The 56,156-nt window shown below is 70.6% G+C and carries 48 protein-coding genes and 1 tRNA gene (2 of these 49 only partly in view); 20 read left to right on the top strand and 29 right to left on the bottom strand.

Annotated features, from left to right (window positions below; translation table 11 throughout):
* The 9 genes from rpoC to BN948_RS06235 all read left to right on the top strand — a co-directional run.
* Window position 1, top strand: partial view of a DNA-directed RNA polymerase subunit beta' gene (rpoC, locus tag BN948_RS06275; protein WP_009516201.1) — a 1-nt sliver only. It extends 4,211 nt beyond the left edge of the window; a 1-nt sliver of its 4,212-nt coding sequence is all that appears in the window; its start codon lies off the left edge, out of view; its stop codon straddles the left edge of the window (only 1 of its three bases is visible, at window position 1).
* Between the two features lie 128 nt (window positions 2–129).
* Window positions 130–723, top strand: a complete 594-nt coding sequence (locus tag BN948_RS06270) for a LemA family protein (protein ID WP_009516200.1) — start codon at window positions 130–132, stop codon at window positions 721–723.
* 25 nt (window positions 724–748) lie between these two features.
* Window positions 749–1,777, top strand: a complete 1,029-nt coding sequence (locus BN948_RS06265) for a M48 family metalloprotease (protein WP_009516199.1) — start codon at window positions 749–751, stop codon at window positions 1,775–1,777.
* Window positions 1,774–3,105 (top strand): 16S rRNA (cytosine(967)-C(5))-methyltransferase RsmB, encoded by a 1,332-nt coding sequence (gene rsmB / locus BN948_RS06260; RefSeq protein WP_009516198.1) that lies wholly within the window; start codon window positions 1,774–1,776, stop codon window positions 3,103–3,105. The genes BN948_RS06265 and rsmB overlap by 4 nt, the downstream gene beginning before the upstream one ends.
* On the top strand, window positions 3,053–3,823 hold the full coding sequence (locus tag BN948_RS06255) for a DUF4390 domain-containing protein (RefSeq protein WP_081921887.1): 771 nt from the start codon (window positions 3,053–3,055) through the stop codon (window positions 3,821–3,823). Before rsmB ends, BN948_RS06255 begins: the two co-directional genes overlap by 53 nt.
* Before the next feature lie 38 nt (window positions 3,824–3,861).
* A complete protein-coding gene (locus BN948_RS06250) occupies window positions 3,862–6,108 on the top strand; it encodes a sensor histidine kinase (RefSeq protein WP_009516195.1) in 2,247 nt (748 codons plus the stop codon).
* 28 nt (window positions 6,109–6,136) lie between these two features.
* A complete protein-coding gene (locus tag BN948_RS06245; RefSeq protein ID WP_009516193.1) occupies window positions 6,137–6,865 on the top strand; it encodes a response regulator in 729 nt (242 codons plus the stop codon).
* Between the two features lie 37 nt (window positions 6,866–6,902).
* Window positions 6,903–6,978 (top strand) — tRNA-Phe (locus BN948_RS06240).
* A 66-nt stretch (window positions 6,979–7,044) separates the two neighbouring features.
* On the top strand, window positions 7,045–8,094 hold the full coding sequence (locus tag BN948_RS06235; RefSeq protein WP_009516192.1) for an acyltransferase family protein: 1,050 nt from the start codon (window positions 7,045–7,047) through the stop codon (window positions 8,092–8,094).
* 45 nt (window positions 8,095–8,139) lie between these two features.
* Here the strand turns inward: BN948_RS06235 and BN948_RS06230 are convergent, their stop codons facing one another.
* The 9 genes from BN948_RS06230 to BN948_RS06190 all read right to left on the bottom strand — a co-directional run bounded on the left by BN948_RS06230 (window position 8,140) and on the right by BN948_RS06190 (window position 16,664).
* Complete coding sequence (locus tag BN948_RS06230) at window positions 8,140–8,595, bottom strand: RidA family protein (protein ID WP_009516190.1); 456 nt, start codon at window positions 8,593–8,595, stop codon at window positions 8,140–8,142.
* Entirely contained in the window at window positions 8,592–9,959 is a 1,368-nt protein-coding gene (locus BN948_RS06225) for an FAD-binding oxidoreductase (protein WP_009516188.1), read from the bottom strand. The genes BN948_RS06230 and BN948_RS06225 overlap by 4 nt, the downstream gene beginning before the upstream one ends.
* A gap of 20 nt (window positions 9,960–9,979) precedes the next feature.
* The gene (locus tag BN948_RS06220) at window positions 9,980–10,789 is read right to left on the bottom strand and encodes an ABC transporter permease (RefSeq protein ID WP_009516186.1); all 810 of its coding nucleotides are present in this window, start codon (window positions 10,787–10,789) and stop codon (window positions 9,980–9,982) included.
* Complete coding sequence (locus BN948_RS06215; protein ID WP_009516184.1) at window positions 10,786–11,604, bottom strand: ABC transporter ATP-binding protein; 819 nt, start codon at window positions 11,602–11,604, stop codon at window positions 10,786–10,788. Before BN948_RS06215 ends, BN948_RS06220 begins: the two co-directional genes overlap by 4 nt.
* Window positions 11,604–12,611 (bottom strand): ABC transporter substrate-binding protein, encoded by a 1,008-nt coding sequence (locus BN948_RS06210; RefSeq protein WP_009516182.1) that lies wholly within the window; start codon window positions 12,609–12,611, stop codon window positions 11,604–11,606. The genes BN948_RS06215 and BN948_RS06210 overlap by 1 nt, the downstream gene beginning before the upstream one ends.
* A gap of 45 nt (window positions 12,612–12,656) precedes the next feature.
* On the bottom strand, window positions 12,657–13,517 hold the full coding sequence (locus BN948_RS06205) for a creatininase family protein (RefSeq protein WP_009516180.1): 861 nt from the start codon (window positions 13,515–13,517) through the stop codon (window positions 12,657–12,659).
* A 25-nt stretch (window positions 13,518–13,542) separates the two neighbouring features.
* Complete coding sequence (locus tag BN948_RS06200) at window positions 13,543–14,844, bottom strand: amidohydrolase family protein (protein WP_009516178.1); 1,302 nt, start codon at window positions 14,842–14,844, stop codon at window positions 13,543–13,545.
* Window positions 14,845–14,851: 7 nt separating this feature from the next.
* Window positions 14,852–15,796 (bottom strand): PDR/VanB family oxidoreductase, encoded by a 945-nt coding sequence (locus BN948_RS06195; RefSeq protein ID WP_051755949.1) that lies wholly within the window; start codon window positions 15,794–15,796, stop codon window positions 14,852–14,854.
* Between the two features lie 181 nt (window positions 15,797–15,977).
* Entirely contained in the window at window positions 15,978–16,664 is a 687-nt protein-coding gene (locus tag BN948_RS06190) for a TetR family transcriptional regulator C-terminal domain-containing protein (RefSeq protein WP_009516174.1), read from the bottom strand.
* 258 nt (window positions 16,665–16,922) lie between these two features.
* Here BN948_RS06190 and BN948_RS06185 point away from each other — a divergent pair, with 258 nt between their 5' ends.
* Window positions 16,923–19,481, top strand: a complete 2,559-nt coding sequence (locus BN948_RS06185) for a cache domain-containing protein (RefSeq protein ID WP_009516172.1) — start codon at window positions 16,923–16,925, stop codon at window positions 19,479–19,481.
* Window positions 19,482–19,516: 35 nt separating this feature from the next.
* Here BN948_RS06185 and BN948_RS06180 read toward each other — a convergent pair whose 3' ends face one another.
* The 5 genes from BN948_RS06180 to BN948_RS06160 are packed head-to-tail and all read right to left on the bottom strand — an operon-like array spanning window position 19,517 to window position 25,760.
* The gene (locus BN948_RS06180) at window positions 19,517–19,918 is read right to left on the bottom strand and encodes a RidA family protein (protein WP_009516170.1); all 402 of its coding nucleotides are present in this window, start codon (window positions 19,916–19,918) and stop codon (window positions 19,517–19,519) included.
* A gap of 19 nt (window positions 19,919–19,937) precedes the next feature.
* Window positions 19,938–20,942: a Bug family tripartite tricarboxylate transporter substrate binding protein gene (locus BN948_RS06175; protein WP_009516169.1), complete on the bottom strand. Its 1,005-nt coding sequence runs from the start codon at window positions 20,940–20,942 to the stop codon at window positions 19,938–19,940.
* A gap of 27 nt (window positions 20,943–20,969) precedes the next feature.
* Complete coding sequence (locus BN948_RS06170) at window positions 20,970–22,550, bottom strand: hydantoinase B/oxoprolinase family protein (protein WP_009516167.1); 1,581 nt, start codon at window positions 22,548–22,550, stop codon at window positions 20,970–20,972.
* The gene (locus tag BN948_RS06165; protein WP_009516165.1) at window positions 22,547–24,511 is read right to left on the bottom strand and encodes a hydantoinase/oxoprolinase family protein; all 1,965 of its coding nucleotides are present in this window, start codon (window positions 24,509–24,511) and stop codon (window positions 22,547–22,549) included. Before BN948_RS06165 ends, BN948_RS06170 begins: the two co-directional genes overlap by 4 nt.
* A gap of 10 nt (window positions 24,512–24,521) precedes the next feature.
* Window positions 24,522–25,760, bottom strand: coding sequence for an NAD(P)/FAD-dependent oxidoreductase (locus BN948_RS06160; protein WP_009516164.1), 1,239 nt, complete (start codon window positions 25,758–25,760; stop codon window positions 24,522–24,524).
* A 159-nt stretch (window positions 25,761–25,919) separates the two neighbouring features.
* Here BN948_RS06160 and BN948_RS06155 point away from each other — a divergent pair, with 159 nt between their 5' ends.
* Window positions 25,920–26,831 carry a LysR family transcriptional regulator gene (locus BN948_RS06155; protein WP_009516162.1) on the top strand — a complete coding sequence of 304 codons (912 nt, stop codon included), beginning with the start codon at window positions 25,920–25,922 and terminating at the stop codon, window positions 26,829–26,831.
* Window positions 26,832–26,881: 50 nt separating this feature from the next.
* Entirely contained in the window at window positions 26,882–28,225 is a 1,344-nt protein-coding gene (gdhA, locus tag BN948_RS06150; protein WP_035620812.1) for an NADP-specific glutamate dehydrogenase, read from the top strand.
* A 21-nt stretch (window positions 28,226–28,246) separates the two neighbouring features.
* On the opposite strand, the gene BN948_RS25495 is transcribed toward gdhA, so the two are convergent.
* Window positions 28,247–28,711, bottom strand: a complete 465-nt coding sequence (locus tag BN948_RS25495; RefSeq protein WP_009518402.1) for a hypothetical protein — start codon at window positions 28,709–28,711, stop codon at window positions 28,247–28,249.
* The gene (locus BN948_RS06140) at window positions 28,711–30,771 is read right to left on the bottom strand and encodes an ATP-dependent helicase (RefSeq protein WP_009518403.1); all 2,061 of its coding nucleotides are present in this window, start codon (window positions 30,769–30,771) and stop codon (window positions 28,711–28,713) included. The genes BN948_RS25495 and BN948_RS06140 overlap by 1 nt, the downstream gene beginning before the upstream one ends.
* Window positions 30,772–30,839: 68 nt before the next feature.
* Here BN948_RS06140 and BN948_RS06135 point away from each other — a divergent pair, with 68 nt between their 5' ends.
* The 4 genes from BN948_RS06135 (at window position 30,840) to BN948_RS06120 (ending at window position 35,129) form a co-directional block, all read left to right on the top strand.
* The gene (locus tag BN948_RS06135) at window positions 30,840–31,802 is read left to right on the top strand and encodes an AEC family transporter (RefSeq protein ID WP_035620858.1); all 963 of its coding nucleotides are present in this window, start codon (window positions 30,840–30,842) and stop codon (window positions 31,800–31,802) included.
* 172 nt (window positions 31,803–31,974) lie between these two features.
* Complete coding sequence (katG, locus tag BN948_RS06130) at window positions 31,975–34,134, top strand: catalase/peroxidase HPI (protein ID WP_009518405.1); 2,160 nt, start codon at window positions 31,975–31,977, stop codon at window positions 34,132–34,134.
* An 87-nt stretch (window positions 34,135–34,221) separates the two neighbouring features.
* Window positions 34,222–34,722 (top strand): GAF domain-containing protein, encoded by a 501-nt coding sequence (locus tag BN948_RS06125; protein ID WP_051755946.1) that lies wholly within the window; start codon window positions 34,222–34,224, stop codon window positions 34,720–34,722.
* Entirely contained in the window at window positions 34,719–35,129 is a 411-nt protein-coding gene (locus BN948_RS06120) for a response regulator (RefSeq protein ID WP_009518407.1), read from the top strand. Before BN948_RS06125 ends, BN948_RS06120 begins: the two co-directional genes overlap by 4 nt.
* 26 nt (window positions 35,130–35,155) lie before the next feature.
* Here the strand turns inward: BN948_RS06120 and priA are convergent, their stop codons facing one another.
* The 4 genes from priA to BN948_RS06100 form a co-directional block, all read right to left on the bottom strand.
* Window positions 35,156–37,219, bottom strand: a complete 2,064-nt coding sequence (priA, locus tag BN948_RS06115) for a replication restart helicase PriA (RefSeq protein WP_009518408.1) — start codon at window positions 37,217–37,219, stop codon at window positions 35,156–35,158.
* A gap of 414 nt (window positions 37,220–37,633) precedes the next feature.
* The gene (gene hemE / locus BN948_RS06110; RefSeq protein ID WP_009518409.1) at window positions 37,634–38,737 is read right to left on the bottom strand and encodes a uroporphyrinogen decarboxylase; all 1,104 of its coding nucleotides are present in this window, start codon (window positions 38,735–38,737) and stop codon (window positions 37,634–37,636) included.
* A gap of 586 nt (window positions 38,738–39,323) precedes the next feature.
* Entirely contained in the window at window positions 39,324–39,935 is a 612-nt protein-coding gene (locus BN948_RS06105; protein WP_009518345.1) for a thioredoxin family protein, read from the bottom strand.
* Between the two features lie 82 nt (window positions 39,936–40,017).
* Complete coding sequence (locus BN948_RS06100) at window positions 40,018–42,264, bottom strand: protein-disulfide reductase DsbD family protein (RefSeq protein ID WP_009518346.1); 2,247 nt, start codon at window positions 42,262–42,264, stop codon at window positions 40,018–40,020.
* 224 nt (window positions 42,265–42,488) lie between these two features.
* Between BN948_RS06100 and BN948_RS06095 the strand changes: the two genes are divergently transcribed.
* Both BN948_RS06095 and BN948_RS06090 read left to right on the top strand, forming a co-directional pair.
* Window positions 42,489–43,706, top strand: coding sequence for an SAM-dependent methyltransferase (locus BN948_RS06095; protein ID WP_009518347.1), 1,218 nt, complete (start codon window positions 42,489–42,491; stop codon window positions 43,704–43,706).
* Window positions 43,707–43,756: 50 nt separating this feature from the next.
* Entirely contained in the window at window positions 43,757–44,587 is an 831-nt protein-coding gene (locus tag BN948_RS06090) for a creatininase family protein (RefSeq protein WP_009518348.1), read from the top strand.
* Window positions 44,588–45,119: 532 nt separating this feature from the next.
* On the opposite strand, the gene BN948_RS06085 is transcribed toward BN948_RS06090, so the two are convergent.
* A complete protein-coding gene (locus BN948_RS06085; protein ID WP_009520509.1) occupies window positions 45,120–45,791 on the bottom strand; it encodes a histidine phosphatase family protein in 672 nt (223 codons plus the stop codon).
* A gap of 244 nt (window positions 45,792–46,035) precedes the next feature.
* Here BN948_RS06085 and BN948_RS25490 point away from each other — a divergent pair, with 244 nt between their 5' ends.
* Window positions 46,036–48,333 carry a hybrid sensor histidine kinase/response regulator gene (locus BN948_RS25490; protein WP_051755944.1) on the top strand — a complete coding sequence of 766 codons (2,298 nt, stop codon included), beginning with the start codon at window positions 46,036–46,038 and terminating at the stop codon, window positions 48,331–48,333.
* Here the strand turns inward: BN948_RS25490 and BN948_RS06075 are convergent.
* The 7 genes from BN948_RS06075 to BN948_RS06045 are packed head-to-tail and all read right to left on the bottom strand — an operon-like array spanning window position 48,317 to window position 54,176.
* Window positions 48,317–49,288: a threonine dehydratase gene (locus tag BN948_RS06075; protein ID WP_035620807.1), complete on the bottom strand. Its 972-nt coding sequence runs from the start codon at window positions 49,286–49,288 to the stop codon at window positions 48,317–48,319. The genes BN948_RS25490 and BN948_RS06075 overlap by 17 nt on opposite strands.
* Window positions 49,285–49,962: a VOC family protein gene (locus BN948_RS06070; protein ID WP_009515389.1), complete on the bottom strand. Its 678-nt coding sequence runs from the start codon at window positions 49,960–49,962 to the stop codon at window positions 49,285–49,287. Before BN948_RS06070 ends, BN948_RS06075 begins: the two co-directional genes overlap by 4 nt.
* Window positions 49,959–50,825 (bottom strand): PhzF family phenazine biosynthesis protein, encoded by an 867-nt coding sequence (locus BN948_RS06065; RefSeq protein ID WP_009515387.1) that lies wholly within the window; start codon window positions 50,823–50,825, stop codon window positions 49,959–49,961. The genes BN948_RS06070 and BN948_RS06065 overlap by 4 nt, the downstream gene beginning before the upstream one ends.
* 3 nt (window positions 50,826–50,828) lie before the next feature.
* On the bottom strand, window positions 50,829–51,446 hold the full coding sequence (locus BN948_RS06060; protein WP_009515385.1) for a glutathione S-transferase family protein: 618 nt from the start codon (window positions 51,444–51,446) through the stop codon (window positions 50,829–50,831).
* The gene (locus tag BN948_RS06055) at window positions 51,443–52,636 is read right to left on the bottom strand and encodes an aminotransferase-like domain-containing protein (protein ID WP_009515383.1); all 1,194 of its coding nucleotides are present in this window, start codon (window positions 52,634–52,636) and stop codon (window positions 51,443–51,445) included. Before BN948_RS06055 ends, BN948_RS06060 begins: the two co-directional genes overlap by 4 nt.
* Window positions 52,633–53,565: a DMT family transporter gene (locus tag BN948_RS06050; protein ID WP_009515381.1), complete on the bottom strand. Its 933-nt coding sequence runs from the start codon at window positions 53,563–53,565 to the stop codon at window positions 52,633–52,635. Before BN948_RS06050 ends, BN948_RS06055 begins: the two co-directional genes overlap by 4 nt.
* Entirely contained in the window at window positions 53,562–54,176 is a 615-nt protein-coding gene (locus BN948_RS06045) for a LysE family translocator (RefSeq protein ID WP_009515379.1), read from the bottom strand. The genes BN948_RS06050 and BN948_RS06045 overlap by 4 nt, the downstream gene beginning before the upstream one ends.
* A gap of 135 nt (window positions 54,177–54,311) precedes the next feature.
* Here BN948_RS06045 and BN948_RS06040 point away from each other — a divergent pair, with 135 nt between their 5' ends.
* The gene (locus BN948_RS06040; protein WP_009515378.1) at window positions 54,312–55,712 is read left to right on the top strand and encodes an aminotransferase-like domain-containing protein; all 1,401 of its coding nucleotides are present in this window, start codon (window positions 54,312–54,314) and stop codon (window positions 55,710–55,712) included.
* A 13-nt stretch (window positions 55,713–55,725) separates the two neighbouring features.
* Here BN948_RS06040 and BN948_RS06035 read toward each other — a convergent pair whose 3' ends face one another.
* On the bottom strand, window positions 55,726–56,156 hold the end of the coding sequence (locus tag BN948_RS06035) for an ATP-binding cassette domain-containing protein (RefSeq protein WP_009515377.1). Its footprint extends 1,450 nt past the window's final position; 431 of the gene's 1,881 nt are visible here — the last part of the coding sequence; its start codon lies off the right edge, out of view; it ends in the stop codon at window positions 55,726–55,728.

Here is a 56,156-nt window from a genome sequence, read left to right as displayed (position 1 = left end):
AGCGGCCGACGCCCGTCACCGCCCACAAGCCCCCGGTCGAAAGGCCGGGGGCTTTTTCTTTTGTCGGCGATATTCCGCGCGCTATAGTCCCCCGCCCGCGAGCTGCGGGAGCGATGAGGAGTGAACACAATGAGCGTTCTTCAATGGGTGCTGCTGCTGGCGGCGCTGGTGGTCTTCTTCTGGGCGGTCGGTGCCTACAACCGGCTCGTGCGCTTGCGCAACGGCATCGCCAACGCGTTCGGGCAAATCGACGTGCAGCTCAAGCGCCGGCACGACCTGATCCCCAACCTCGTGGAGGTCGCCCGCAAGTACCTCGAACATGAATCGCAGACGCTGGAGGCGGTGATCGCTGCGCGCAACCAGGCGCGCAGCGCCGAGCAGGCGGCGTCCGGCGCACCGCTCAACCCCGCGCTCATCAGCACGCTCTCGGGCGCCGAACAGATGCTGGGTGGTGCGCTGGGGCGCCTGATGGCCGTGGTGGAGGACTACCCCGAGCTCAAGGCCGACCAGAACATGCGCGAACTGAGTGAGGAGCTCTCGAGCACCGAGAACCGCATCGGCTTCGCGCGCCAGGCCTACAACGATCAGGCGAACGACTACAACGACGCCGCGCAGCAGTTCCCTACGCTCATCGTCGCGCGGCTGTTCAACTTCCAGCCGCAGTCCATGCTGGAGGCGACCACCAGCGAGGCCGAGCGCCAGCCGGTCAAGGTCCAGTTCTGAGTCACCGCACCGGAACAGGCCGCGCATGCGTTTTGCCGAATCCCAGCGAGAGGCCCGCGCGCAGAGCCGGTGGCTGGTGGTGGTCTTCGGCTTCGCGGTCGTGCTGCTGGTGCTCGCCGTCAACGCGGCCGTGGCCCTGGGCTGGGTCCTCACGGGGCCGATCTGGCTGCCAGGCGAGATCTACTTTCCGCGGCACTTTTGGGCTGTGAACACCGGCGTGACCCTGCTCTTCGTGCTCGGCGGTTGGTGGGTGGAGACCTCGCAGCTCGAGCACCAGGGCGGCGTGCGCCTGGCCCAGCGCATGGGCGCGCGGGCGGCCCAACCCTCGGGGCAACTCGACGAGCAGCGCTTCGTCAACATCGTCGATGAACTGGCCATTGCCTCCGGCTTGCCGCGCCCCACCGCCATGGTGGTCGCGCGCGACCAGTCCATCAACGCCTTCGCCACCGGCTGGGACACCGACGACGCGGTCGTGGCCGTCACGCGCGGCGCGCTCGACCACCTCACGCGCGAGGAGTTGCAGGGCCTGGTGGCGCACGAGCTGAGCCACATCGGCGAAGGCGACACGCGCCTGAACCTGCGGCTGGCGGGCATGGTGTTCGGCCTGGAGATGATTTACCGCCTCGGCCAGCGTCTCATGGAGCCGGGCGAGCGGGGCGGGCGCCTCGTGTGGTTCGTGATCGGCGTCTTCCTCATGGCGGTGGGCTGGCTTGGCTGGCTCGCCGGGCACGCGCTGCAGGCGGCCGTCTCGCGCCAGCGCGAGTTCCTGGCCGACGCGCGCGCGGTGCAATGGACGCGCAGCCGCGACGGCCTGGGCGGCGTGCTGCGCAAGGTCATGACGCAGCAGCGGGAGCGCTTGAGCACGAATGCCATCGGCTCGCCGCTGCAGCACCTGCTGCTGGTGGGCAACGAGGCCGGCCGCCTCGCGCACTGGCTCGATTCGCATCCGCCTCTCGCCGAGCGCGTGCGCCGCATCTATGGGCGCACCATGGGGCCGCTGCCGCTCGCGAAGCCGGCTACAGCCGTGGGCGATCCGACGGTGATTCACGCATGAGCCTTGCCCAGGCGCCCGCGCTCAGCGAACAACTCGCGTACGTGGCCGCGGCCGTGCTCGCCGTGCGCCAGGGCCGCTCGCTCGGCGACGCGCTTGCAACCGTACCAGCGCCCCTGCGCGCCGGTGTCCAGGCGCTGGCGTTCCACACCTTGCGCCGGCTCGGCACCTGCGAAGCGCTCGTCACTCGCCTGGCCGAGCGCGCGCCGCCACCCCCCTTGCGCGCGCTCATGAGCGCGGCTCTCGCCCTGCTCGTCGCGCCCGACACCCCGGGCGCGATTTACCCGGCGCACACCGTGGTGGACCAGGCCGTGCAGGCCGCCCGGTCCGACCGGCGCTGGCAGCGCCAGGCTGGCTTCCTCAACGCCTGCCTGCGCCGCTACCTGCGCGAAGCCGATGCGCTGGAGGCACAGGTGTCGGGCGACCCGCTTGCACAGTGGAATCACCCGCTGTGGTGGATCGAGCGGCTTCGGCGAGATCACCCCGAGCGTTGGGAAGCCATCCTGCAAGCCAACAACCGGCCCGGGCCCATGACGCTGCGGGTCAACCGCCGCCGCACCGACCGCGAGGCCCTGGCCCAAGCCCTGGCGGCCCAGGGCGTGGCCAGCCACCCCGTGGGCGACGACGGGCTGGAGTTGGCGCGCCCTCTGCCAGTCGAGCAGATCCCGGGATTTGCCGACGGAAGCTGCTCGGTGCAGGACGAAGCTGCCCAGATGGCGGCACCGCTGATGCTCGACGGCCTGCCGGGTGCCACCCGCCCGCGCCTGCTCGACGCCTGCGCCGCCCCCGGCGGCAAGACCGCGCACCTGCTCGAACGGGTCGACGCCGACCTGCTCGCGCTCGATGTCGACGCCCAGCGCTGCACCCGCATTGCCGACAACCTGCACCGTCTGCGCCTGGCCGCCGAGGTGCGTTGCGCCGACGCCGCCCGCCCCGCCGACTGGTGGGACGGCCGACCCTTCGACGCCATCCTGCTCGATGCCCCCTGCACCGCCTCGGGCATCGTGCGCCGCCACCCCGACGTGCGCTGGCTGCGCCGCGACAGCGACGTGGACGCCCTGGCGCGCACTCAGCGGGCCTTGCTCGATGCCCTGTGGCCGCTGGTGCGCCCGGGCGGGCGGCTGGTCTACGCCACCTGTTCCGTGTTCCGCGCCGAAGGCAGCGACCAGGCCGCGGCGTTTCTTCAGCGCCACACCGATGCCCGGACAGCCCCCGCGCCGGGCCATCTGTTTCCCGGTACACCCGGGGGTGCTGGGCAGTTCAACGACAATCGTCCGGGTGGACCGGACGGCTTTTTCTACGCACGCTTCGACAAGGCCAGCGGCGGCTGATCGGGTCCAGCGCAGGCTTCGTGCCCGCCAGTGGGCCTGCTGGGGCCTGCTCATCCTCGCCAGCCTCACGCTGATCCTGGCCTGGGCCCAGCCGCCCCAGGTGCAACAACTCGCCTTGCAGCGCACACCCGACGGCCTGTACATGAGCGCTCGCTTCGACGTGGAGCCTCATGGCACCGTGCAGGACGCCTTGTTCAAAGGCGTGCCCCTCTATTTCGTCTGGCAAGCCGACGTGCTGCGCGAGCGCTGGTACTGGACGAACAAGCGCGTGGCTGGCGCCACCCGCACCCTGCGGCTGGCCTACCAGCCGCTTACCCGCCGCTGGCGCGTCAGCATCTCCACCGAACAGGGGGGGGGCACCGGCAGCGGCGCCGGTCTTCCCTACGCGCTGCACCAGAACCACGACACGCTGGAAGAGGCGCTCGCCGCCGTCGGCCGTGTGTCGCGCTGGCGGCTGGCCGACGCCGCCCAGCTTGAACCCGAGGCCTCCCACGTGGTGGAATTCGGCTTCCGCCTCGACCTGAGCCTGCTGCCGCGGCCCTTCCAGATCGGTCTGGGCAACCAGGCCGAGTGGTCCATGGCCCTGGAACGTGAACTGGCCGTGCCCGAAGCCGCCACGCCCGAGGCCCCCGCGCCCGCCGAGCCACGCGCCACCCACCCGGCGGCAGAGGCCAAGGCCGTGGAACCTCCCGCCGCTGCCGAGACGCCGGCCCGCTGAGTCCCCGCTTCGTGCTTCCTTCGCAGGCCTTTCGTGCCGTGAACCCGCTGAACCCGCACCACCCGCGCAAACCCGCCGCCACCCGTTGGGCGGTGGTCGCCGGCCTGATCTTCATGACCGGCCTGGGCATGGTGTTGCTGTTTCTGCTCACCCTGGCCACGCGCAACAGCGCCTTCTACGAGCGCAACTTCGAGTTGCTCGTGGGCATCAACGTGGCCGCCGCCGTGGGCCTGGGTCTGGTCATCCTGTGGTTGGGTGTGCGCCTGTTCATGCGCCTCAAGCGCGGCAAGTTCGGCAGCCAGCTGCTGGTCAAGCTCGCGGCCATCATCGGCCTCGTGGGCATCCTGCCGGGCCTGCTCATCTACACAGTCTCCTACCAGTTCGTCTCGCGCTCCATCGAAAGCTGGTTCGACGTGCGCGTGGAGTCAGCGCTCAACGCCGGCCTCAACCTGGGCCGTACCACGCTCGACACCCTCATGGCCGACGTGTCCAACAAGACCCGCCTGGCCGCTGACGGCCTGGCCCGCCAGAGCAACAGCGGTGCCGTGCTCTCGCTCGACCGGGTGCGCGAGCAGATCGATGCGCTCGACGTGGTGCTCTTCGGCGCTACCGGCCAGCCCCTGGGCAGCTCGGGCAGCTCACGCTTCGACCTCGCGCCCGAGCGCCCCAGCGCCGCCACGCTGCGCAACGTGCGCGCCAACCGCGTGCTCGCGCAGATCGAGGGCCTGGAAGAAGGCGAGGGCGGCGACCTGCACGCCGCGCTGGCCGCCGGCCAGGCGCGCATCAAGGTGCTGGCCCTCGTCAACCCGCCCAGCTTCGCCGTCAACGCCGAGCCGCGCTACCTGCAGGTGTCCTCGCCGCTGCCCTCGGCGCTGATCGTCGATGCGCTTGCCGTGCAGGTGGCCAACCGCGAGTACCAGGAGCGTGCGCTGGCGCGCGACGGCCTGCGCCGCATGTACATCGGCACGCTCACGCTGGCGCTGTTCCTCGCGGTGTTCGGCGCTGTGCTGCTCGCGGTGCTGCTGGGCAACCAGCTCATCCGCCCGCTCATCGTGCTGGCCGAGGGCATGCGCGAGGTGGCGGCCGGCAACCTCGCGCCCAAGGCCGCGCTGCCCTCGCGCGACGAACTCGCCGGCCTCACGCGCACCTTCGCGCTCATGACGCAGGACCTGTCCGAGGCGCGCGAGGCCGTTCAGCACAGCATGGAGCAGGTGGACGCCGCGCGCGAAAACCTGCAGACCATCCTGGACAACCTCACCGCCGGCGTGCTGGTGTTCGACGAACAGGGTCGCCTCGTCACGGCCAACCCCGGCGCCGCGCGCATCCTGCACGCCTCGCTGAACGCGCATGTCGGCCAGCCGCTGGACCAGGTCCCCGGCCTGGAGCAGATCGCCGGCGGCGTGCAACAGCAGTTCGAGCGATTCCTCGCCGAGGACTCGCCGCACGAAGGCGGCTACTGGCAGCAGTCCTTCGAGTTGAGCGCGGGCGAGGGCACCACCGCCGAGCAGGGCATTACCCTCATCGCGCGCGGCGCCCTGCTGCCCAACAACGAGCGCCTGCTGGTCTTCGACGACGTGTCCGAGGTCGTCTCCGCCCAGCGCGCCCGCGCCTGGGGCGAGGTCGCGCGCCGCCTCGCGCACGAGATCAAGAACCCGCTCACGCCCATCCAGCTCTCGGCCGAGCGCCTGGCCATGAAGCTCGACGGCAAGCTGCAGCCCGCGGAGCAGGCCCTGCTGGACAAGTCCGTTCGGACCATCGGCGACCAGGTCGAGGCCATGAAGCGCCTCGTCAACGAGTTCCGCGACTACGCCCGCCTGCCAGCGGCCCAGCTCGCGCCCCTGGACCTCAATGCCGCCGTGCGCGACATCATCGGCCTCTATGAGCACGCCGCCGTGCCGGTGCGCTGCGAGCTCGCCGACGACCTGCCCAAGGCGCGCGCCGACGCCCAGCAGGTGCGCCAGCTCATCCACAACCTCGTGCAGAACGCGCAGGACGCCATGGTCGGCATGGCCGGCGCCGAGGTCGTGCTGCGCACGCGCCGTTCGGACAGTGGCCAGTGGGTGCGTCTGGTCGTCATCGACAGCGGCCCCGGTTTCACCGAGCCCATCCTCAAGCGCGCCTTCGAACCCTACGTCACGACCAAGGCCAAAGGCACCGGTCTGGGGCTGGCCGTGGTCAAGAAGATCATGGACGAACACGGCGGCCGGGTGGACCTGAGCAACCGCGTGACGGAAGGGCGCGTCATCGGCGCGCAAGTGTCGTTATCATTCGCAGTTGCAAATTGACAACAGGCACCGAGGGACTCCGCACGCAATGGCAACGATTCTGGTTGTAGACGACGAACTGGGCATACGGGACCTGCTGTCCGAAATCCTCAACGATGAAGGCCACGCCGTCGAACTCGCGGAGAACGCGGCGCAGGCGCGCTCCCTGCGCCAGCAGATGCGCCCCGACCTCGTGTTGCTCGACATCTGGATGCCTGACACCGATGGCGTGACCCTGCTCAAGGAATGGAGCAGCAATGGCCTGCTCACCATGCCGGTCATCATGATGAGCGGCCATGCCACCATCGACACTGCCGTCGAGGCCACGCGCATTGGCGCCACCGCGTTTCTGGAAAAGCCCATCACGTTGGCCAAGCTGCTCAAGGCCGTTGACCAGGGTTTGAACAAGGTGGCACCCAAGGCCTTGGGTGCCCTGGCCCCCGGGTTGATGCCCGCGCGCCTCGTCGGTGCCGAGGTCACTGTCGAAGAGGCGATGACCCACCACCAACTCAACGGCACCAACGTGGTGAACGGCAACGGCCTGATGCCCGCGCTGCCCATCGGCCCACAGGCGCAGCAGACCTTCAACCTCGACAGCCCTCTGCGCGAAGCGCGCGACGATTTCGAGAAGGCCTACTTCGAATACCACCTGGCCAAGGAGTCCGGCTCCATGACCCGCGTGGCCGAGAAGACCGGCCTGGAGCGCACCCACCTCTACCGCAAGCTCAAGCAACTGGGCGTGGACCTCGCTCGCGCCAAGCGCGGCGGCCTGGGCTGAGGCCCCGCCCGAACTGCTATACTCCTGGGCTTCCCAAGGCCCGGTAGCTCAGTTGGTAGAGCAGCGGATTGAAAATCCGCGTGTCGGTGGTTCGATTCCGCCCCAGGCCACCAAGATTCCACGCCCAACCGCTCCGGTTGGGCGTTTTGTTTTCCGGGGCTCCCGCAGAACACCGCCAGATGAACCGCTCCGCGTTGATCGATGGCATCAAGGCCCTGGCCTCGCAGCTCATCGTGCTGCACCACCTGTCCCTCTACGCGCCCATGACCGACTGGATCGCGGCCGCCTGGCCGCGGCTGGTGCAGTTCCTGATCGACGACGGCCGCTATGCGGTGCAGCCCTTTCTCGTTATCGGCGGCTTCCTTACCGCGCAGTCGCTGGCCAAACGCCGCGGGCAGGCGCCAGGGCCACTGATCTGGCAGCGTTACCGGCGCCTGGTGCCGCAGTTCCTGATCGCGCTGACGCTGGTGGTGCTCGCCACCGTGTGGCTGGGGCGCGATCTGGCGCAGGAGGACTGGGTCTCGCCCCTGCCCACGGTGGGTCAGTTCCTCGCGCACCTGTTCTTCCTGCACGACGTGTTGGGCGTCCCCTCCCTGTCGGCCGGTGCCTGGTACGTGGCCATCGACCTGCAGTTGTTCGCCCTGTTCGCCGCGCTGGCCGGCCTCGCGGCGCGTTCTTCGGCGGACCTCGCCCGTTCCCTGGTGCCGCCCATCGTGGCCCTGGCCACCGTCGCCTCCATCGAGGTGTTCAGCCGCCAACCCGCTTTCGATGTGTGGGCGCTCTATTTCCTCTCGGCCTACGGAGTGGGTGCGTTGGCCGGCTGGTCCCGCCGCGGCACGCGGGCGGCGCTGTGCTGGTGGCTGGTCGCCGCGTGGCTGGCGCTGGACTGGCTGCAGGACCCGAGGACCCGCCCCATCCTGGCCCTGGTGACCGCGCTGGCCCTGTACGCGGGCTCGCACATCCACTGGCGCAGCGCGCTGGGTCCCGTGCGCCGCGCGGTGGAGCACCTCAGCGACGTGTCGTACAGCGTCTTCGTCTGCCACTTCGCGGTGATCATCGTGGCCAGCGGCCTGTGGGAGCGCTTCGATCTCGGCGGCCTGGGCCAGGCTTGGTTGTGGACAGCCCTGGCCTGGACCGCGATTGTCGCACTCGGCACGGGCGTGCAGCGCCTGTGTGATCACTGGGTGCCGGTGCTCACGCGTGCCCGGCCCATGGCAAGGGGCGCCTGACGCGACGCGGATCGGGCGTCCGGTCTCCGTTGGCTGCCGCCGCGCTCAGCGCGGCAGGTACATGGTGGCCTCCACCTCCACCAGCACCTCGTCCCCCGGCAGGAAGCGCGACACCTCCACCACCGTGCTCACCGGTGGCTCGTCCGGGTAGAACAGGCCGCGCACGCGGTTGTAGGGCGCGTAGTCGCGCAGCTCGCGGAAGTACTGCACCAGCTTCACCACGTCGGCCATGCGCCCGCCGTGTTCCTCGGCGAGCTGGCGGATGCGGTCCAGCACCAGCCAGCTCTGCGCCACGATGGGCGCCTCGAAGATGTCGACCGACATCTGCCCCGTGTCGTAGCCCAGCGCGCGCAGCGCCTGGCGCGCGGCCTCGGGCAGGTCCTCGTAGCGCCGCACGGCCTCGCGCGTGGCGGGGTTCACCGCCACCACGCCGCTCATGAAGACGAAGTCGCCCACGCGCCGCGCGGCGGCGTAGCGGGCCATGGGTTGGCCGGTGGTCATTTCCTCGCCTCCGTCGTGCCCGGCAGGCCCCAGGCGCGCATCTTTCCGGGGTTGAGCAGGCCCTTGGGGTCCAGCCGCTTCTTCAGGTCGATCACGTTCTGCGGCAGGTCGCCACCGACCTTGCCTTCTTCGATGATGTACGTGTGCGGGTTGTTCACGCGGATGCCGTTGGCGCGGAAGATGGCGATGATCTCGTTCAGCCGTTCCTCGGTGCTGAAGCGCACCAGCGGCAGCGAGGTGCAGGTGGTGAAACCGTCCATGCTGCGCAGGAACTCCACGTGCATCAGCACCTCGTCGCCAAACAGCGAGCAGATGGTGCGCACCTGGTCCAGGTGCTGGCCGGGCGTGAAGGTGGTCTGCAGGTAGGTCAGGCCCTTGTCGAGCTTGAGGGCGTTCAGCGTGGTGTGGTTCCAGCAGTACTCGATGAGCGTGTGGTGCTGGGCCGCCGCTTCGTCGGCGGTGCGGCGGTAGGTCACGCGCCCGCCGTGCGCAGCCACAAGCTGCAGCGCCGCCGCCTCGGAGAACTCCGCCACCAGCAGCAGCGCGGCGTGGCAGCCCTTGGGCAGGTGCTCGGCCAGCGGGCCCATGAGGCCGGGCACGGGGTCGGCCAGCACGGCGATGTTCTTCTTCACGATGCCCGGCGCGTGCGCGAGCGCGTTGCCGAAGTTCAGCGCCGGGTCCATCTCGTCGAAGACCACGATCATCTCCAGCCAGGGGTGGGCTGGCGCCAGGCCCATTTCCACCTCCAGCACGATGCCGTTGGTGCCCCACAGGTGGTGCATCAGCAAGGCCTCGGGCCCGCGCAGCTCCACCACCTGCGGCTCGGCCTCCACGCTCATGGCGCGCACGCCGAGGATGTTGCCGGCCGCGCCGATGGGGCCGTAGTTGATGGAGCCCGCGCCACCGAAACCGCCGCTGAACAGGCCGCCTAGCGAGGCCGTGCGGAAGGTGGACGGGATGCAGCGCAGCTCCCAGCCGCTGGTGCGCGCGGCGGTGTCGAAGTCGCCGAGGCGGATGCCCGCCTGCGCGCGGCCCACGCCGGGGCGCGCCCACAGGAACTGGTTGTAGCCGCTCATGTCCAGCACCACGCCGCCGTGCAGCGGCGTGCACTGTCCGTAGTTGCCGGTGCCGCTGCCGCGCGGCGTGAGCGGCACGCCGTGGCGCGCGCAGGCCGATGCCAGGCGGCCCAGTTCCTCCTCGGTGCGCGGGCGCACGGCAATCTCGCCGCGCTTGCCCAGCAACTGGCGTTTGAGGATCGGGCTGAACCAGGAGAAGTCCTGCGAGAGGCGGCCGACCTTGACCGGGTCGGTGATCCAGTCGAGGTCGGGCAGTTCGGAATGAAGGGTGTCGATGCGGGCGTTCATGGGAAAGTCTTCCGTGGCGTTCAGTCCTGTGCGATCTCGCTCGCGTGCCACGAACCCAGCGCGAGCTTGGTCAACCAGGCCATGAGCACGAACAGGAACACGCCGGCCAGCGAGATGAGCAGCAGCGCGGCGAACATGCGCGGGATGTCGAGCTGGTAGCCGGCCATGAGGATCTGGTAGGCCAGGCCGGTGTTGGTGCCGCCGGTGCCGGCAACAAACTCGGCCACCACCGCGCCGATCAGCGCCAGGCCCGAGGAGATGCGCAGGCCGCCGAAGAAGTAGGGCAGGGCGCTGGGGATGCGCAGGCGCCAGAGCGTCTGCAGGCGCGAGGCGCGGTTCATCTTGAAGTAGGCCTGCAGGTCGGGGTCGACGCTGCGCAAACCCAACGTGGTGTTGGAGATGATGGGGAACAGCGCGACCAGCGTGGCGCAGACCACCAGCGAGGCCGTGGGCTGCTTCACCCAGATGATGATCAGCGGGGCGATGGCCACGATGGGCGTGACCTGCAGCAACACCGCGTAGGGGAACAGCGCGGTCTCGATCAGGCGGCTCTGCACGAACAGGAAGGAAATCAGCACGCCCACCACCACCGCGACGATGAAGGACAGCGCCGTGATCTTCATCGTGATCATCAGCGAGGCGAACAGCGTGGGCCAGTCGCCGACCAGGGTCTGCATCGTCAGCAGTGGCGAGGGGATCAGGTAGGGCGGCAGTTCCATGCCCACCACCAGCGCCTGCCACAGCGCGACCAGCACGACCGCGACCAGTGACGGATAGAGCACGCGCTGCACGCGCGGCTGCGACAGCAAGGGCGTTGGCATCGGCTTCATGCGCGCACCTCCTCGTTGGTCTCGGTGGTGTCGCGGCTGGCGCGGTGCAGGCTGTCCTGCAGGCGCTTCGCGTGGTGGCTGAAGTCGGTGCTGACCATGAACTCCGGCCGGCGCGGGTAGGGCTCGTCGATGTGGAATTCCTCCACGATGCGGCCGGGCCGCGCGGCCATCATCACCACGCGGCTGGAGAGGAACACCGACTCGTGGATCGAGTGCGTCACGAACACCACGGTGAGGTTCTTCTTCTGCCACAGCTCCAGCAGGTCGGCGTCGAGCTTGTGGCGCGTGATCTCGTCGAGCGCGCCGAAGGGCTCGTCCATCAACAGTAGCGTGGGCTCCACCACCAGGCCGCGCGCGATGGACACGCGCATCTGCATGCCGCCCGAGAGCGAGCGCGGCAGCGCCTTGGCGAATTTGGAGAGACCCACCAGCGCGAGCGCGTCGGCCACGCGCGCGTCGGCTTCGGCGCGCGGCACGCGGGCCAGGTCCAGCGGCAGGCGCACGTTGGTGTGCACGCTGGCCCAGGGCATGAGCGTGGGCGCCTGGAACACGAAGGACAGGCGGTGACCCGAGGCCTCGAGTCGGGCCACGTCATCGCCCCACAGCTTCAGGCTGCCGCTCGTGGGCTCGAGCAGGCCGGCGACCATCTTGAGCAGCGTGCTCTTGCCGCAGCCCGAGGGGCCGAGCAGGGTGACGAACTCACCCTCGCGCACCTGCAGGTCCACGGGCTGCAGGGCCACGGTGCCGTTGGGGTAGGTCTTGCGGACTTGCCGGATGTCGATGGCCACGGGGGGCTCGGCGGGGGTCGGGCTCATCAGGGCAGCACCTTGATGTCGCGGATGAGATCGAAGTCGTAGGCCTGGTCGAGCTTGACCTTGCTGGCGTCGATGAGCTCGTTCTCCACCAGGAAGGCGTGCGTCTTCTGCAGTCGCTCGCGCGTGATCACGCCGATGCCCTGCTTCGCGGCGTCGCCGCTGGTGATGATCCCCATCTCCTTGAGCTTGCCCACGCCGTAGGCGAGCTGCTCGTCGGTCATCTTGGGGTTGTCTTTCTTGATGAGCGCGTTGCCGGCCGTGGGGTCGGCCAGGTAGCTCTTCCAGCCTTCGACGCTGGCGCGCACGAAGGCGGCCACGGCCTGGCGGCGCTCCTTCACGGTCTTGTCGATGCAGGAGATGGTGTTGGCGTACGGGGGATAGCCGTGGTCGGCCAGCAGAAAGGTGTTGGCCTTGATGCCCTGCTTCTGGATCGCGAAGGGCTCGGACGAGAGGTAGCCCATCTGCACGATGTTCTTGTCGGCCACGAAGGGCTGGATGTTGTAGGTGTAGGGCCGCACCTGCGAATCGGTGAAGCCGTACTTGCCCTTCAGCCAGGACCAATAGCCGCGCATGGCGGTGGGCGCGATCAGGATGGTCTTGTCCTTCATGTCCTCGAAGGACTTCACGTGCTCGTGCGCGATCAGCACCTGCGGGTCCTTCTGGAAGATCGCGGCGACGGTGACGATGGGCAGGCCGTTGTTGCGCGAGACCATCATCTGCGTGTCGGTGGCGCCCATGATGCAGTCGGTCTGGCCCGCGGCCATGATCTGCAGGATGTTCATCTGCGGCCCGCCCATGCGGATGCTCACGTCCAGCCCGTGCTTCTTGTAGAGGCCGGTGGCCAGCGCCTGGTAGAAGCCGCCGTGTTCGGCCTGCGCGTACCAGTTGGTCATGAAGGTGAACTTCTCTTGCGCGTGCGCGCCGCTGGCGAGGCCCAGCAGGCCGAGGGCGGCGGCGCCGAGCGCGCGGCGCAGGCGGGACGAACGGGGCGGTTGGCGTGAAGACATGGCGGGCCTTTCAGGCGTCGGTTGGGTGGTGGGGAAAAGTTGAACTCAGTCGGCCAGGGTCTGCTGGATGTGGCCTGTGTGGTGGCCACGCTCCCAGGTGGGCTCGTCGCGCACGACCCATTGCATCGCGTGCAGCTCGGTGATGGCCTGGACCCAGCTGGTGGCCAGGCTGTCGAGGATGGCCTCGCCCTGCTCGCGCGTGGCGGTGGTGGGGTCGCCGATCACACCGCTGGGGCCGAAGTCGCGGGCCACCCAGGCGCAGGCGGGGCGGCCGTCGGCCGACAGGATCTTGGAGGGGAACACCGGCGGGAAGGCCGCCTCGGCGCGCTCCATGTGCACGGTGTCGGGCGCCAGCGCGAGCATGAGCGCGGTCTCGGAGTGGCCCGCGTGCATGGACTGCTTGCGCTCCTGCTCGCTGATGAACTTGCCCGATACGTTGGGCACGCGCGAGACGCCGAAGGGCACGATGACGAAGTCGCCATGGCGCAGGCGCAGCTCGCGCGCGGCCATCTCCAGCACCTGGGGCTGGCCGCCGTGGCCGTTGGCGAACACCAGCTTGCGAAAGCCCGAGCGGTAGACCGACTCGCCGAGTTCGATCATGGTGGACAGCAGGGTGGTGCCGCTGAGCGTCATGGTGCCGGCGAAGTGCAGGTGCTCTTCGGACTTGCCGTAGCTGATGGGTGGCAGGCCGAAGGCGCGCACGTCGGCGGGCAGGCGCTCGAAGGCCTTGCCGATGACGCCGGCCGCGATCACCGTGTCCACCGAGCAGGGCAGGTGCGGGCCATGTTGCTCGGTCGCGCCCACGGGCAGCACGATGACGGTGTTCTCGCGGTCGGGCAGCGCGGTGATTTCGGTCCAGCTCAGGTAAGGCAGGAAGCGGTGCGGGGGAAAGTAGCCGTGCAGCATGGCGGAGTCCTCGTGGGGTGTGGGGTCAGCGCGAAGGCGCGTCGTCGCGGGTGTCGGTGTCGATGGCGCGGCCGTGGCGCAGCACGCGGCGGCGTGCGGTGCGCGTGGGCCAGGACCAGGCATCGGCCTGGTCGAAGATGACGAGGTCGGCGGGCCGGCCTTCGAGGCCGGGCGCATCCAACGGGGCTTCGCGGTCGAGCCAGTCGGCGCGGCACAGCGATTGCGACCAGGCATCCAAGGGCTCGTCGAGCTGGCCCGCGAGCACGGCGGCCTGCAGGGTCTCCACCGGGTCCAGGCTGCCGACGCGGCAGAACGGGTCCTGCACGTTGTCGCTGCCGATCAGCAGGGGGATGCCGCGTATGCGCGCTTCCTTCACCAGCGTGAGGCCGCGCTGGCGCGGCGTGCGGCCCTTGGCCGCGTCCTGCAGCAGCAGGTTGGTGATGGGCAGCGACACGAGCGTGATGGGCGCGCGCGCCACCGCGTCCAGCGTGGCCAGCGCGCGCGACTCGGGCTGCGCGGCCAGTGCGCAGGCGTGGCCACAGACCACGCGGCCGTCGAAGCGCGTGGCGCGCAGGTTGCGCGCGAGCCAGGCCAGGCCCTCGGCCTCGGGGTTGAGTTCCTCGTCCACGTGCAGGTCGAGGTCCAGGTTCTGTTCTTGCGCGGCGCGCAGCAGCTCGCGCAGCGCGCCGGGGTTCCACTGGCTGCTGTGCACGAAACCGCCCAACAGCGCGCCCGGCCCGCTCTCGGCGATGCGCCGCGCCAGCGCCTGCGCCACCGCGCGGTCCTCGCAGGGGCCGAGCTTGACCAGCGCGACGCGCTCGATCGCCACACGATCGCGCCACTCGTGCGCGAGTTCGCCCAGTACGTCCCAGGCCAGCGGCGTGGCTTGCGGGTCCCACCAGTCGATGTGCGTGCGCAGTCGGGTGGTGCCGGCCTGCCAGGCCCAGCGCAGGCCGCGCTGCATGCGTTCGCGCAGGTCCTCGCGCGTCCAGCGCTCGCGGTCGGCGATCACCGCCTCGATGGCGCCGAGCAGGCCCGGGCGCACGGCGCCCAGGCGCGGGCCGATGAAGGCCTTGTCCAGGTGCGCGTGCGCCTCGACGAAGCCCGGCAGCACCGGCGCGCCGCGCAGATCCCAGCGCGCCTGGCCCGCCGGCCCTTCGGCAACGGGCAGCGGCCGCACGCGCGCGATGCGGCCATCGGCGATGTCCAGCCGCGCGAGCGCGGGCCGGCCTTCGTGCTGTGGCCAGTCGGCGGGCAGCAGCCAGCGCGGCAGCCGCGCGCCGTGCAGCGCAGTGGGCGTGTCGGTGTCGGGCGCGGTGGGTGTCATGGCGGGCTCAGATGTCCAGCGTGAGCGTGGGCGTGAGGGCGCGCGCGCAGCACACCGCGACATGCGTGGCGCGCTCCTCGTCGGTGAGGCAACTGTCCTGGTGATCGGGCGTGCCGTCCAGGTAGGGGGTGATGCAGGAGGCGCAGATGCCCTGCTCGCACACCGTGTCCACGGGGATGCCCGCACCGTGCAGCACCATGGCGATGCTCTTGCCCGGCGGCACGTGCAGGCGCCGCTGACGGCGCGCGAGGATCAGTTCGAAGCCGGCCTCGGCGCTGGCGTCGGTGCCGGCGTCGGTGCCAGGAGGCGGGGCCTTCGGTGGCGCACCGAAATGCTCGAAGTGCACGCGCTCGGCCGGCCAGTCGTGGCAGGCCTCGCGCAGGCGGTCCATGAAGCCCTCGGGGCCGCAGTAGTAGATATGCGCGCCCGTTGGCGCCATCGCCACCAGCGTGGCCGGGTCGGCGCGGGTCTCGGGCGCGTCGTCGCGGTGCACCGTCACGCGATCGCGCCAGGGCGCGGCTTCCAGCGCCGCGCGCAGCGGCAGGTGGTCCGCGCTGCGCACGAACACGTGCAGGTCGAAGCTCGCACCGCGCGCGTGCAGGCTGTGCGCCATGGCCACCAGCGGCGTCACGCCAATGCCGCCGCCCAGCAGGCGGTGGTGCGGGGCCTGCGTCGCCAATGCAAACAGATTGCGCGGCCGACCGATGCGCAAGAGCTGGCCTTCGCGCGCCCACTGGTGCAGGGCGCGCGAGCCGCCGCGCCCGCGCTCTTCGCGCTTGACCGCAATCTCGTAGCCCTCGGCGCTGCGCGCCGGGTCGCCGCACAGCGAGTAGCTGCGCGCCAGGTCACCCGGCAGGTAAATGTCGATATGGGCGCCGGCCTCGGCCGGGGGCAGTGCCTGGCCGTCCAGACGCTTCAGAAGGTAGCCGCTCACCTCCTCGGTATGGCGCATCACACGCGCCACACGGACGCAGAATTCGCCTCGGATGGGCTCCGCGGACGGGGGCTTGGGCCAGGCCAGGGCGTCGCTCACTCTTAATTTGACCGTTCAATTTGACTAATTGGTCAGTATAGAAGCAATGCCTGTGCCACAAGGTCGGGAAAACCCGGCCTGGCGCGCTTGCGCCGGCGGCTCAGTCCTTGATCAGCCCGCAGCCGCGCAGCACGAAGGGGATCAGGTCGTTGGCCACGGCCTCGCGGTCCAGCGGCGCGCCCTGATGGCTGTGGCTGACCATCTCCCGCACCTGCAGCGCGAAGTCGGCGTGGTGCTGTGTCATGGCCCAGATGTGCATGAGCAGCAGGTGCGCGTTCATGGGCCGCATCAGGCCGCGCGCGATCCAGCCGTTGATGATCGCGACCTCCTGCTCGACCCAGACCCGCGCGTTGGGCCAGTAGCGTCCCAGGTTGTGGCCGCCGTCGAGGATCTCGCGCGTGAAGATGCGTGAGACGGTCGGCTGGTCGAAGGCGTGGTCCAGCTTCTGGCGGATGTAGTGGGCCAGGATGTCGGCGGGCTCGGTGAGGCCCGGCGGCGCGAACTCGATCTTCCAGGCCATCATCACCGAGTCGAGCAGTTCGGCGTAGAGCTCTTCCTTGCCGGTGATGTAGTAGTGCAGCTGCGGCTTGGTGAGGCCCGCGCGTTCGGCGATGGCCTGGGTGGAGGTGCCCCTGAGCCCGTGCAGGCTGAACTCTTCGATGGCCGCCTCGCGGATGGCGGCGAGGATGCGCTGGCGGCTTTCGCGCGCGGGGCGGGCCTTGCGCGCGGGCGCGTCGGTCGGCGCGGGGCGGGTCGCGGATCGCGCCGGGGAGCGGGCGGTGGTCATGGTGGGAGCGGCTCGGCGCGGCACTCGCGAAAGGGGGAAATGATGATAGCAGCGGCCCCTGTCGGCGCGCGGTTCGCGCCCTGATCAGGTGCATCCCTTGACCATGTTGGTGCGTATGCCGACGGCGCGCGCGTCATTCATCAAGATGCCGCGCGCGCGACCGATAAGCGGGGCTGGGCCGACGCCTTCGCGGCCCGCTTCCACCCACCGTCCATGGCGCACGACCTACCCACTTCCGCCGATCACTGGCTGCGGCACATGCCCGGCGTCGAACGCCAGCGCCAGGAGCTGCGCCTGGTCGAAAGCGCCTGGGACCAGCTCTCGCTGCTGTCCTCCCTGTCGCCCTTGTCCGCACGCGCCGCCTCGGGCGACGACCTCGCCCAGGCGCGGCGCGACTTCTCCGCGCTGTCCGACGAACTGCTGCAGGGCCTGGTGTCGGAGGCGCTGCAGCACCGCATCGACGACCTCGGCACGCGCGCGCAGGTCTGCATCGACGTGCTGGTGCGCAACCTGTTCGAGCGCACGGCCGACATCGGCTTCTTCGCCACCGACGTGGGCGTGGCCGAGTACCTTGCGCGGCCCGAGCCCGCGCTGCGCCCGCGCATCGAGCAACGCCTGCGCGCCTACGCGAGCAAGTACACGGTCTACCGCGACATCGTGCTGTTCGACGCCGAGGGCCGGCTGTGCGCGAGCCTGTGTGAGGCCGCCTGCCCGGACACGGACGGCGCCGCACAGGACCTGCTGCGCGAGGCCATGCGCAGCGTCGCGCCTTACGTGGAACGCTTCGCGCCGCAGGGCTTCGGCGGACGGGCCGGGCCGGCCCTCGTCTACGCGCGCCGTGTCGAGGCCGATGGGCGATCGCTGGGCGTGCTGTGCCTGGTCTTCGACCTCGCCGACGAGCTGCCGACGGTCTTCGACTCGCTGGGCGGCCCAAACGCCGATGAGGGCGAGGGCGTGCTGCTGGCGCTGGTGGATGCTGAGGGCCGGGTGCTGGGGTCCAGCGACGCCCTGCAACTGCCCGCGGGCTGGCGGCTGCCGCGGGCCGACGCGGCCGGCGCGCGCTTGTTGCACCACCTGAGCCGGCGCTACCTGGCGGTGGTTCGCGACACGCACGGCTTCCAGGGCTACGCGGGCCCGGGCTGGCGCGGCCTGGCGCTGCTGCCCATCGACCTGGCCTTCGACGAGCCCGCGCGCGGCGACAACCCGTCGGCCTTGAACGAGGCACTGGCGGGTCATGCCGAGGTGCTGTCGGCCGGCTTGCGCGACATCCCGCGCCGCGCCTCGGCCATCGAGTCCGCGCTGGAGCGCTCGGTGTGGAACGGCCTGCTGGAGTTGCGGCAGATGGACGACGGCGGGCGCGAGGGCGCGCTCGCGCCCCGCGATCTGCTGTTCGCGCAGACCCTGCTGTCGGAGATCGGTGGTGCCGCGCGGCGCACGGCGAGGGTCTTCGCGGGTGCGCTGCAGGACCTCTACGGCATGGTCACGCGCTCGCTGCTGAGCGACGCGCAGAGCCGCGCCGCGCTGGCCATGCAGATCCTCGACCGCAACCTCTACGAGCGGGCGAACGACTGCCGCTGGTGGGCCTTGACGCCGCAGTTCGCCAGCACGCTGCGCACCGGCGAGACGGGCTGCGCACGAGCGAGCGCCGTGCTGCGCGACATCAACGCGCTCTACACGGTCTACAGCGGCCTGGCGCTGTTCGACCGCCAGGGCCGCGTGGTGGCGGTGTCGCGGGCCGAACACGAGCCGCACGTCGGCGCACCGCTCGGCGACGCGCCCTGGGTGGCGCGCTGCCTGGGCCTGGCCGACGAGCAGCACTATGTGGTGAGCGACTTCGAGCCCAATCGCTTCAGCGCCGAGCCCGCCTTCGTGTACGCGGCCGCGGTGCGCGGCGAGAACGGCGAGGTGCTGGGCGGCGTGGCCGTGGTATGGGATGCGGTGGCGCAGTTGCGCTCCATCCTCGACGACGTCTCCAGCGGTTGCGGGCCGCGCGATGCGCTGGCCTTCGTCGACGCGCGGGACCGCGTGGTGCTGAGCGTCGGCGCGGCCACACCGCTGCAGGCGGACGGCGTGGTGGGGACCTGCCGCACGGGCGGGCGACTGGTCAACGTGGCGGGCCAGGTGTTCGGTGTCGGCGTGAGCCGGGGCCAGGGCTACCGCGAGTACCGCGCGCGCGACGGCCACGACCACGGCCTGAGTTGCCTGAGCCTGCGCCACCTGTGCGAACGCCGGCCGGCGCCGCGCGCAGCGCCGCTGCCGCCGACCGATGCCGCGCGCGAAGACGGCCCGGCCCGCCTGCGCCTGGCCAGCTTCCTGCTCGGCGGGCACTGGCTTGCGCTGGACGCGCGCCACGTGCTCCTGGCTGCGCCCGACGCCGCGGTGCTGGGGCGCAGCGCCGCGCGCGCGCCCTTCTGCGGACTGGTTCAGGTGGGTGAGCAGGTGCACCCCGTGGTCGACTTGCGGCAGGCGGTGGCGGGCCTGGACGCATCGACCGAGCGAGAGAGCGGGACGGATCGCCAGCTCATCGTGGTGCGTGTGCCGCGTGCCGATGGCGCGGCGCGCAGCTTCGCGCTGCGCGTCGATGCCCTGGGGCCGATGGTCGATGTCGCGCCATCGCGGCGACAGCGCCTGGGCCTGGCGCAGGTGGGGGGCGGTACGCCCTTGATCGACGCCCTCGTGGCGGTGGAGGCACCGGGGGCTGGTGGGGGCTCGCGCGTGCTGTGCTGCATCGCGCCCGACTGGCTGGAGCGCTGCGCGGACCAGGCCTTGGGCGACTGCGCGCCGCTGGACCTGGACGCGTTGCTCGCCCACGCCTGAGGCGGCGTGAGCGGCAGGAGCGAAGCGCGTGGCCCTCAGCCGCGCGGGCGCAGCGCCACCGCCTCGATCTCCACGCGCACCGGCGCGATGAGTCCCGCGATCACCGTCGAGCGCGCCGGCGCCGTGGCGGCCGGGAAACGCTCGGCGTAGGCCGCGTTGAAGCCGGGGTAGTCCTGCCCGTCCACCAGCCACACGGTGGTCTTCACCACGTCGGCCAGCGTGCAGCCGGCGCGGCGCAGGATGTCCTCGATCAGGTCGATCGTGTAGTGCGTCTGGCTCACGATGTCCTCGCCCGCGGGCTGGCCGTTGCGCATGGGCACCTGGCCCGCGACGAAGACCAGGCGCTCATTCGCCACCACGGCGGGCGAGATCGGTTGCACCACACCGGCCCGCTGCACGGGCGGGCCGATGTGCTCGATGTCGGTGTTGTCCGGCATGCGTGCGATCAGTCCGCGGTCAGTCCGGCTTCACGCCGGCCGTCTTCACGATGCCGGCCCACTTCTTGTTCTCGGCCTCGATGAAGGCCTTGTACTCGGCCGCACCGCTGCCGCCCAGCTTGAAGCCACGCGAGACGAAATACTCCTGGATGTCGGGGCTGGCGAGCGCCGCGTTCACGTCCTTGTTGATCTTGTCGACCACGGCCGCGGGCGTGCCGGGCGGCGCGAACAGGCCTTGCCACGACAGGGCCTCGAAGCCCGGGTAGCCGCTCTCTGCCACGGTGGGCACATTGGGGAACAGGGGGTGACGCTCTTTCGACGTCACCGCGATCGGCGTGATCTTCTTCGCCTCGATCTGCGGCATCACCACCAGCACGTCGCCGAACATCAGGTCGATCTGGCCGCCCATGAGGTCGGTCAGCGCGCCCGCGCTGCCGCGGTAGGGGATGTGCAGCAGCGCCGTCTTGGTGGCCAGTTCGAACATCTCGCCTGTGAGGTGCATGGACGTGCCGGTGCCCGGCGAGCCGTAGGTGATGGAGCCCGGCTTGGCCTTGGCCGCCGCCACGAGCTCTGGCAGGGTCTTGGCGCTCAGGCGTTCGTTGCGCACGATGATGAGCGGCGCGCTCACCACGGCCGTCACGGGCGTGAACCCCTTGATCGGGTCGTAGGGCAGGTTGGGGTAGAGCGAGCCGGCGATGCCGTTGCTGCCGGTCACGCCGATGAGCAGGGTGTAGCCATCGGGCGCGGCCTTGGACACGTGGTCCGCGCCCACGGTGCCGCCCGCGCCGGGGCGGTTGTCCACGATGACGGGCTGCTTCCATTGCGCGGAGAGCTTCTCGCCGATCTTGCGCGCGAGCAGGTCGGTGCTGCCGCCGGGCGGGAAGGGCACGACGATGCGCACCATCTTGCTCGGGTAGGCGTCCTGCGCGGACGCGGTCATGGGCGCGAGCGCGGCCATGCCGACGGTGGTGGCCACGGTCAGGGCACTGACGAGGCTTCTGCGGGTGAGGGTGATGCGGTTCATCGTGTTCTCGCTTTCAAGTGGATGGTTTCAGTGGCGTGGCATGGCCTCGCCCCACGCGCCTCCTCCGGCCGTTTCTATGACGAGCCTGTCTCCAGCGGACCAGTCGACACGCGCCCTCGCGGGCAGCACGTCGACACGTCCATCGGATCTTTCGACGCGAGCGGCCGAGGGCGCGCCGTCGCCGCCCCCTTCGCTGCCGCGCGCGCGGCTGACATGGCGCTCGCCCCGGTAGGAGACGCTGCCCTGTCCTTCTAGCAATTCGTAGACCCGGCGCACGCCGTGGCCACCGTTGAAACGGCCCGCGCCACCCGAGGCTTCGCGGATCGCGTAGCAGTGCACGCGCAGCGGCGCTTCCGACTCGATCACCTCGAGCGGCGTGTTGCGCGCGTTGCCTACGTCGGTGGAGACGCCGCTGGTGCCGTCACCGTGCGCGCTCGCGCCCGCGCCGCTGGCGATGATCTCGGTGAGCAGCCAGCGCTGGCCGTCGGCGCGTGCGCCGCTGAGCGAGAGCACCGTGGCCACGCCCGCGTTGGCCGCGAGCGGGTCGCGCGACGCGCCCGAGGACCAGGCGCCGAGCATGGCGTTGCACGCCAGCTTGAGCGTGGCGGTGCGCGCGTTCACCGCGGCCGGCAGGGCCGGGTTGACCACGCTGCCCTCGGGCAGGATCCAGGTGGCCGGTGCCAGGCAGCCCGCGTTGTTGGGGGCCTGCGGCGCGAGCGAGCGCATGAAGAAGAGGATCGCCGACATCATGCTCGACGGCGAGGCGTTCACCGGCCCGCGCGTCTGCGGCGAGGAGCCCGTGAAGTCGATGGTGAGTGCGTCGCCCTGTTTGCGCAGGCTCACGGCGATGCGCACCGGCGTGTCGCTGATGCCGTCGCCGTCGAGCTGGTCCTGCCAGTGCCACTCGCCGTCGGGCGCGGCGCTCAGTGCCTTACGCGTGAGGCGCTCGGACTGCGCCAGCAGCGCGTCGCACACGGCCCCGAAGGGCGCGCCGGTGCGCGCGCGCAACGCGGCCATCTCGCTGGCGCCCAGGCTCACCGCCGACCACTGCGCGTTCAGGTCGCCCAGCAGGTTGCCGGGCGTGCGGCTGTTGGCCGTCAGCAGGGCCTCGATGCCGGGATCGGGCTCGCCCTTCACGCGCCAGCGCACGGGCGGAATGCGCAGGCCTTCCTGGTAGATCTCGGTGGCGTTCGGCGGGATCGAACCCGCCGCGACACCGCCCACATCTTGGTGGTGCAGGATCGCCGCGGCCAGTGCGATCACCGCGCCGTCGCCGAACACCGGGCGCACCACGATCAGGTCGGGCAGGTGCGTGCCGCCCGACCACGGGTCGTTCATCAGCCAGGCATCGCCCTCGGCCATCGCGGCCACCGGGCAGCGTTGCAGCAGGCCGGCGATGGCGGGGATCAGCGAGCCCAGCAGCAGCGGCAGCGAGCGTGCCTGCGCAAGCAGGCGCCCGTCGGGCAGGAACACGGCGGCCGCGCAGTCGCCGCCCTCGCGCGCGATGGAGGAATAGGCCGCGCGCATCATGCGGCTCTGCATGCGGTCCACGATGCCCTGCAACGCGAGGCGCACGGGCTCCATGAGGATCAGGTGCTCGCGGTTCATGCTTCTTGCTCTCGGTGCATAAGCAGTGCGCCGTCCGGCGCCAATGTCCAGCGCCAGCCCTCGGGCACCCACACCGTGGTGGTGGCGGCGAAGATGGCGCGCGGGCCCGCGCCCTCGGTGGGGCAGCCGGCCCACAGCGCGGGGTCGGGGCGCAGGTGGTGGGCGTTGATGCCCGGCGCGGGCACGACCTGTTCGAACACGCCGCGCAGCAGCAGGGCCAGCACCTCGAAGCGCGCGGGCAACTGGCCGCGCAGGGTGTCGTAGCGGGCGGCGAAGCGCTCGCGCAGTGTGGTGAGGTCGTCGTCGGCTTCCCACGCCACCTCCACCGGGTTGCCCTGGCCAACGATGAGCAACTCCAGGCTCCAGCGCGCCTCGCCTTGGCGCACCGCGCAGCGCATCGCCTCACGGTGTTCGATCAGCGCGGCCAGGCCGTTCGCATCGAGCGGCAGCGCGCAGGAGCGTTCCACCGTGCGCGTGGGCGGGGAGGCCAGCAGGCCCAGCGCCGCGATCACGCCCGCGTGCGGGATCACGCGCACGCGCGGCACGCCAGCGAGCTCGGCCACCTCGGCCACGTGCTGCGCGCCGCCGCCGCCAGCGGCCACCAGCACGCAGTCGGCCGGGTGCAGGTCGCGCTGGAAGGCGCGCATCTTCACGCTCTCGGCCATGGCAGTGGCCGCGGTGGCGACGACGGCGCGCGCGGCGTCTTCCGCGTTCAGGCCCAGGGGTGCGGCCACGTCTCTCTCGATGGCGGCGCGCGCGCGCTTCACGTCGAGCACCACGCCGCCGGACAGCCGCTCGGGCAGGCGGCCCAGCAGGACCAGCGCGTCGGTCAGCGTGGCCTCGGTGCCGCCCAGGCCATAGGCCGCGGGGCCGGGCCAGGCGCCCTGCGAGCGCGGGCCCAGGCGCAGGCCGCCGCCCGCGTTCACCGTGGCCAGGCTGCCGCCGCCGATGGACAGCGACTCCACGTCCGCGCAGCGCAGGCGCAACGTGAGGTCGCCGCACAGCAGCGTGTCGCTGAACAGCGGGCGGCCGGCGTCGAGCAGGCCGATGTCGGTGCTGGTGCCGCCCACGTCCACCGACATCACCACGCGCGCGGCGTCGTTGTCGCCTTCACCGGTGGCCTTCGGCAGGCTCGCGGCCACACCTTGCAGCGCGGCGCAGGGGCCCGACATCGCCAGGCCGATGGGGCGCAGCGCTGCGTCGGTCCAGGGCGCGATGCCGCCTTCAGAGCGCATCAGCGCGGGCTCGGGCAGGCCACGCGCGCGCAGCGCCTCGCCCAAGGCGTGCAGGTAACGCTGCACCAGCGGCTTGCTGTACGCGTCGAAGGCCGTGACCAGGAAGCGCTCGAACTCGCGCGGTTTCGGATCGACCTCGCTGGACAGCGAGACCAGCAAGTCGGGCTCGGCGTCGAGCAGCCAGTCGCGCACCTGTTGCTCGTGTGCGGGCCGCAGGTGCGCGAACAGCAGGCACACCGCCACCGAGGCGATGCCTTGCGCGCGCAGTTGGTGGGCGATGGCGCTCACCTGCGCGCGGTCCAGCGGTTCGACCTCGTCGCCGTGCGCGTCGATGCGCCCGCCGATCTCGAACCGCAGCTCGGCCGGGAACAAGCGGCGCTCGGGCGTGGGCGGTGCCACGGCGGGCGTGTACAGGTCGCGCCGGTCCTGGCGCGCGAGGGCGAGCACGTCGCGCAGGCCTGCGTTGGTGAGCACGGCGACCGGGCCGGCGCCCTGTTCCAGCAGCAGGTTGGTGACCACGGTGGAGCCGTGCACCAGGCGCGCCACCTGCGCGGGCTCGATGCGCTGTTCATCGAGCAGGCGCTGCACCGCCGCCAGGATGGGTTGCACCAGCTCGCCGGCCTCGCGCGGGTGCTTGAGCGCGCGCAACTCACCCCCGCTGGAACAGGCGACCACGTCGATGAAGGTGCCGCCCATGTCCACGCCGATGGCCCATTGCGCGCTCATCGTCGGTCCTTCATCTGAACCGCGAGGCGGAGAAGGGGGCGAGGTCCACCTGCGTGGGCCGACCCGCGACAAGGTGCGCGACCTCACGCCCCGTGGTGGCGCCCATGCACATGCCCATGTGGCCGTGGCCGAAGGCCATCCAGGCGTTGTCCACGTCGCGGTTGCGGTCGATCACGGGCAGGCTGTCGGGCATGCAGGGGCGGTGGCCCATCCACTGCGTCACCTCGGACGTGTCCAGGTGCGGGAACAGGCGCAGGCCCTGGCGCAGCAGGGCCTGGGCGCGCTCGTAGTTGGGCGCGCGCTTGAGGCCCGCGAACTCCACCGTGCCCGCCAGGCGCAGGCCCATGGCCATGGGGTTGATCATCAGGTTGGCCTCGGAGGCCATCACCGTGTGGCGCAGCGTCAGGTTGGAGCTGCGCACCGTGACGTGGTAGCCGCGTTGCGTCTCCAGCGGCACGCGGTCGCCCAGCTGCGCCGCGAGCGCGCCGGACCAGGCGCCGGCCGCGATCACCACGCCGTCGACCGCCAGCGGCTCGCCGCTGTCCATGCGCAGGCCGGTCACGCGCCGGCCCGCGCGCTCGAAGCCGGTGACCGAGCGGTGGTCGTGGCGCGCGCCGTCGCGCAGGGCCTGGCGGCACAGGGCCTTCACCAGTTGCGACGGGTCCAGCGTGGAGCCGTTGTCGGGCGCCAGGATGCCGAAGCGGAACTGGCCCTTCAGGTCGGGCTCCAGCGCCTCGAGCTCCTCTCGCTCCACGTCGACCAGGTTCACGCCGAGCGAGCGGCGCAGGTTCATGCCCCACTTCCACTGCGCCGCGGCCTCGCGCGAGGAGTAGACGTACAGGCAGCCGGTGCGGCGCACCAGCTCGCTGGCGTTCGCGTGGTCGAGCAGCGGGCCGTAGCAATCGAAGATGGGGCGCAGCAGGGTCTGCAGCGCGCCGGCGATGCGCGTGACCTCCTGCGGCGTGGAGTGGCGCAGCATCCGCACCAGCCACGGCATCACGCGCGGCAGGTAGCCCGTGCGCACGGTGAGCGGGCCCAGCGGGTCGAGCAGCCACTTGGGCACCTTGCGCCACATGCCCGGCATGCCCACGGGCAGGCAGGCGCTGGGTGAGAGCGAGCCCGCGTTGCCGAAGGAGCAGGCTTCGCCCGGTTCGAGTGGGTCGACGAAGGTGATCTGGTGGCCATCGCGCTGCAGCCAGGCGGCGCTGCAGGCGCCCACGATGCCGGTGCCGATGACGGCGATGTGCATGAGGAATCCGGGAAGAACGGGGTAAGAAACGGGGAGGCCGGGTCATTCTAGGAATGGGCTTGTCATCAACCAAGCCAATTCTTTTGATGGATCGATCAGGTAACCTGATGGTGGTGCGCCCACGGCGCACCATGCACCGTCGTCGATCGTGGAGGACCCATGAACATCAGCCTGCGCCAGATGCGCGCCTTCGCCGCCGTCACGCACAGCGGCAGCTTCACCGGCGCCGCGCGCCAGCTCAACCTCACGCAGTCGGCCGTGAGCATGCTGGTGCAGCAGCTCGAACAGGAACTGCGCCTGCAGCTCTTCGACCGCGGCCGCACGGCCATCACGCTCACCGAGGCGGGGCGCAACCTGCTGCCTCTGGCGCAGCGCATCCTGGAGGACGTGCGCCAGGTACTCGATGGCGCGTCCGAGATCCGCGCGCTGCGGCGCGGCTTCCTGCGCGTGGCCACCTCGCAGATGATGGCCTGCACCTGGGTCGCCTCCATCCTCAACGAGTTCGGCGAGCAGCACCCGCAGATCAGCGTGCGGCTGAAGGACGCGGTGGCCGACGGCGTGGTGGACACGGTGCGCCACGGCGCGGTGGAGCTCGGCATCGGCCCCGACCGCCTGACCGGCGAGGACGTGACGCGCAGCTTCCTCATGAACGTGCCGCTGCGCTTCGTCTGCCCCGCGGGGCACCCCGCCTACGACCGCGCGAGCGTGTCATGGAAGGACCTGCGCGAGGAGCGCTGGATCGGCTACTCGAACGAGTTCACCCGCCACCTGGAGCGCAGCCTGCACGCGCACGGGCACGACTTCGCGCTCAACACGGTGAGTGACGTCGACTACATCACCACCGCGCTGGCGCTGGCCGGGCACGGCATGGGCGTGCTGGTGGCGCCCGAGTACGCGCGGTCCTTCGCGGGCAACTTCGGCGTGCGCTTCATCCCGCTGCGCGGGCCGGCGGTGCAGCGCGAGTACTTCGTCTACCAGCGCAAGGGGCAGTCCTTGTCACCGGCGGGCGCGGCGTTCCTGGCCTTGCTGCGCCAGCGCCATGGGGTGCCGCGGCGCAAAGCGGTGCGGTGACGTTGCAAAATGGTGCGTTTTTTGTTTCAACCGCACCATTCTGGAGCCCCGTGAAGACCCCCTCCGCCGAGCAGTTCCTGCACACCGTCGCCGAGCGCAACCCCGGCCAACCCGAATTCCTGCAGGCCGTGACCGAGGTGATGGAGAGCCTGTGGCCCTTCATCGCCGAGCACCCGAAATACGCCGAACACAGCCTGCTGGAGCGCCTCGTGGAGCCCGAGCGCGTGGTCATGTTCCGCGTGTCCTGGGTGGACGACCACGGCACGGTGCGCGTCAACCGCGGCTACCGCATCCAGCTCAGCATGGCCATCGGCCCGTACAAGGGCGGCATCCGTTTCCACCCCTCGGTCAACCTCTCGGTGCTTAAATTTCTGGCATTCGAGCAGACCTTCAAGAACGCGCTGACCACGCTGCCCATGGGTGGTGGCAAGGGCGGTGCCGACTTCGACCCCAAGGGCAAGAGCCCCGGCGAGGTGATGCGCTTCTGCCAGGCCTTCGTGAGCGAGCTGTTCCGCCACGTGGGCTCGGACACCGACGTTCCCGCGGGCGACATCGGCGTGGGCGGGCGCGAGGTGGGCTTCATGGCCGGCATGACCAAGAAGCTCAGCAACCGCGCCGACTGCGTCTTCACCGGCAAGGGCCTGAGCTTCGGCGGCTCGCTGATCCGCCCCGAGGCCACCGGCTACGGCACCGTGTACTTTGCCGAGGAAATGCTCAAGACCCGCGGCATGTCCTTCCAGGGCCTGCGCGTGTCGGTGTCGGGTTCGGGCAATGTGGCGCAGTACGCGGTGGAGAAGGCCATGGCGCTGGGCGCCAAGGTGGTCACCGTGTCCGACTCCAGCGGCACCATCGTCGACGAGGACGGCTTCTCACCCGAGAAGCTCGCCATCCTGATGGACGTGAAGAACCACCACTTCGGCCGCGTGAGCGACTACGCCCAGCGCACCGGCGCGCACTTCGAGGCCGGCAAACGCCCCTGGCACGTGCCGGTGGACGTTGCCCTGCCTTGTGCCACGCAGAACGAGCTGGACGCGAACGACGCCGCCACCCTGATCGCCAACGGCGTGAAGTGCGTGGCCGAGGGCGCCAACATGCCGTCGACCATCGAGGCCGCCACGGCCTTCGAGAACGCGGGCGTGCTGTTCGGCCCGGGCAAGGCCAGCAACGCGGGTGGCGTGGCCACCTCGGGCCTGGAGATGAGCCAGAACGCGCTGCGCCTGTCGTGGCCGCGCGACGAGGTGGATGGCCGCCTCTTGCAGATCATGCAGGGCATCCACGCCGCCTGCGTGCGCCACGGCCGCCGCGCCGACGGCACGGTGAGCTATGTGGATGGCGCCAACATCGCCGGCTTCGTGAAGGTGGCCGACGCGATGCTCGCGCAGGGCGTGATCTGAGGTGCCGCCGCGGGCGGCGCTTCAGCGCCAGCCCGTGGGCTTCGTCAGCCGGAACCGCAGCACGGGGTCGGGCGAGTCCGCACCCGTGGCGGGCCGGCGCGTGCCCGTGATGGCGAGGCGCCCGCCGCAGTCCTCGGCCACGCCGTTCCACACCGCCGCCATGTCGACGCCGTCGTCGGATTCGTCGAAGTGGAACTCACCGTCGGTGACGTCGCCCGAGACGATGGAGCGCCGCATCTGGCCACCGGTGCCGCGCAACAGGTCGCCGCGCACGCTGCCGCCGTACTCGGGGTGGCGCTCCAGGCGCAGCACGCCCGTGTCGAGCGGGCGTTCGGCGGACCCGCCTTCGTTCCAGAACGTGGCGTTCCATTCGCCGCTCAGGCGCGCGGGCGGCACGTGATCGGGCACGGTGCAGGTGCCGGTGGCCTGGGCGGCGGCCCAAGCGGGCAGCGCGGCCAGGGCGACGGACAGCAGGGCGCGCCGCATCAGGCCTGCGCCTTCTGCTCGGCCGTGCCGTCCTGCGCGCGCTTGGCAAACTCCGCGCGCAGGGCCCGCAGTTTCTCGCGCGGGTCTTCCTTCACGGTTTCCTTGTCCAGTGCCATTTCGGCGATGAAGCGGCTCGCCGCGCCAGGCACGCTCTCGCGGCCCTTCTTGCGGCGCTTGAGCCAGCTCACCGCCAGCGTGCGCTGCGCGCGCGTGATGCCCACATACATCAGCCGGCGCTCCTCCTGGATGCGCTGCTGCTGCACCTCGCCGCTCAGCGTGTCGTCGTCCACCTTGAAGGGCAGCAGGCCCTCGTTCACGCCGGCCAGCGTCACGTGCGGCCACTCCAGGCCCTTGGACGCGTGCAGCGTGGACAGGGTGACCACGTTCTGGTCCTGCTCGCGCTCGGACAGCGTGGAGATCAGTGCGATCGTCTGCACCACCTCCAGCAGCGTCTTGCGCTCGGTCTCGGTGGTGGCGCCCGCCGCGTCGTCGATCTGCCCGCCGCAGCGCCCCGCCACCCAGTCGCAGAACTCCATCACGTTGGTCCAGCGCGCCGCGGCCACCTTCTCGTTGTCTTCGTTGTCGTACAGGTGCTGCTCGTAGCCAATGTCCTTGAGCCATTCGGTGAGGAAGGTGCGCGCGGCCTCGTGCCCCACGGTGTGGCGCGCGCGGTACTCCAGGTCGTTCACCTGGCGGCCGAACTCGTGCAACGCGCTGATGGCGCGGCCCGACACCGCGCTGGGCAGCGAGTGCGAGAACAGCGCGGCGAACAGGCTCAGCTTGTACTGCGTGGCGAAGCCGCCCAACTGCCCCAGCGTGGTGTGGCCGATGCCGCGCTTGGGCGTGGTGGCCGCGCGCAGGAAGGCCGGGTCGTCGTCGTTGTTGGTGAGCAGGCGCAGCCAGGCGCACAGGTCGCGGATCTCGGCCTTGTCGAAGAAGCTCTGGCCACCCGACACCTTGTAGGGCACCTGCGCGCGGCGCAGCGACTGCTCGAACACGCGCGCCTGGTGGTTGGCACGGTAGAGGATGGCGAAGTCGCGCCACTCCTTGTGCTGCGAATTGGCGCGCAGGCTCAGGATGCGCGCCACCGCGCGCTCGGCCTCGTGCTCCTCGTTGTCGCAGTCCACCACACGCACCGGCTCGCCCTCGCCCAGCTCGCTCCACAGCGTCTTCTGGAACAGCTTGGGGTTGGGCCCGATGACGTGGTTGGCCGCGCGCAGGATGGCGCTGGTGGAGCGGTAGTTCTGCTCCAGCTTGATGACCTTGAGCTCGGGAAAGTCCTGCGGCAGGCGCTTGAGGTTGTCCAGCGTGGCGCCGCGCCAGCCGTAGATGGACTGGTCGTCGTCGCCCACGGCGGTGAAGCGCGCGCGCTCGCCCACCAGCAGCTTGAGCAGCTCGTACTGCGTGGCGTTGGTGTCCTGGTACTCGTCCACCAGCACGTGGCCCATCTTCTTCTGCCACTTCTCGCGCACCTCGGCGTGCTCGCGCAGCAGCTTCAGCGGCAAGGCGATGAGGTCGTCGAAGTCCACCGCCTGGTAGGCCACCAGACGCTCCTCGTAGCGCTGCATGATCAGCGCGGTGCTGCGCTCGTTCTCGTCGCGCGCCTGCGCCAGCGCGGCGGCGCTGTTGAGGCCGGCGCTTTTCCAGGCGCTGATGGTCCACTGCCACTGGCGCGCGGTGGCGGCGTCGGTGGTGGTGCCGCAGTCCTTGAGCAGGCTGGTGATGTCGTCGGTGTCGAGGATGCTGAACTGCTTCTTCAGGCCCAGCACCTCGCCGTCCTCGCGCAGCAGGCGCACGCCCAGCGCGTGGAAGGTGCAAATCAGCACCTTCTTCGCGTCGCGCCCCACCAGGTGGCCGGCGCGCTCGCGCATTTCGGCGGCGGCCTTGTTGGTGAAGGTGATGGCCGCGATGCGGTTGGCCTCCAGCCCGGCCTGGATCAGCCGCGCGATCTTGTGCGTGATCACGCGCGTTTTGCCCGACCCGGCGCCCGCCAGCACCAGACAGGGGCCGCCCAGGTGGTTCACGGCTTCAAGCTGGGCGAGGTTCAGACCGGCGGACATGGAAGGCGGCGAGGCAAAGCGAAGGATCATAGCGGCCGGGGGTGTCGAGGCCTGACACAATGCCGCCCGTGCTGCAGGTCCTGCTCATCACCTTCCCCTTCTTCGCGCTCGTGCTCGCCGGCTACCTGGCCGCGCGGCGGCGACTGCTGCCGCTGGAGGCCATTCCCGGGCTCAACGGCTTCGTGCTGTTCTTCGCTTTGCCCTGCATGCTCTACCGCTTCGGCTCCACCACGCCGATCGCGCAGCTGCTGGACGCCAAGGTCGCCGGCCTGTACCTGTTGTGCGGACTGCTGGTGGTGGGCGTCACCATCGCCATCACGCTCAACGCCCGCATCCGCTGGAACGACGCCGCCTTCGGCGCGCTGGTGGCGGCCTTTCCCAACTCGGGCTTCATGGGCGTGCCCCTCATCGTCGCCTTGTTGGGCGACAGCGCCGCCGGCACGGTGATCCTCACCATGGTGGTGGACATGCTGGTGACCAGTTCGCTGTGCATCGCGCTCTCGCGCCTCGATGGCGCGGGGGGCAGTGGCCGATCGGCCGTGTGGCCGGCCGCGCGCAAGGCCTTGCGCGGCGTGCTCACCAACCCCATGCCCTGGGCCATCGGCCTGGGCGGCGTCGCCTCGGCCTGGGCCTTCCAGTTGCCGGGCCCGGTGGAGAAAACGGTCTGGCTGCTGGCCGACGCGGCATCGCCGGTGGCACTGTTCACCATCGGCGCCGTGTTGGCGCGTGCGCAGATGACGGCCAATCACCCCATGCCCCTGGGCGACTACCTGCCGGTGGCCGCGTTGAAGCTGGTGGTGCACCCGCTGCTGGTGCTGGGCGCAGGGCTGCTGGCCATGCGCCTGGGTCTGGGCTTGTCCAGCGCCGCGCTCACGGTGATGGTGCTCACGGCCGCCTTGCCCAGCGCCAGCAACGTCTCCCTGCTGGCCGAGCGCTTCGGCGCCGACAACGGGCGCATCGCCCGCATCATCCTGGTCACCACCGCAGTGGCCTTCCTTACCTTCTCCGGCGCCGTCACGCTGCTGACCTGAGGCCCTGCTTCCATCGACGAAGCATCACCACCAATCGATAGTTATGATCTATCGATGATATTCGCTCAATTGCATGGACGTTGAGCGGGTGGCTCACCAGAATGTCCGTAGTCGCTGCTCAGGCCTCGGCATGAACACGACCATACCAACCCGCCCCCACCAGGAGACCACCATGTCAGAAGCCAAGTGTCCCTTCCACGCCCCCGCCAGCGGCGGCACGTCCAACAAGGACTGGTGGCCGAACCAGTTGCGCCTGGACCTGCTGAACCAGCACTCGAGCCGCTCCAACCCCCTGGGCACGTCGTTCAACTACGCTGACGAGTTCAAGAAGCTCGACTACAAGGCCCTGAAGGCCGACCTCAATGCCCTGATGACGGATTCGCAGGACTGGTGGCCCGCCGACTTCGGCAACTACGCGGGCCTCATGATCCGCATGGCCTGGCACAGCGCCGGCACCTACCGTGTGGGCGATGGGCGTGGTGGCGCCGGGCGTGGTCAGCAGCGCTTCGCGCCGCTGAACTCCTGGCCCGACAACGTGGGCCTGGACAAGGCCCGTCGCCTGCTGTGGCCCATCAAACAGAAGTACGGGCAGAAGATCTCGTGGGCCGACCTGATGGTCCTGGCCGGCAACGTGGCGCTGGAGAACACGGGCTTTCGCACCTTTGGTTTCGCCGGTGGGCGCGAGGACGTGTGGGAACCCGACCAGGACGTGTACTGGGGCAAGGAGACGGCTTGGCTGGCGGCCAGCACCACACCCAACAGCCGCTATTCGCACAGCAAGCCAGGTGAGCGCGACCTCGAAAACCCGCTGGGCGCCGTGCAGATGGGCCTGATCTACGTGAACCCCGAGGGCCCGGACGGCAGCGGCGACCCGGTCGCGGCGGCCAAGGACATCCGCGAGACCTTCAAGCGCATGGCCATGGACGACGAAGAGACCGTGGCACTGATCGCCGGTGGCCACACCCTGGGCAAGACCCACGGCGCGGGCGCGGCCAGCCACGTGGGCGTGGAGCCCGAGGGCGGTGAGCTGGAGGCGCAGGGCTTCGGTTGGGCCAGCAAGCATGGCAGCGGCATGGGCGCCGACACCATCACCTCCGGCCTGGAGGTCACCTGGACCAGCACCCCCGCGCGCTGGAGCAACGACTTCTTCCAGTTCCTGTTCAAGTACGAGTGGGAGAAAACCAGGAGCCCGGCCGGCGCCATCCAGTGGGAGGCGAAGGGCGCCGAGGCCTTCATCCCCGGCCCCACGCCCGACTCGCCCAAGCGCAAGCCCAGCATGCTGACGACCGACCTGTCGCTGCGCTTCGACCCGGCCTACGAGAAGATCTCGCGCAAGTTCCTCAACGACCCGCAGGCTTTCGCCGAGGCGTACGCGCGCGCCTGGTTCAAGCTCACGCACCGCGACCTGGGGCCGAAGTCGCGCTACCTGGGGCCCGAGGTGCCGAAGGAAGACCTGCTCTGGCAGGACCCGCTGCCGGCGCCCACCCACCAGCCCACGGCGGCCGACATCGCCGACGCGAAGGCCAAGATCGCCGCCGCCGGCATTCCGGTGTCCGACCTGGTGACCACCGCCTGGGCGTCCGCCTCCACGTTCCGCGGCGGTGACAAGCGCGGCGGCGCCAATGGCGCGCGCATCCGCCTGGCACCGCAGAAGGACTGGGCCGTCAACGCCATCGCGGTGAAGACCCTGCCCAAGCTGGAGGCCATCCAGAAGGCGAGTGGCAAGCTGTCGCTGGCCGACGTGATCGTGCTGGCCGGTGGCGTGGGCATCGAGATGGCCGCCAAGGCGGCCGGTGCCTCGGTGGACGTGCCCTTCGCGCCGGGTCGCGTGGACGCCTCGCAGGAACAGACCGACGTCGAGTCGTTCGAGTACCTCGAGCCCTTCGCCGACGGCTTCCGCAACTACCTCAAGGCCCCTTCGTCGGTGCCAGCCGAGCACCTGCTGGTGGACAAGGCCCAGTTGCTGACGCTCACCGCGCCCGAGATGACGGCTCTGGTCGGAGGCCTGCGCGTGCTGGGCGCCAACTTCGATGGCAGCAAGCTCGGCGTGTTCACCGCCAGGCCCGGCACGCTGACGAACGACTTCTTCGTCAACCTGCTCGACATGGGCACGGTGTGGGGCCCGTCCGGCGACCAGTACGAGGGCCGTGACCGCAAGAGCGGCGCAGTGAAGTGGACGGGCAGCCGCGTCGACCTGGTGTTCGGCTCCAACTCGGTGCTGCGCGCCCTGGCCGAGGTGTATGGCAGCGCAGACGGCAAGGACAAGTTCGTGAAGGACTTCGTCGCCGCCTGGGTCAAGGTCATGAACCTGGACCGCTTCGATCTCGCCTGATCGCGCGCACTGGCCGGGGGCTCAAGCCCCGGCCAGGGGCGGCCGATATCCCGGACATGGGCACGGCGTCCGTGCCCGGGATTGACCATGATCACCGCCCCCATCCCCAGCGACGAGGAAATCCGGCTGCAGGCCCTGCGCGACCTGCTGCTGCTCGACACCCCGGCCGAGGAACGCTTCGACCGCATCACGCGCTTCGCGATGAACGAGTTCGACGTGCCGATCGCCACGGTCTCCTTCGTGGACCGGGGCCGCCAGTGGTTCAAGTCGCAGTTCGGCCTGGACAGCATCGAAACGCCGCGCGATGTGTCCTTTTGCGGCCACGCCATCCTGGAGCGCCAGACCCTGGTCGTGCCGGACGCGCTCAGGGACGAGCGCTTCCTCGACAACCCGATGGTGGTGGGCCCGCCGTGGGTGCGCTTCTATGCGGGCGCGGTGCTGCGCATGCCCTGGGGGCCCGCCGTGGGCACCTTGTGCATCATGGACCGGCGGCCGCGCCAGATCGATCGCCTGGGGCTGAACATCCTGTGCTCACTGCGCGACCTGGTGGTCGACGAGCTGGTGCGCCGCGAAGAGGCCACGTCATGACGAGTTCCGTTCATGGCGCCTTGCCGCAACTGCTGCTGATCGAACCCGACCGCATGGTGCGCAGCTCGGTGACCAGCGTGTGCCGCGGCATGGACCTGGCGCAGGTGCACCAGGCCGCCACACTGGCCATCGGCCAGCAGATGCTGCAGGCGCAGCGCATGGACGCGGTGCTGGCGTCGCTGGCCGAGGGAGAGGCCGCGCTGGCCCTGCTGGCGCGCTTGCGCGAGAGCCACCCGCGGATGCAGATGGCGGTGATGGCCACCAGCGCCAACGCCGCCATCGTTCAGCAGCTCAAGGCCCTGGGTATCCGGCGCCTGTTGCTGCAACCGTTCAAGATCCGCGACGTGGTGTTGACGGTGGAGGCGCTGTGCGAGGTGCTGCCGTTGAATGCGGCTGCTGCCCAATGAAGCGCCGCTGACGGTTCACGACGGGTTCACAGGCTCAGCGGGTCCACGTCCACCGCGAAGCGGATGAGGCCGCGCGCCTCGGGCAGGGCGCGGCATTGCAGCAGCACCGCCTGCCAGGCGGCCAGGAAGCGCCGCAGCGCCGCGCGCGAAGGGCTTTCCACCAGCAGTTGCGCGCGCTCCACGTTGGCCACGCGCTGGATGGTGAGCGGCACGGCGGGGAACAGGGTCACGGCCTCGCGGTGCGGCAGGTCTTTCGCAGCGGCGGCCGCCGCGTTCAGGAAGCCCTGCGCCGCCTCCTGCGTGCGCGCGTCGGCGCGCAGCAAGGCCTGGTGGCCGAAGGGCGGCATGCCCGCGGCCTCGCGCTCGGCCAGCTCGGTGGCCGCGAAGCCGGCGAAGTCGTGCGCGCGCAGGTGCGTGAAGAGCGGGTGCTCGGGCACCCAGGTCTGCACCCACAGCTCGGCCGCGCCGCTGTGCGCGGCGTCGCGCCCCGCGCGCCCGCCGGCCTGCATCAGCAGCGCGAACAGGCGCTCGGGCGCGCGGTGGTCGGCGGCGAACAGGGCGGCGTCGGGCTGCACGGCGGCCACCAGAGTGATGCGGCGGAAGTCGTGCCCCTTGGCGATCATCTGCGTGCCCACCAGCACGTCCACCTCCCCCGCGTGCAGGGCGGCCAGTTGCGCCTCCAGGCTGCCCTTGGTCTTGGTGGTGTCGGCGTCCATGCGGGCCACGCGCACGGGGCCGCCGTCGGGGCGGTGGACGTCCGCCAGCAGGCCGGCGAGCTGCTCTTCCACCTGCTCGGTGCCGCGGCCCACGGGCTCGATGTCGAGGTTGCCGCAGTCGGGGCAGGCGCGCGGCACGCGCTGGGTGAAGCCGCAGTGGTGGCAGCGCAGCGTGCGGTCGAGCTTGTGGAAGACGCGGTAGGCGCTGCAGTGCGGGCAGCCGCTCTTCCAGCCGCAGGCGTGACAGGCCAGCACGGGCGCGTAGCCGCGCCGGTTGATCAGCACCAGGCACTGCTCGCCGCGCGCGATGCGCTCGCCCATGGCGGCCAGCAGCGGTGGCGCCAGCAGGGCGCCCTTGGGCTGGTGGTTCATGTCCACCAGGCGCAGGCGCGGCAGCGCGCCGCCGCCGATGCGCGCGGCCATGGCCAGGCGGCGGTAGCGGCCTTGCTCGCTGGCGTGCCAGCTCTCCAGCGAGGGCGTGGCCGAGCCCAGCAGCACGCGCGCGCCCTGCAGCTTGCCGCGGTAGATGGCCAGGTCGCGCGCCGAGTAGCGCGCGCCGTCCTGGCTCTTGTAGCTGGGGTCGTGCTCTTCGTCGACGACCACCAGCCGCAGGCCGGGCAGGCTGGCGAACACCGCCAGCCGCGTGCCCAGCACGATGCGCGCGCGCCCGGTGTGCGCGGCGATCCAGGCGGCCAGGCGCTGCGCGGGCGTCATGCCGCTGTGCAGGCAGACCACGGTGTCGTGGCCGAAGCGGGCGCGAAAGCGTTCTTCGAGCTGGGGCGTGAGGTTGATCTCGGGCACCAGGATGAGTGCCTGGGCGGCGGGGTCGGCGGCCAGGGTGCGTTCGGTGGCCTGCAGGTAGACCTCCGTCTTCCCGCTGCCGGTGGCGCCGAACAGCAAGGCCGGCGCGGTGTCGGCGGCGGCCAGGGCCTCCAGCGCGGCGGCCTGCTCGGGCGTGAGGGCGCGGGCGCTGTCGGGCGCCACGGCGGCCGGCTCGGCGCGCGCGGGGCGCTTGAGCCGGCGGGCCAGCTGCGTCGGGTCCAGGTCCCGCAGGGGCGGGGGCAGGGCCGCCAGGGCCACCTCGCCCAGGGCACGCTGGTAGTAGCGGGCGGCGAAGCCCACCAGCTCGCGCCAGGCCTCGTCCAGCGGGGGCAGGGCGTCCAGCACCTGGGCCACGTCGCGCGCCTGCCCCTCGGCCAGGTCCTCAGGCGGCGCGGCGTCGTTGCGCCACACGATGCCCAGCACCTCGCGCGCGCCCAGGGGCACGCGCACCAGCGTGCCGGGCGCCAGGGCGCGCTCGCTGCGGTAGCTGAGGGTGTCGCCCATCCCGCTGTGTGCGGGGGTGGCGACGACCACGGCGGGCCAGTGACACATGCTTAGGGTTGGTTCCTCACGTTTGTCAGCGAAATCGTCGCTAAGTGCTTGATGTGAAACAGTTGCCAGACATATCCAACGCTTCTGTGGATAACTTTGTTGATAGCCTGCTGCCGTCGCGCCGCAGGCCTTGAAAATCAACACTTTGCTTAAACTGCCTCAAAAAAAGGCAGTGCACAAAATTCAATGAAATCAATGGGTTAACCAGCAACCCTGGCGTTGTGCCGGCCCGGCATGGGTCGATGCGGGGATGGCGCACCGCAGCACAAATTTTGTGCATAACTGACCCCTGTCAAGTGCTTTTTCTGGCCGTTTTTGTGCTAAGTGCGTTCGCATCAAGCCTTGATGACCGGGCGATGACAGCGCATCGCCGGCGGTCGCACTCCTGAAAACGGAGCGCGCGGCGCCCGGTGATCACGCGGCCTGGCGCAGACGGCGCGAATGCGAGTGGACCGCATTTACCAGGGCGGTCACGTGTTCGGGCGGTGTGTGCTGGCTGATGCCGTGGCCCAGGTTGAAGATGTGCGTGGGGCCGGTGCCCGCGCCGGTGTGCGGCGTGCCGAAGCTCTCCAGCACCTTGATCACCTCGGCCTCGATGGCCGCGGGTGGCGCGAACAGCACGTTGGGATCGATGTTGCCTTGCAGGGCCTTGGCGTTGGGGCCTTCGCCCACGAGCGCTCGTGCGCGGGCGAGCGAGACGGTCCAGTCCAGGCCCAGCGCCTCGCAGTCCAGCGCCTTCATCTCTTCCAGCCACAGGCCGCCACCCTTGGTGAAGACGATGCGCGGGATCGTCACACCCTCGTGCTCGCGCTTCAGTTGTGAGAGCACACGTTTCGTGTACGCGAGGCTGAAGGTTTGGAACGCGCCGTCAGCCAGCACGCCGCCCCAGCTGTCAAAAATCATCACCGCTTGCGCGCCGGCCTCGATCTGCGCGTTCAGGTAGGCGGCCACCGCGTCGGCGTTGGTGGCGAGGATGCGGTGCATCAGGTCGGGCCGCGAATACATGAGCGACTTGACCAGGCGGTAGTCGTCGGAGCCGCCGCCCTCGACCATGTAGCAGGCCAGGGTCCAGGGGCTGCCGGAAAAGCCGATGAGGGGCACGCGGCCGTTCAGCGCGCGGCGGATGGAGGTGACCGCGTCGAAGACATAGCGCAGCTTGTCCATGTCCGGCACGGCGAGGGCGTCGACATCGGCCTCGGTGCGCACGGTCTTCTCGAACTTGGGGCCTTCGCCGAGCGCGAAGGACAGGCCCAGGCCCATGGCGTCGGGGATGGTGAGGATGTCGGAGAAGAGGATGGCGGCGTCGAGCGGGTAGCGCTCCAGGGGCTGGAGGGTGACCTCGGTGGCGTAGTCGACGTTGGTGGCCAGGCCCATGAAGCTGCCGGCTTTGGCGCGCGTGGCGCGGTATTCGGGAAGGTAGCGGCCGGCCTGGCGCATGAGCCACACGGGGGTGTGGTCGGTGGACTGGCGCAGGCAGGCGCGCAGGAAGCTGTCGTTCTTCAGGGGAGCAAAAGGCATGGGGTCGCTGAGGGCCAGGGGGTATCGGGGGATTATCCCCTTGGGGGGTGGTGCGCTCTGGGTTGGGGGGGTTGGCGTGGCGTTTCGCGCCTCTGCTTCGCGAGGGCCGCTGGTGCGTGTGCCCGTTCTCCGGCCCACGCTCGCGCAGAGGCGCCCGGGCGCTAGAACAGGGTTGGCGTCACCACCATGGTTGGCGCGCCCCCTCCTGTGGCAAGCGCGAATGGGGCCTGCGCCCGGACACCCACACCATCGACCCCAGTAGCGGATGGGCCGGCCCAAGAAGACCGGACTTCCCTGGCTCGGCGATTAAATGGAATCTGACCCCAATTAAGGGGAGCCTGATTTCCGGTGGCGCGCTCGGGCGTCACTCTCGACGGATGGTGGGGTTCGCGGGCGCAGGCCCCATTCGCGCTTGCCACAGAGGGGGCGCTCAAACCACGGTGGTGACGCAGGCCCGGTGGAGTGCCCGGGGACATCTGCGCGAGCGTGGGCCGGAGAACGCGGACCACGCCAGCCGTCAGCGCGAGGACGTGGATCGCAACCGCCTCGCCAACAAAAAAAGCAGGAAAGCCGAAGAAGGAGGCAATCAGACCGCGTACTTGATCGTGCACCCGTAAGGCCGGCTCGTGCTCACGCTCAAGGGTTTGCCGGCGGCGATCTCCGTCATCGCCTGGCGGATGTAGTTGGTGGCCTTGGGGATGTCGTCCACCCGCGCCGAGGGAATGCTGTCGATGCCGCCCGCGTAGGCCAGCTTGCCCTGCGGGTCGATCACGTACATGTGCGGCGTCACGCGCGCCGCGTAGGCCCGGCCCACCTTGCCGTCCTCGTCCATCAGCGTCGCCGTGGGCACGCCCTTCTGCTCGCTCATCCAGCGGCCCAGTTGCGGCGGCGTCAGGTAGTCGCTGCTCGCGTCCTCGGTGGAGTTGATCGCCAGCCACACCAGGCCCTTGTCCGCCGCTTCCTTCTGCAGCGCCTGCATGTTGCCCTGGTAGTGCTTGCGCACGAACGGGCAGCCCGGGTTGTTCCACTCCAGCACCACGTGCTTGCCGCGGAAGTCGGACAGCTTCACTGGCTTGCCCGCCGTGTCGGTGAGCGTGAAGTCGGGCGCGGCCTGGCCCACGGCGGCGGCGTGCGCGGCGGGCAGGAAGGCGGTGAGGGGCGACAGCGCACCCAGGGCGATCAGCGGACGGCGTTTCATGGTGGCTCCAGTCGGACGGTTGCGGGTGGATGAACAACGAAGCACGGGCGGCGCGCCATCGCGGCGCGGTCAGAACGCGTTCTCAGAGTGCGGCCAGCGCCGTGCGGACCTCCTCGACACTCAGCACTTCGGTCAGCACCTGCACGGGCTGGCCGTTCTTGTGGATGGCGTACACCGGCACGCCATTGCGGCCCAGCGCGGCCAGGGCCTGCGTCACGGCGGGGTCGCGGCGTGTCCAGTCGGCGCGCAGCAGCGCCACGTTCTTGCCGGCCACGTCGCCCAGCACGCGCTCGTCGGCCAGCGTGGTGCGCTTGTTGTACTGGCAGGTGACGCACCAGGCGGCGGTGAAGTCGACGAAGACCGGGCGACCCTGTGCGAGCAATTCGGCCTGGCGTTGCGGGCTCCAGGGTTCCCAGGCCAGGCCGGCCACGCCGGTGGCCGTGGCGGCGGTGTTGGCCTCGCCATCCTGCAGGCGCAGCACGTTGGGGCCGATGCCCACCGCCAGCGCCAGCAGCGCCGCCAGCGACAGGCCGCCCAGCACCACGCGGCCCTTGCCGCGCAGGCCCAGGGACCAGATGGCCAGGGCCAGCACAACGAGCAGCATGAGCAGCGCGGCCGCGCCGTCGATGCCGCTCTGCTGCCCCAGCACCCACAGCAGCCACACCACGGTGGCGAACATGGGGAAGGCCATGAACTGTTTGAAGCGCTCCATCCACGGGCCCGGGCGCGGCAGGGCGCGCGCCACGGCGGGCACCCAGCTCGCCAGCAGGTAGGGCAGGGCCATGCCCAGGCCCAGCACGCCGAAGATCAGCAGGGCCTGCGGCGCGGGCAGGGCGATGGCCAGGCCCAGCGAGGCGCCCATGAACGGCGCGGTGCAGGGCGAGGCCACGGCCGTGGCCAGCACGCCGGTGAGGAAGGCGTCGGCCGTGGGGTGGCGCGCCTGCAGGCTGGCCACGCCGCTGGGCAACACATTGCCGAACTCGAACAGGCCCGCGAGGTTCAGGCCGATGAGGGTGAACAGCGTGGCGAGCGCGGCCACGACCGCCGGGCTTTGCAACTGGAAGCCCCAGCCGAGCTGTTCACCCGCCGCGCGCAGGGACAGCAGCAGGCCACCCAGCGCCAGGAAGGACAGCACCACGCCGGCCGTGTAGGCCAAGCCGTGGGCGCGGTGCGCGCGGGTGTCGCCGCCGTGCTTCGCGAACCCGGTCACCTTGATGGCCAGCACGGGAAACACGCAGGGCATGAGGTTGAGGATGAGGCCGCCGATGAGCGCGCCGATCAGCGCCGCGCCGAGGGTGAGCGAGCTGGCCGGTGGGGTGGACGGGGCGGAGGCGGCGGCCGAGCGCGCGGCGTTGGCGTCGAGCGCGGCCTGCAAGGCGTCGGGCACGCCGGCCGTGGGCAGCGGCGCCGGTGCGGGCCAGGTGCCCTGCACGGGCACGGCGGCCAGGCGCGCGCCGGTCTCGCCCGGGCCTTCGCCCGCGGGCTGGGCGGGCGCCACCACCAGGTCCATGGCCGTGGGGCTGTCGAAGCGCTGAGGGGACAGCGGCACGCGCGCGGTCCAGCGCGCGCCGTCCCAGGCCTGGGTCCAGGCGGCGCCGGGCTCGATCACGCCGCCCAGTTCGGGGAAGAACTCCAGCTCGCGCCCCCGCCAGTCGGCGGGCAGGCCGTCCAGGGCCACGCGCAGGAAGCCGTCGTCGGGCGCGACCAAGCTGGCGCCCGCCTTCAGGTCGCGTGGCCGGGCGTCGCGCATGGCGGCGAACAGCTCGCCGTGGCCGCCGGTGGTGCCGCTGGTGGGCAGGCGCAGCGTGAAGCTCGCCTCCTCCGGGATGCATTCCTTGCGGCACACCAGCCAGCTCGCGTCCAGTCGCACGTCCACGGCCTCGCCGCGGAAGTTGTCGCTCACCGTCAGCGGCACGGGCAACACCACGGTCCCGTCGTAGCCGTAGTTGGCCAGGGTGCCGATGGGGAATTTGCGCGGCGTGGGCCAGTCAATGTCACCCGCGCTCACGCCTTCGGGCAGGGTCCAGCGCAGCTCGGTGGCCAGCCCGGAATCGCCCGGGTTTTTCCAGTAGGTGTGCCAGTGCGGTGCGTGGTCCAGGCGCAGCCCCAGCCAGATGGTGCGGCCGGCGCCGGCGCCCTCGGGCGCGTGGGCCAGCAGCTCGGCGCGCGTCTGCTCCGACTGGAACACGCCGGCGGCCGGCGCGCCTTTCATGAGGGCGGCGAGGTTCTGCGCGGGTGCGGCGAGGGGCAGGCACAGCGCCAGGCCGCCCAGGGAGGCGAGCAGGAGGCGCCGCGCGCGCGCGGCCAGGGACAGAAGGGGCAGGGTCATGACCAGGGGATTGTCGGGCGCCGGTGGGCGCCGCGGTATGAGCGGGCGGCGGCACCCGAGTTCCGCCAGGGCCTTTGCCTGGGCACGGGTTTTGCCAAGGTGCGCAAGGTGCGGATAAGGCGCTCGACCGGTGCGGATTTGTCATCGGCGATTCACGGCCGCGGATTTTTGGGTAAAACCGCAGCTTGGCTTGACGTCAAACACCACCATTGGAGGGATCCTGAATGGGAGCAATCGTGGAAATGGCGCTGATGCCCTGGGCACGGCGCATGCAAGACAAGGTCAACCTGCCGGTGCGGCTGTACTGGCGCGACGGCGGCACGCCGATCGACCTGGGTCGCTTCGAGCAGCCCCAGGTCACCATCCGCGTGAAGGACGCCAGCGGCCTGCCGCTGCTGATCGATCCCAACCTCGACACGCTCGGGCGCGCTTACGTGGAGGGGCTGATCGACGTGGAGGGGTCGCTGGCCGACGTGCTGGCGGCGGCCCACGGCCTGGCCGACAACGCCCAGCCCGAGAACGGCCTGATGGGCCGCATCAAGCGCAGCTTCCAGCACACGCGCGAGACCGATTCCGAGGCCATCCAGTACCACTACGACGTCTCCAACGCCTTCTACGGCGAGTGGCTGGACGAGAACATGGTCTATTCCTGCGCCTACTTCGAGAACGGCGACGAGACACTGGACCAGGCGCAGGTGAAGAAGATCGACCACATCCTGCGCAAGATCCGGTTGCAGCCGGGCCAGCGCCTGCTCGACATCGGCTGCGGCTGGGGCGCGCTGGTGTTGCGCGCGGCGCAGCAGTTCGGCGCGCAGTGCGTGGGCGTCACGCTGTCGCAGAACCAGTTCGACCTGGCCACCGAGCGCGTGAAGCGCGCGGGCCTGCAGGACCGCATTCAGATCCGCCTGCAGGACTACCGCGACGTGAAGGACGGGCCCTTCGACCGCATCACCAGCGTGGGCATGTTCGAGCACGTGGGCCTGGACAACCTGGTGCCCTACTTCCAGAAGATCCGCCAACTTCTCAAACCCGACGGCTGGGCCATGAACCACGGCATCACCAGCACCGACGCCAACGACGGCGAGACGGCGCATGGCGGTGGCAGCTTCATCGAGCGCTACGTGTTCCCGCGTGGCGAGCTGCCGCACATCGCCACCGTGCTGCGCACCCTGCAGGAGGGCGGCCTGGAGGCCTTCGACATCGAGAACCTGCGCCGCCACTACGCGCGCACCTGCGGGCTGTGGAGCGAGCGCTTCGAGGCCAAGGCCGCCGCGTTGCGCGCCATGGTGGACGAGAAGACCTGGCGAATCTGGCGCGTTTACCTGGCCGGCTGCGCCTGGGCCTTCGAGCACGACGAGATCGCGCTGTTCCAGGTGCTGTGCCGGCCCTCGGGCCGGGTGGCGAGCGAGTTGCCGTGGTCGCGCGGCTGGCTCTACCGCTGACGCGTCGACGCGTGGCCCCGCCCTGGCGGCGTCGCCCGTAAGATCGGGCGATGTCCGCCGCCACCCCTTCCTCGCGCTACTGGCAAGACCTGAGCGCCACCGAGTTCGCGGCGCTCGACCGCGAGCGCGCCATTGCCGTGCTGCCCGTGGCCGCCACCGAGCAGCACGGGCCGCACCTGCCGCTGTCGGTGGACGCGGACATCGCGCGCGGCGTGATCGAGACCGCGCTGGGGCACCTGCCGGTCGACCTGCCCGCGCTGTTCCTGCCGCTGCAGGCCGTGGGCTTCTCGCCCGAGCACACGGCCTTCGCGGGCACCCTCACGCTCAAGGCCGAGACGCTGATCCGCCTGTGGACCGAACTCGCGGAGTGCGTGGCCGACGCGGGCGTGAAGAAGCTGCTGATCTTCAACACCCACGGTGGGCAGGTGGGCCTGCTGGACCCGGTGGCGCGCGACCTGCGCGCGCGCCGCGGCCTGCTGGTGGTGAGCACGAGCTGGTTTCACCTGCCCTTGCTCGACGCGCAGGGACAGGACGTGAACGCACGTTTCTCTGCGCACGAGCAGCGCTTCGGCGCGCACGCGGGCGAGGTGGAAACGGCGCTGATGCGCGTGCTCAACCCGGGCCGCGTGCGCATGGAGCTGGCGCGCAACTTCGCCTCGAGCAGCGAGCAGCGTGCGCAGCGATTCGAGACGCTGGGCAACGGGCGCAGCGCGAAGTTCGCCTGGCAGGCGCAGGACCTCAATCCCTCTGGTGCGGTGGGCAACGCCAGCGCGGCCACGGCGGAGAACGGGCGCGCACTGCTCGATGCGGCGGGGCGGGCGCTGGCGAAGCTGTTGGTGGAGATGGATCAGTTGCCTGGGGATACGCTCAGGCGCGGGTGATCGGGCCTGGCTGCTGACTGGTCTGTATCTCGCGAGTGCGTGCCTGCACCTCGCGAGGGCCGCTGGTGCGTGTGCCCGTTCTCCGGCCCACGCTCGCGCAGAGGCGCCCGAGCACTCGAACAGGGCTGGCGTCACCGCCGTGGTTGGCGCGCCCCCTCTGAGGCAAGCGCGAATGGGGCCTGCGCCCGGACACCCACACCATCGACCCCAGTAGCGCACTGGCCAGCCAAAGAAGACCGGACTTCCCCTCACGCGGCGATTAATTGGAATCTGACCCCAATTAATGACCCCAATTAAGGGGAGCCCGTTTCATGGTGGTGCGCCAGGGCGTCACTCTCGACGGATGGTGGGGTTCGCGGGCGCAGGCCCCATTCGCGCTTGCCACAGAGGGGGCGTGCCAACAGCGGTGTTGACGCAGGCCCGGTGGAGCGCACGGGAACATCTGCGCGAGCGTGGGCCGGAGAACGCGGACCACGCCAGCCGTCAGCGCGAGGCCTCCGCAAGAAGCCAGCTCGAGGAACGCGAGGATGCATCACGCGTAAGTGATCCAGTCCTTGTAGTCCGACCCATCCAGGTGCGGCAGCGTGTTGTACGTCAGCAGGCTGTGCCGCTTGGGCGTGAACTGGAACTCGGTCACCGCGCTGTTGCGGATGCGCAGGTTCAGCTCGATCGTGGCCTCGGGGCTGAGCCCCAGCACCTGGCCCACGGCGGTGGCGATCGGCCCTCCGCTGGAGACGATGAGCACATTCTGCTGGTGGTGCGTGCCACGCACGTGGTCCAGCGCGCCGGCGATGCCGCGCGCGAAGTCGTCGTAGCTGGGCATGCCCTGTGGGCTCACCGTGCCGGCCATCCACTGCGTGAGGCCGTCGCGCAGCAGGCGGAAGTGGTGACGGTAGAGCTCGGGTGTGTCCGGCTTCTGCAGCGGCTGCGGGTGGATGCAGCGGATCACCGCGTCGGCGTCGTACTCGTTCAGGCCCGGCATCACCAGCGGCTGCAGCGCCAGGCCCGCGCCCTCGGCGATGCCGGCCCAGGTCTGTTCGTGGCGGCGCAGCGAGCCCGTGACCACGGCGTCGAAGCGCAGCCCACGTTCGGCCCAGTAGCGCCCCAGTCGCACCGACTGGCGCTGGCCCAGCTCGCTGAGTTGGTCATAGTCGGCGGCGCCGAAGGAGGCTTGGCCGTGCCGCACGAGGTATAGCGTTCCCATGGCGCGATTCTGGGCGGCGCGGCGCGATCGCTTTTGTCCCGACAGCGACTGCTTTGGCCCGGGGTGTCACCTGGGTGAAAGCGCTGCCGGCGGGAGGCCGGGGTTTGCACGGTTTTCGTGCCGCTTATCCGGCGCTCGCGCGCGGGAGCGCGTGCTGCAATGGCCCATTCTTCCCGAAGGCGCGCCCCGCGCCCGCGGGCCGCGCTCCGCCACCGCCGATTCCCACCGGTTTCCCCACCCCTCCATGTCGCTTCACCTGCCCACGCTGTATGCCGTGTGGACCGGCATCGACATCGTCATCGGCCTGGCCTTCTGGACCCAGCACCGGCGCCTGCCGCACGTGGGCGGCCTGGGCTGGTGGGCCCTGGCCTGCCTCACGCACACCATCGCCTCGCTCGCCATGAGCGCGCGCCCGCTGCTGCCCGCCTGGGTGGGGCTGCCGTTGAGCAACCTGCTGTTCACGCTCACCTTCGCGCTGCTGTGGGTGGGCTTCCGGTCGTATCTGGGCTTGTCGGTGCGCCGGGTGATGACGGGCGTTCTGGTGCTGATCCTGGTGGAGTGGCCGGTAACGGTGTTTTTCATCGAGGTCATCGACAGCCTGCCCGCGCGCCAGATGCTGTGGATCGGCACCAATCTGGCGCTCTTGCTGCTCATGATCGGCGATGCGCGTACACACCGCCCCTGGCCCGCGCCGGTGGAGTTCCGCACCCTGAGTGGCGTGTTATGGCTGCAGGTGAGCATCCTGCTGGGCTACGCGCTGGTGGGCGTGGTGCTTCGCTGGCCCTTCCAGCCCACGGTGGCGCTGCTCACTTTCTGTTTCCTCATTGCCTACCTGCTGTGTGTGTTGGCCTTCCAGTGCCTGCTCATGCTGCGCCTGCGCGACGAGGCGCAGGCCGCGCGCGCCGTGCAGCGCCAGCGCGAGGCCGACCTGCAGCGCCTGGTGGACAACCTGGACGCGGGCGTGATGGTGTTTCACCCCGACCACACGCTGTGGCGCATGAACACCGCCGCGCGGCGCTTCCTCACCTGGAGCGAGGTGGGCGCCGATGGCGTGGTGCCCGAGCCGAGCTACGAAAGCTGGCGCATGCTCGACGAGGCCGGCCAGCCGCTGCGCCGGCACGACCGGCCGTTCGAGCGGGTGCTGATGACGGGCCAGCCGGTGCGCGATGTGGTCGTGGGCCTGCCCATCGACGGCGGCGCGCGGCTGCGCTGGGCCTTGTGCAGCGGCTACCCGGAGAGCGACTCGCAGGGCGGCCTGCGCCGCGTGGTGCTGACCTTCATCGACATCACCGCGATGAAGGACGCGCAGTCGGAGCAGAAGGCGCTGGAAGCGCGGCTGTCGCAGTCGCAGAAGATGCAGGCGCTGGGCACGCTGGCCGGTGGCGTGGCGCACGATTTCAACAACATCCTGACCGCCATCCTGGGCAACGCCGACCTCGCGCGCGAGGACCTGACGGCCGACGCGCCGGTGCAGGAAAGCCTGGGCGAGATCAGCACGGCCGCTCGGCGTGGCCGCGAGCTGGTGCGCCAGATCCTGACCTTCAGCCGGCAGCAGCCCCTGGCGCGTGCGCCGGTGCCGCTGGCCGCGGTGGTGGTGGAGTCCTGCGCGCTGCTGCGTGCGGCCCTGCCGCCGCAGGTGCAACTGGTGCAGACCATCGCGCCATCGCTGCCCGAGGTGTCGGGCGACGCCACGCAACTGCAGCAGGTGCTGGTGAACCTGGGCACCAACGCGCTGCACGCCTTGCCGGCGCGCGGCGGCGCGATCGAGATCGCGCTGGACAGCGTGCCCGCGTCGTCCGCGCCCGTCGCGCGCTGGCCGGCGTCGCTGGCGCAGGCGTGCCGAGAGGCCGGCCAGCCCGCGCTGCGCCTGCGCGTGATCGACGATGGCAGCGGCATGGACGAGGCGGTGCAGCGCCGCATGTTCGAACCCTTCTTCACGACCAAGCCCGTGGGCCAGGGCACGGGCCTGGGCCTGTCCGTGGTGCTGGGCATCGTGGAAGCGCATGGCGGCCACATCGAGGTGTGCAGCACGCCGCAGACCGGCACCACGATCACGCTGTGGTTGCCACCCTTGCCCGCCGACGAGGCGACAGCCGAAGACAAACCCGTCACAATGCCCGCCGTGGAACACCCCCAGCCCCACCCCACCGAGCCGGCCCCGTCCGAGGCCATTCCCCACATCCTCTACCTCGACGACGACGACACGCTCGTCTTCCTGGTGCGCCGCTTGCTGGAGCGGCGGGGCTACCGCGTGACGGCCTTGTCCGTGCAGACCGACGCGCTGGCCGCACTGCGCGAGCGCCCGGGCGAATTCGCGCTGCTGTTGACCGACTACAACATGCCCGGCATGTCGGGCCTGGAGGTGGCGCGCGAGGCGCTCGCCATCGAGCCCCGACTGCCGGTGGCCGTGGCCTCGGGTTACATCACCGACGAACTGCAGGCCGAGGCGCGCGCCGCCGGCGTGCGCGAGGTGGTGTTCAAGACCGACGCGGTCGAGCAGTTCTGCGAGATCGTGGCGCGCCTGGTCAAGCCAGCCGACTGAGCACGCGCGCGAACGCCTCGCTGTCCACGTTGCCGCCGCTCAGCACGGCGCCCACCACCTGGCCGCGAAGGCGGTCCCGCTCCTGCCAGGCCGCCGCGAAGCCTGCGGCGCCGGCACCCTCGGCCACGTTGTGCGTGTCGGCGAACAGCGCGCGCATGGCCTCGGCGACTTCTTCGTCGCTCACCTTCACCAGGTGGTCCAGGCCATCGGCCAGCGGCGGGAGGGCATCGGCTTCGGCCACGCGGCAGGCCATGCCGTCGGCCAGCACCGTGCTCACCGGTGCTTCCACCACACGGCGCGCGGCGAGCGAGTCGGCGTAGGTGGTGGCGCCCGCGCTCACCACGCCCACGATGCGGGCGCGGTGGCCCAGCGCGTTGCGCGCCGCGATGGCCGAGCACGCGCCAGAGCCCAGGCCGATGGGCACATAGACGACATCGAGATCGGGCGCGGCGCGGAAGAACTCCCACCACGCGGTGGCCACGCCGCTCAGCAGGTCGCCATGAAAGCTCGGCACCATGTGCGCGCCGCGCTCCGTGGCCAGCGCGATGGCGTGTTCGCGTGCGACCTGGAACTCGTCGCCGTGTTCGATCAATGTGACGCCCAGGCCGCGCATGGCGGCGTTCTTCTCGACCGAGTTGCCGTGCGGCACGACGATGGTGCAAGCCACGCCGTGTGCGCGCGCGGCCCAGGCCACGCTCTGGCCGTGGTTGCCGCGCGTGGCCGAGATCACCTCGCGGGGGAGCGCGCCGCGCCGCGCGAGGTGATCGAAGTAGGTCAGGCCACCGCGGATCTTGAAGGCGCCCACGGGCGTGTGGTTTTCGTGCTTGAGCCAGCAGGTGGCGCCCAGCCGCGCGCTCAGCGTGGCCCAGGGGTACTGTGGCGTGGCCGAGAAGGCGCGGTACACGATCTCGGCGGCGCGTTCGATGTCGGCAAGGGAGGGCAAGGCGATGCTCATGGGGTGGCGCTCAGGTGCAGGGCTTGCCGGCCGTTGTGCAGGTGGACGCCGAGGGATGCCTCGGCTTCGCGTGCGCGCAGCCCGGGCAGGCCGATGGCGGCCAGGGCGGCGTTGAGTGCCGCCGTGCGTGGGTGGCTCAGGGACAACTCGCGCAGTTGCAGCCCGCTGGGCGGCAACGTGGCGACCGGGTGGATGCCGCCCCACTGGATCAGTGTGGGCAGCAGGCCGTCGAAGTGGCGCGCGCCGTCGTCGCGCACGGTGATGCGCCATTGCAGCAGGCCGCGCGGCGTCTCGCGCGAGGCGGTGAGCACCGGGCCGGGGTCAATGCCCTGCGCGAGCCAGACGGCGCGCGCGGCCTCGATGTCGTCGACGCGCGCCACCCAGTGGATAGGCTGCGGGCCGTGCACGCGCAAGCGCTCGCGCAGCGAGGGATCGTCCAGGTCGAACCAGCGCTTGAGTGGCGCCGCGCGCGTGGGCCTGGCCGCCGGGTTGATGGCGAGCAACTCGAGGTAAGTGCGCTCGGCGCCGTCGAGCCGCAGCAGGCGGTTGTGGGTGCCGAACAAGGCGTGCGCGCCACCGGGAGCGGGCGTGCAGCCCAGCGTGGTTTCGCACCAGTTCACGCCCTCGGCCAGCGTGGCGGCTGCGACCACCAGGTGGTCGAAGGCGGCGTTCATAAGCGCACGGTTCCTTGCACGCAGGTGACCGATTCGCCACCGACCCACACCGTGCCGTCGGCGTCGCGCTGGATGTGCACGCGCCCGGCGCGACGCAGCGCGGTGCCCTGGCTGGCGACGTAGCGCTCGGGCGCCATGCCCGCGCCGATCAGCCACTGCGCCAGCGCGGCGTTCAGGCTACCCGTCACGGGATCCTCGGCGATGCCGTTGTTGCCGGGGAAGAAGGCGCGTACCTCGAACAACACATCGGGGGCAGATTCCATTTTCCCGACCACGCCCACCTTGCCGCGCGGGCCGACCACGCCGATGTCCAGGCCCGCGAGCACGGCGGCGTCGGGCTTCACGGCCAGCACCTGCTCGGCGCTGCGCAGCATCACCGCGCGCCAGCCAGGGCCGTTGTCGCACCAGCTGTGCGCCAGCACGTCCTCGCGCGCGATGCCCAGGCCGCGCGCGATCAGCGCCACGTCGGCTTCGTCCAGCGGGCCTTCGCGGCGCAGCGGCGGCGCCGCGAAGGCCAGGCGCGCGCCGTCGCGGCGGATGCGCACCAGCCCCACGCCGCATTCCTGCACGATGTCCTCGCCTTGGGGCTGGCCGCCCGCGGCGAGCCAGGCGTGCGCCGTGCCCAGCGTGGGGTGGCCGGCGAAGGGCAGTTCACGCCCGGGGCAGAAGATGCGCACGCGGTAGTCGGCACCGGCTTGCGTGGGCGGCAGCACGAAGGTGCATTCCGACAGGTTGGTCCAGTCGGTGAAGGTCTGCATCTGCTCGGTGCTGAGGCCGCCGCCGTCGAGCACCACGGCGAGCGGGTTGCCCAGGCAGGGGGTGGCGGTGAAGACGTCGATTTGCTGGAAGGGGCGGGAGGTCATGGTTCAGGCGAGGGGTAGGTCGAGCACGCCGCGGCTGCAGGGCTGCGCCAGCCAGCCGGCGTACCAGCGTTCAAGGTGGGGCCAGGCCGGCCGCGCCTGCGGCAGGCCGAACCAGCGGTGGAGTTCACAGGCGATGGGGAAGTCGGCGGCGGACACCTGGTCGCCCGCCATGTGCGGCCGCTGCGCGAGGTGGGCGTCGAGCAACTCGAACAAGGGCTCGCTGGCGCGTACCGAGGCCTCGATGGCGGCCATGTCGCGCCGCTCGCCCGGGGTGCGGATCCATTGCACGAAAGCCGGGCCGCTGGCGCGGTTGAGCGTGGTCTGCTGCCAGTCGAGCCAGCGGTTGGTCTCGGCGCGCGTGCGCAGGTCGGCGGGCATGCCGCGACCCTGGCGTTCGCACAGATAGCGCAGGATGGCATTGCTCTCCCAGAGGGTGAAGTCGCCGTCCTGCAGCACGGGCACCAAGCCATTGGGGTTCATGGCGCGGTAGGCCGGCGTGTTCACCACGCCGTAGGACAGGCCGGCGTCGCTGCGCGGCAGGTCCAGGCCGAGCCACTGCGCGCACAGCATCACCTTGCGCACGTTGATGGAGCTCAGGCGGCCCCAGAGGTGCAGGCTCATGCGGGGACTGGTGTGGGCAGGTGTTCGCGCACGGTTTGCGCCAGCGCGGCGATGCCGCGGTCGATCTGCTCGACCGTGGCGGTGACGAAGGACAGGCGCAGCGAGCGCGTATCGGGCGCGTCGGTAAAGAAGGGCGCGCCCGGCACGAAGGCCACGCCGCGTTCCACCGCGTGCGGCAGCAGGGCGGTGGCGTCCATGCCCTCGGGCAGGCGCGCCCACAGGAACATGCCGCCGTCGGGCGCGTTCCACTGCACGCCCAGGCCGGCCATCTCGCGCTCGAGCGCGGCCAGCATGGCGCGGCACTGCGAGGCGTAGAGCGCGCGGATGGTGGGCACGTGGCGTTCGAGGAAGCCGTCCTTCAGCACGGCGCTGACCAGGCGCTGGTTGAAGCTGGGGCTGTGCAGGTCGGCGGCCTGCTTGGCCTGCAGCAGCTTGGGGTACAGCGCGGCCGGCGCCACCAGGAAGCCCAGGCGCAGGCCGGGTGCCAGGATCTTGGAAAAGGAGCCGAGGTAGAGGCCACCGTCGGGATTGCGCGCGGTCAGTGGCGCGGGCGGCGGCGCATCGAACCACAGGTCGCCGTAGGGGTTGTCTTCCACGATGGGCAGGCCGGCCTCTGCTGCGGCCTGCACCAGCGCGGCGCGGCGCGCCTCGCTCATGGTGCGGCCGGTGGGGTTCTGGAAATTGGGCAGCGCGTAGAGGAAGCGGGCACCCGGCGCCTGGCGGCGCAGGTCGTCGACGTCGATGCCCTCGGCGTCGCTGGCCACGCCGACGAAGCGCGGCTCCATCGGCGTGAAGGCCTGCAGCGCGCCCAGGTAGGTGGGTGTCTCCACCAGCACGCGGCTGCCGGTGTCGATCAGCACCTTGGCCACCAGATCCAGGCCTTGCTGGCTGCCGGTGGTGATGAGTACCTGCGCCGGGTCCACCTTCCAGGGCAGTTGCCGCGCCACCCATTCGCGCAATTGCGCGTGGCCTTCGCTGGCCGCGTACTGCAACGCGGCGCGACCGTCGTTTTCCAGTACCTCGGCGCAGGCCTCGGCGAAGGCGCTGACCGGGAAGGTTTGCGGTGAGGGCAGGCCGCCCGCGAAGCTGATGATCCCGGGCTTTTCGGTGACCTTGAGGATTTCGCGGATCACGGAGGGGTTCATGCGCTCGGCGCGGCGGGCCAGGGTCCAGTGAGTGGTGGCGGTCATGTGAGTGCCTTGGTGGTGGGCAGGGAGGGCGAGGCCGGCGTCGCACCCAGGCGCCGGCCCACGAACACGCTGGCCACGACGGCCAGCGAAAAAACCAGGGTGAGCGCGTCCAGGCGCTCGCCCAGCAGCGGCACCGCCGCAGCGATGCTGATGAAGGGTTGCAGCAATTGGAGCTGGCTCACGCGCAGGGCGCCACCCAGGGCCAACCCTCGGAACCAGGCGAAGAAACCGGCCCACATGGAGAACACCGCCACGTATGCGAGGCCGAGCCAGGCGCTGGCGCTGACCGCCTGGTCGGGCCAGGTGAGCAGCGCGCCCGGTACGGTGACGGGCAGCGCGAGCGCGCACACCCAACTGATCACGCGCTCGGCGCCCAGCGCGGGTGTGACCCGCGTGCCGCCCACATAGCCCAGAGCGGCGGCCAGCACAGCGCCCACCAGCAGCGTGTCGGCCCAACTGAGGCCGAAGCCCTGGCCCATCTGGTGCGCGCGCAGCAGGCTGTAGACCATGACCAGCGCGCTGCCCAGGCCGGCAAACAGCCAGAACCCCAGGCGCGCCCGCTGGTGCAGCAGCCAGGCCGCCACCGCCGCGGTGGCCAGCGGCAGCAGCGCAGTGAACACGGCGGCGTGGCTCGCCGTCACATGGCGCAGCGCCCAACCCAGCAGCAGCGGAAAGCCGATCACGTTGCCCAGCACCGCGAGCGCGAGCGGGCCGCGGTGCGCCCGCTGTGGCCAGGGCGAGCGCGTGGCCCACAGGTAGGCCAGCGACAGCCCACCGGCGATGGCAGCTCTCGCCCAGGTGACGAACCAGGGCGAGAGCTGGGGCGCGTCGAGGCTGCCGGTGGCCAGGCGCGTCATGGGCAGCGTGAGGCCGAAGACCGCCACGCCAACCAGGCCGAGCAACCAGCCGCGGGTTTCGTCGTTCGTCATACGGTCAGCATCCACAAGGCGGTGACCACGAGCACGCCAGACAGGGCGCGGTTGAACCAGAGCAGGCGTGCGCCTTGCGCGAGCCAGTCGCGCAGCAGCGAGCCGATGAGGGCGTAGAGGAAGTTGCTGACAAAGGCGAAGAACAGCATCACCAGGCAGACGATGAACAGCCGCTCACCCGGGTTGGGCGCGGGGGCGCCCGCGCTGCTGACCACCCAGCCCGCGCTGAGCGTGAGCGCGAGCATCCAGGCCTTGATGTTGATGAACTGCAGCCCCACCCCCTGCCAGAAGCCCACCTGCAGGCGGGCGGGGTCGGCCTGTGACAGCCGTGCGGTGCGCGCGAGCTGCCAGGCCAGCCAGAGCATGTAGGCCACGCCGAGCAGCTTCACGGCCCAGCGCAGTGGCGGCACGCCGGCGATCAGCGCGCCCACGCCCAGGCCGCTGGCGAGCATGAGCATCGTCCAGCCCGTGGGCACGGCCAGGCAGAAGCGCAGGGCGCGCCGCAGGCCGAAGTTGGCCGCCAGCGCGGTGGACAGCGTGGTGTTGGGGCCCGGCGAAAAGCTCATCGCGGTGCAGAAGATCAGCAGGGCGGTCAGTTCGGTGGCGGACATGGACAACGGGGATGGCGCTGGCGTTGTGGGAAGGTTCAATGTACCCTTGGATATCAATACAGAACCAATACAGTTGACCCACTCAATACTGCGCACTGTGTGGGTGCAAGTGGCAATACAGCGAGAAGTCCACCGATGTTGATGAAGACCGCCAATCAGTCGCTTACCGAGCAGTTGGCCGAGCGCTACGCCGACCGCATCCGCCAGCGGCTGCTGGTACCGGGCGCGCGCCTGCCCTCGGTGCGGGCCTGTGCCGCGCAGCACGGCGTGAGCCCGTCCACCGTGGTGGCCGCCTACGACCTGTTGCTCGCCCAGGGCTTGGTGCAGGCGCAGCGCCAGCGCGGGTTCTTTGTGCGCGAGTCGATCGCGCCGCGCAGCGAGCCGCGCCACGCGGCGCCCGTGCCGCCAGCCCAGGGACCCATCAATGCCACCGCGCTCATCCGCGGCATGTTCCACCAGGTCAGCGACAAGCCGCAGCCGGGCATGGGCGTGTTTCCCCCCGACTGGCTGGAGTCGACCTTCATGCCCGCAGCCGTGCGGCGCGTAGCGTCGACACGCGCGCTCAACGAAACCTCGCTGAGTTACGGCGAGCCGCGCGGCGATGAGGGCTTGCGCCGCGTGCTCGCGCAGAAGCTCTCCGCCATCAGCGTGCCAGTGGACCCGGCGCAGATCATCACCACCGTGGGCGCCACGCACGCGCTCGATATCGTCAGCCGCACCCTGCTGCGCCCCGGCGATCCGGTCATGGTGGAAGAGCCCGGCTGGGCGGTGGAGTTCGCGCGCCTTGCGGCGCTCGGCATGCGCATCCTCACCGTGCCGCGTGGCCCCGACGGCCCCGACCTGGCGGTGATGGAGCGCCTGGCCGAAGCGCACCGGCCCAAGCTCTTCGTGAGCGTGAGCGTGCTGCACAACCCCACGGGCTACAGCCTCTCGCCCGGGGTGGCGCATCGCCTGCTGCAACTGGCCCAACAACACAACTTCCACATTGTCGAAGACGACACGTACAGCCACCTCGCCCCCGAGCACAGCACGCGACTGAGTGCGCTGGACGGCCTGCAGCGCACCATCTATGTCAGCGGCTTCGCAAAGATCCTCGCGCCCAACTGGCGCATCGGCTTCCTGGCGGCGCCGCCAGGCCTGCTCGAACCGCTGCTCGATACCAAGCTGTTGAGCACCTTGACCACGCCCGCCTTGCTGGAGAAGGCGTTGGCACATTGCATCGAGCAAGGCCAACTGCGCCGCCATGCCGAGCGTGTGCGCACGCGGCTCGATGCGGCGCGCTCGCGCAGCGTCAAGCTGGCGCTGGGCGCGGGCTGCCGATTCGCGGCCGAGCCCTCAGGATTGTTTGGCTGGGTGGACACCGGCGTCGACACAGACGAACTCGCCCAGCGGCTGCTCGACGACGGCTACCTGATAGCTCCGGGCGCGCTCTTCCACGCGGCGCGTACGCCCAGCACGCTCATGCGCATCAACTTCGCCACCACGCAGGACGCGACCTTCTGGCGCATCTTCTCGCGCCGCGTGGGATCGTCCTGATGCGTCGGATGAGTCAGCGCGTGCCCAGCGCTTCCTGGCGCTCCAGCGCGGCGATCCATTCCTCTTCCACCGCCACCAGGCGCTGGGACACATCGGCCGCGCGCGCGGGGTTGGTCCCGTAGAGGCTGCCGTCGCCCAGTTCGGCCGAGAGCGCGGCCTGTTCGGCTTCCAGCGCGGCGATGCGCTCGGGCAGCGCATCGAGTTCGCGCTGCTCCTTGTAGCTGAGCTTGCGGCGCGGCGCCTCGTTCGCCGGGGCGGTGACGGCCGTTGGCCTGGCAAGTGTCGCCGCGGCGGGCGGAGTCGCCGGCGTCGCTCGCGCCGACTGAGTCAGCCAATCTTGCACGTCGCCCACGTACTCGCGCCAGCGGCCCTCTCCCTCGGCCACCAGTGTGCTCGTCACCACGTTGTCGAGAAAGCGCCGGTCGTGGCTCACCAGGAACACCG

Source organism: Hydrogenophaga intermedia (assembly GCF_000723405.1).
Lineage (GTDB): Bacteria > Pseudomonadota > Gammaproteobacteria > Burkholderiales > Burkholderiaceae_C > Hydrogenophaga > Hydrogenophaga intermedia.
Note: the sequence above shows the minus strand (reverse complement) of the source record. Positions and strands in the feature narration are given on the sequence as shown.

What these genes read in the sequence shown, in the direction of transcription:
- BN948_RS06270 (WP_009516200.1), top strand. Translation starts at nt 130, where the DNA reads ATGAGCGTTCTTCAATGGGTGCTGCTGCTGGCGGCGCTGGTGGTCTTC.
- BN948_RS06265 (WP_009516199.1), top strand. Translation starts at nt 749, where the DNA reads ATGCGTTTTGCCGAATCCCAGCGAGAGGCCCGCGCGCAGAGCCGGTGG.
- rsmB (WP_009516198.1), top strand. Translation starts at nt 1,774, where the DNA reads ATGAGCCTTGCCCAGGCGCCCGCGCTCAGCGAACAACTCGCGTACGTG.
- BN948_RS06245 (WP_009516193.1), top strand. Translation starts at nt 6,137, where the DNA reads ATGGCAACGATTCTGGTTGTAGACGACGAACTGGGCATACGGGACCTG.
- BN948_RS06235 (WP_009516192.1), top strand. Translation starts at nt 7,045, where the DNA reads ATGAACCGCTCCGCGTTGATCGATGGCATCAAGGCCCTGGCCTCGCAG.
- BN948_RS06230 (WP_009516190.1), bottom strand. Translation starts at nt 8,595, where the DNA reads ATGACCACCGGCCAACCCATGGCCCGCTACGCCGCCGCGCGGCGCGTG.
- BN948_RS06225 (WP_009516188.1), bottom strand. Translation starts at nt 9,959, where the DNA reads ATGAACGCCCGCATCGACACCCTTCATTCCGAACTGCCCGACCTCGAC.
- BN948_RS06220 (WP_009516186.1), bottom strand. Translation starts at nt 10,789, where the DNA reads ATGAAGCCGATGCCAACGCCCTTGCTGTCGCAGCCGCGCGTGCAGCGC.
- BN948_RS06215 (WP_009516184.1), bottom strand. Translation starts at nt 11,604, where the DNA reads ATGAGCCCGACCCCCGCCGAGCCCCCCGTGGCCATCGACATCCGGCAA.
- BN948_RS06210 (WP_009516182.1), bottom strand. Translation starts at nt 12,611, where the DNA reads ATGTCTTCACGCCAACCGCCCCGTTCGTCCCGCCTGCGCCGCGCGCTC.
- BN948_RS06205 (WP_009516180.1), bottom strand. Translation starts at nt 13,517, where the DNA reads ATGCTGCACGGCTACTTTCCCCCGCACCGCTTCCTGCCTTACCTGAGC.
- BN948_RS06200 (WP_009516178.1), bottom strand. Translation starts at nt 14,844, where the DNA reads ATGACACCCACCGCGCCCGACACCGACACGCCCACTGCGCTGCACGGC.
- BN948_RS06195 (WP_051755949.1), bottom strand. Translation starts at nt 15,796, where the DNA reads ATGCGCCATACCGAGGAGGTGAGCGGCTACCTTCTGAAGCGTCTGGAC.
- BN948_RS06190 (WP_009516174.1), bottom strand. Translation starts at nt 16,664, where the DNA reads ATGACCACCGCCCGCTCCCCGGCGCGATCCGCGACCCGCCCCGCGCCG.
- BN948_RS06185 (WP_009516172.1), top strand. Translation starts at nt 16,923, where the DNA reads ATGCCCGGCGTCGAACGCCAGCGCCAGGAGCTGCGCCTGGTCGAAAGC.
- BN948_RS06180 (WP_009516170.1), bottom strand. Translation starts at nt 19,918, where the DNA reads ATGCCGGACAACACCGACATCGAGCACATCGGCCCGCCCGTGCAGCGG.
- BN948_RS06175 (WP_009516169.1), bottom strand. Translation starts at nt 20,942, where the DNA reads ATGAACCGCATCACCCTCACCCGCAGAAGCCTCGTCAGTGCCCTGACC.
- BN948_RS06170 (WP_009516167.1), bottom strand. Translation starts at nt 22,550, where the DNA reads ATGAACCGCGAGCACCTGATCCTCATGGAGCCCGTGCGCCTCGCGTTG.
- BN948_RS06165 (WP_009516165.1), bottom strand. Translation starts at nt 24,511, where the DNA reads ATGAGCGCGCAATGGGCCATCGGCGTGGACATGGGCGGCACCTTCATC.
- BN948_RS06160 (WP_009516164.1), bottom strand. Translation starts at nt 25,760, where the DNA reads ATGCACATCGCCGTCATCGGCACCGGCATCGTGGGCGCCTGCAGCGCC.
- BN948_RS06155 (WP_009516162.1), top strand. Translation starts at nt 25,920, where the DNA reads ATGAACATCAGCCTGCGCCAGATGCGCGCCTTCGCCGCCGTCACGCAC.
- BN948_RS25495 (WP_009518402.1), bottom strand. Translation starts at nt 28,711, where the DNA reads ATGCGGCGCGCCCTGCTGTCCGTCGCCCTGGCCGCGCTGCCCGCTTGG.
- BN948_RS06140 (WP_009518403.1), bottom strand. Translation starts at nt 30,771, where the DNA reads ATGTCCGCCGGTCTGAACCTCGCCCAGCTTGAAGCCGTGAACCACCTG.
- katG (WP_009518405.1), top strand. Translation starts at nt 31,975, where the DNA reads ATGTCAGAAGCCAAGTGTCCCTTCCACGCCCCCGCCAGCGGCGGCACG.
- BN948_RS06125 (WP_051755946.1), top strand. Translation starts at nt 34,222, where the DNA reads ATGATCACCGCCCCCATCCCCAGCGACGAGGAAATCCGGCTGCAGGCC.
- BN948_RS06120 (WP_009518407.1), top strand. Translation starts at nt 34,719, where the DNA reads ATGACGAGTTCCGTTCATGGCGCCTTGCCGCAACTGCTGCTGATCGAA.
- priA (WP_009518408.1), bottom strand. Translation starts at nt 37,219, where the DNA reads ATGTGTCACTGGCCCGCCGTGGTCGTCGCCACCCCCGCACACAGCGGG.
- hemE (WP_009518409.1), bottom strand. Translation starts at nt 38,737, where the DNA reads ATGCCTTTTGCTCCCCTGAAGAACGACAGCTTCCTGCGCGCCTGCCTG.
- BN948_RS06105 (WP_009518345.1), bottom strand. Translation starts at nt 39,935, where the DNA reads ATGAAACGCCGTCCGCTGATCGCCCTGGGTGCGCTGTCGCCCCTCACC.
- BN948_RS06100 (WP_009518346.1), bottom strand. Translation starts at nt 42,264, where the DNA reads ATGACCCTGCCCCTTCTGTCCCTGGCCGCGCGCGCGCGGCGCCTCCTG.
- BN948_RS06095 (WP_009518347.1), top strand. Translation starts at nt 42,489, where the DNA reads ATGGGAGCAATCGTGGAAATGGCGCTGATGCCCTGGGCACGGCGCATG.
- BN948_RS06090 (WP_009518348.1), top strand. Translation starts at nt 43,757, where the DNA reads ATGTCCGCCGCCACCCCTTCCTCGCGCTACTGGCAAGACCTGAGCGCC.
- BN948_RS06085 (WP_009520509.1), bottom strand. Translation starts at nt 45,791, where the DNA reads ATGGGAACGCTATACCTCGTGCGGCACGGCCAAGCCTCCTTCGGCGCC.
- BN948_RS25490 (WP_051755944.1), top strand. Translation starts at nt 46,036, where the DNA reads ATGTCGCTTCACCTGCCCACGCTGTATGCCGTGTGGACCGGCATCGAC.
- BN948_RS06075 (WP_035620807.1), bottom strand. Translation starts at nt 49,288, where the DNA reads ATGAGCATCGCCTTGCCCTCCCTTGCCGACATCGAACGCGCCGCCGAG.
- BN948_RS06070 (WP_009515389.1), bottom strand. Translation starts at nt 49,962, where the DNA reads ATGAACGCCGCCTTCGACCACCTGGTGGTCGCAGCCGCCACGCTGGCC.
- BN948_RS06065 (WP_009515387.1), bottom strand. Translation starts at nt 50,825, where the DNA reads ATGACCTCCCGCCCCTTCCAGCAAATCGACGTCTTCACCGCCACCCCC.
- BN948_RS06060 (WP_009515385.1), bottom strand. Translation starts at nt 51,446, where the DNA reads ATGAGCCTGCACCTCTGGGGCCGCCTGAGCTCCATCAACGTGCGCAAG.
- BN948_RS06055 (WP_009515383.1), bottom strand. Translation starts at nt 52,636, where the DNA reads ATGACCGCCACCACTCACTGGACCCTGGCCCGCCGCGCCGAGCGCATG.
- BN948_RS06050 (WP_009515381.1), bottom strand. Translation starts at nt 53,565, where the DNA reads ATGACGAACGACGAAACCCGCGGCTGGTTGCTCGGCCTGGTTGGCGTG.
- BN948_RS06045 (WP_009515379.1), bottom strand. Translation starts at nt 54,176, where the DNA reads ATGTCCGCCACCGAACTGACCGCCCTGCTGATCTTCTGCACCGCGATG.
- BN948_RS06040 (WP_009515378.1), top strand. Translation starts at nt 54,312, where the DNA reads ATGTTGATGAAGACCGCCAATCAGTCGCTTACCGAGCAGTTGGCCGAG.